Here is a 57,671-nt window from a genome sequence, read left to right as displayed (position 1 = left end):
GACATTGTTGTGAGTGGTATACAGCAACCCACCGCCAGCGACCAGAACGACATAAAGAAGAAGACAGGCGACGCCGATATCAGGCGTAACCTCCTGCTGGTGAATATCCCGCTCCTTCAGAAAAGCAAACAAGGGGTCTTGAATCGGCCCCGCATACTCCGTGTGTACGATTCCTTCCTTCGGGCTCATTCCAAACAGCTGCTTGTTGCTGGCATTGCGAATTTCTCCAATACCGGCCTTGGCAGGGTCATCGGTCTTGCGCCCATTCTTTGTCCTGAGTATCAGCTTTAGAGAGTCATCATGGGACACAAGCTGGTCATACAGCGATTGAATAAACTCAATATCAAAAGACGTTTTAAAACTTAATGGAAGCACGCACACTCTCCTTAACCCGAAGGTTTAATTGAAAGCAAAATCAAGATAAAGACGTATTTTCAACTTTATCTTTTAATGCTCACTTATTGACAAACTTGGTTTTAGGCTTTATTTCTGAAGAAATTGCTAAATTCTGATTAGCCGATTTCATTATAGCGACGTACTAAAAAAAATGCTCTAAACACGCATTAAATCTAGCCTTTCATAGAACATTAACTTTCCCTTCTTCATACGCCGCACCAGGCAGATGCTCTTTGAAGAACTGAATGCGCTCATCCAATTCATCTGCACGGCAGAAAATAAAGTGGGTACGTGGCCTATAGTAGGAGTTTTTGCTAAAAGGCTTCCATTGGTAGGTCAGCGCAATAATGCTGCGTTTACGCCATACCTTGATATGCTCGGTTTTCTCCCACGTCCACTCTTCATGCCGACTATTACTCTGCTTCGCCTGTTGCGCCCCCATCATCCCTGCCATCAGCCCCATTCCTAATGGCCCAATCCCCGCAATCACAAGCGAAGGATCCATTAAAATCAACACACCCACGATAGGCAGCAAAATAATCGCAGACCATTTCAGGAAAGAAGCCGCCGCAGCCTCTTGCGGTTTCCATGAATACTCCTCAGCCAACGTTTCGGTAAAGCGGTAAACAATAATGGTGGTATTATGGGTTACGCTCATGAAAATCAACATGAGCAACAGGAACAGCCCCCCTCCCAGTAAAAATGAGCCTAACAATGATTGTACGAGTAAGGACATTACATATCTCCCCCCCCAAAGGCAATGAGTGACATTGGAATTAAAGCAAGGTTATCCGGAGTGGTGTTGTAATTACGCGCTCTAATTTGCCAAGCCATGACCGCTGGCTCATCGGCATGCTTCCAGGGTATTTCGGGAATATAGTCCTGCTTGGGTTGAATAAACCACATATATGAATCCTTACTCTTCTGGAGTTATGGGAAACGCAAGTAAAAAAAGCGCACTGACACCCCAGTTCGGATCTCCCTATAAGGCATAGTTACTAAACACCTTAAGCTCTCGCTCGTGATACGGAACGTTTGGCAATGCCTTTCTCAGGTATTGGATGTTTTCGTCAAAATTATGCGGCTGACAATAAACGGTGCTATAAAAAAAAGTCTCTATTCCATCTTCGTGAATGTCAGTAAAACGTAAACCAATTAAATTCCGCTTACGCCAAGCTACAATTTCCTCGGCGTCCATCCATTCTATTTCTTTATGTTGACTTTTATTATGCTTCGCCTGTTGCGACCCCATCATCCATGCCATTAGGCCCATTCCCAATGGGCCAATACCGGCAATCACCAGAGAAGGATCCATTAAGATCAGCACACCCACGATGGGCAGCAAAATAATCGCAGACCACTTCAGGAAAGAAGCCGCCGCAGCCTCTTGTGGTTTCCATGAATACTCCTCAGCCAACGTTTCAGTAAAACGGTAAACAATAATGGTGGTATTATGGGTTACGCTCATGAAAATCAACATGAGCAATAGGAACAGCCCCCCTCCCAGTAAAAATGAGCCTAACAATGATTGTACGAGTAAGGACATTACATACCCCCCCCCAAAGGCAATGAGTGACATTGGAATTAAAGCAAGGTTATCCGGAGTGGTGTTGTAATTACGCGCTCTAATTTGCCATGCCATGACCGCTGGCTCATCCGCATGCTTCCAGGGTATTTCAGGAATATAGTCCTGCTTGGGTTGAATAAACCACATATATGAATCCTTACTCTTCTGGGGTTATGGGAATCGCTAGTGCAAAACGGGCAGGCGCGCTGAGGCCCTGGCTCTCCTCACTATTGGGTTCGATCTCTTTTTTACCTGCGGCAGCGTTGGGTTTGTAAAAGGTGAAACTTAATTGGTTTTCGCTTGATAGCAACGTTTCGGCATAGTCCACTGTGAGAATAAAAGAGGCATTTTTTGCTTGTTCGCTAGCCGGTATCCAGGCCTGCCAGATTCGCACATCGTCTGGGTTATATTCTGTGTCAGCGGGTAACGCTGCCCCTCGCTCCGTTTGTTGAGAAGGACTCTGCTCGAAGCTATCGCCCGGTGCCCAGAAGCCGCTTCCGGCGATCTCGGAGATTCTGACGGTGTCCCCCGCTAGGGAAGCGGGAAAAGCGATCTGCACCCAGCAGCCTTGATAGGTAGAAGCAATATCACCTACCCCGTAATAGCTACTGTTTGACGAGTCAAACTTCATATCGGTTACGCTGGTCAATTTCACGGAAGGCTGTAGCAGGATTTCCATCAACGCCTGCCACTCACTATTTTCGCCTTCGTCAGTCGCATCCCACTGATACTCCCCCCTACCCCAAGTGCTGGTATATAGCCAGACGCGTACCCCTTCACGGTTATAGCGGGCAGCGAAATGTGAGGCGATCAGGTGAATGACACCCGCCGCAAACAGAATGCCGGAGACCCAGCCGCCAAGTATCCAAGCGAAAGCTTTTGAACCTGCCCGAGCTGCACCATAAATTTGAGCACCGGCTGTACCGGCCATAGTGAATCCTGCAAAAGCTTTAACTGCTAAGGCCAGACGCTCTTTCCCACTTGTTGCCTCTCCATAGTCACTTAGGCTATTCCAAGTATCTAACCCCGCTGAGATTGCCCCGATAGCTGACAAACCCGCCACTCGGGTGGCTAATTTGGCCGCTAATCTTGCCGTTTTCGGCGAGTTCTGGCCTGACCATTCGCTAATACCAGCCTTTGCTACTTCTGTCATAGTTCGTGACAGCATGAATTTTTGCGTAGCATGCTTGTTCCAAAACGGCATGACCCATAGGCTCATTGTTGCGCCAGCGGCGAAACTGGCGGTCGTCGCCAAGTTCCGCGCTTCGTCTCCATCAATGCCTTCTTTGTTAGCGGTACGTACCGCTTCCTGAAAGTTGTAGAGATTCAGCCCTGCAATTAAGAGTGGCAACCCGCCACCCAGTCGCTCGACTAACCCCGTTAGATGTCGACGAGCCGCCCTCACGCCGCCCATGATTTTTAAGCGGTGTATTTCACGCTGTTCGTAAAAACCGACGGAGGCAAGATTATTCGCACGCGCCTGATTGCCTGGATTACTGCGATCTAGGGTATCGTCCGCACCGCTAACACGCCTGGGTTCATCGTAGGCATGCTCATAGCGTTGTTGTTCCAGCCGCTTCATCTCATCGACATTTCTTTGTTGCTTTGCGGCACGAATGTCTCTGGTCAGCTTCCAGGACTTTTTCCGCCATTCGCGGTGCTTAGCCTCGTACTCAAGGTCAAGCACCAGCTGTGATGAAGCAACATCCGGATGGACGAGAACGACCATAAGGGGGTGCAATAGTGCTTTGGTTGCTTTTGCCACAGACACCTGGCCTCTGGCACTTAAGGAAGGTAAAAAGTGGTAGGCGATACTTTCCCAAGCTTTTTGTGTTGGCCCGCCAACCCCCACGCGCAAGGTATCAAATGCCTCTTTTACATGCGGTGCCAGGGCTTTATAAGCGGGATGACTCTGTACCTTTTCGTACTTGAGGATACCGCGAAATGCGTTGATCCGCGTTGCCACGCTCGAAGCGTCAATGCCATTATCTGCGGCTTCTCCATTTTCGGTACCTTGTTCAATGAAGTGTTGTGCAATGGTTTCAAGGGCCTCGGCCAAGGCGGGGTCAAGGTTACTCATCGCAAAACCAATCAATGAGTCGTTCGCTTGATAAGTGTCATTTAACCAAGCACGGCCGGTCTGCGTAGCGCCGAGAGCTTCAACCACCATGCAACTAAATTCATGAATAGCCTGATTCTGCGTGGCATCAACGGTATCGAAACACAGCTCTTGAGCGGACAGCGGCAAGCGTTCAAGCCAAATAATCAGATCCGCCAGACTGTTTTCGATATGCGCCTGTAGTCGCTCTAGCTGTGGCACTTTTTCGGTCAGAAAAGCGATGGCCTCATCCAGCCTGACATCAAGGCGGGGAAGCTCTTTGCCATGCCACTCTTCATACTGCTCGTTATTGCGATTGGGCGGGTTGGGCATGCCTAATTCGATTAGCTCTTCTCGAATCTCTGTTACGCGCCTTTGCCTAGCGATCAATGTATGATCAGAACCGTTCTCTGCCCTTTTGATTGCATCGAGCAGTTCACCAGTCTTAACGGTTATTTCGCGATAACGCTCAGGGTCTTGGCGCGCTTCATCACTGATCAGGTCATCAATATCGATCAGGCACAGGGATTTGACGACCTGCGCGGTCTCAAGCTTATGACCGTGTTCATCCAGAAACGCTTCTAACTCCAATTCGCGGCCAACCAGCGCCATATGTAGATCGTTAACAATTCCCAAATCGTCATCGAGCGCGACAAAGATCGCTTCATCGTGATTATCGATATTGGCGAGAACGCTGGCCTGGGTTATCTCCGGCTTGACCTCATAATGCCGATAAACGCTTGCCTCTTTACTCTCGTCTTCACGCTCCCCATTTGTATCTGCACGGTTTTCGCTATCGCTGCTGTCGTCGTTTGCCGGCGCAGTCTCTCTCTCTTCGGTCGAAACGGTCGTGCTGGTAAAGCCATCAACTGCGCCATCGGGCGTAATGTCCGCTACGTGCTCGCCGAGCTGCGTTATAGGGGCAGCATGGGGAGAAAATGACGCGCAGTCTCCCGTTGCATTGATCGCCGCTATCAAACTGCCGGACCGCATAATGCGTTGACGAAAATCGGCGTTTTCCAGCACATACTCACGAATACGTTCCGTCCATTGGACAGAGGAGTAAGCTAACGCGATAGAGGCGTAGGTGGGGTACGTTAGGTGAGGGGCTTTATTAAACGTTGCGCCCTCTATGCAGTATTCGTCAATGCGCGGCTCCTTCCCCGCCTCACTCACCCAGACGTATAGCCAGCCATCGCGCAGTTGCCGAAGCGTATAATCGCGCGTTTCAATTGTGGGGTAGCCTGGCCCCTGCCACTCTTCATCAATCGGGTGTGGCGCTGGCGCGCTGGCCTCAGCAGGCGCCTCGTCAATGGCGTAGCGCACAGGGAAAATATCGATATCGATAAACAGCGGACAAACCCCGCCACCAATGGGGGTTTCATCAAAGGCGGCATCGCGTGCCTGCGCCTGAACATCCGTGTTAGCCATTGGCTGCCTCGTCTATTGATAGGGGAGCTTGAGAAGGTGATCCGTGATGTTGATTGTGCTGCGAGGCGCTAGCAGCCGGTGTGCGGCTCCAGGCGTCCAGGGCATATAGTTTCTCCTGCCGGGGGAGACTCACTTGGTCAGATGAGTGCCTTGCCCACTGGGCATATAGCCCATCATCAGCCGTAATAAACGCTTTGCCCCAGTGCAAACTGAGATCTACCCAGATAGCGAGCTGACGTTCGGTACTGGCCCCCCATGCGATGGCATCATCCAAGCGTTCGTCAAGCCATCGGCCGTGATCACACTCAAGGTGTTGCCACGCATTAGGCGCATGCTGTTTAAAGTAGTCCGTTAACCACTCTTTAAGCTGCCAGCGCGCCACGGCTTTGAGCGCTGCATACTGCTGATGCCCCATTGGCGGAAAATCGGGAGCTTGTGCCGCAGTAGTTGATTCGAGATGGTGGCTGGCTTGAAAGGCTTGCCATTTCAGAGCGCCCTGACCTGCCCAGTTAGGCGTCCAATCGGCGACCCACCATGTGTCGATGGGGCCCATGAGGGTAGCCGGTAACTCGTCGCCATAGCTGCTTAACCAGTGGCGTGTTACCAGGGGGTCAGCGAAGCGCAATAACTGTTCTTGCCCTGCCTCGCCGCTGAAGGTGAGGAACCGGTGGAGATGCTTGCTTAGTGATTGAGTGCTTGCTTGGCTACTGAACAGTGAAAGCGAGCGATAAAGCGGCGTGTGGTCATTTTGGCAGGCTTGGTTGATCAAGCCAGCTCCCTTAAGTGTGACCAGCATGGGCCCATGCTCGGCCACCGCACTCCACCGAGTTGACAAGTAAAGTGGCTCAACTTCCTCAACACTATCGTGTCGATATAAGCGCTTCCAAGCATCGGGATAGCAGACACCGTCTACCAGCGCATGGGTCGCGGATGACATAGACTGCATTTAGCGTTCCCCCTGATTCGGCTCTTCACAAATGTCGCAGTAGGCAGGCGCTCTGAGCAGGGCTTTAAGCTGTGCGGCCTGATTGATCGGAGGGCTCAACAACGGCGAGTGCCCTATCGCCTCTGCCCGGTCATGATCTTTACCTTCCAGCACGGGCGGCAGTTTGGGCAGCTCGACCGCTTGCCCGGTGCCGCTGCCGGGGCTGCCACCGGCGTTGATCTTGACTTGGGGGCCGACGATGGTGATGCCGCTGGCGTTAATCTTGATAAAGCTGCCACCGGCTTTTAAAGTGATTTCGCCATCGGCTTCAAGGACTGCTTTTTGCCCCGACTTGATATGCAGCTCCTGGCCACTTTCGCTTAGCCAAGCTTCCCCGGCGCGCATATGCATGGTGCCTTCCACGCTTAAATGCTGAGCGCCTTCGGTGTGCTCAAAGCGGTGGCGATGCACTGTGTGATGCTCGTCGTTATCGATCTCGCTGATGCGGTCGTTGTGCACCTTGAGGTGGCTGTCGCGTTTGATCTCTTCAGTGCGGTCGTTAAGCGTCAGCAGCTCCAGGTCTTTCTGGGCATGCAGCCAAATCTGCTCTTCACCGGTGGCGTCCTCGAAGCGCAGTTCGTTAAAGCCGACGGACTTATGGCTCTGGGTGCGGATTACCGTGCGCGTCTTATGTTCCGGTAGCGGATACGGGGGCGTATTGACCGCATGGTAGGTACGGCCGGTGATTATCGGCTGATCAGGGTCACCCTCCAAAAATGAAACGACCGTTTCATTTCCGATCCTGGGGATCGCCATGCTGCCGTAGCCGCCGCCTGCCCAGTCCTGGGCTACCCGTACCCAACAGCTGGCCGTCTCGTTGGGTTCGGCGTAGCGATCCCAGGGAAACTGCACCTTGACCCGGCCGTGTTCGTCGCAGTAGATCTCTTCGCCTTCCGGCCCGACCACAAAGGCCACCTGGGGGCCGTCCACTCGCGGCTTGGGAGTGGGCTCTGGGCGGAAGGTCTGATCCTTGGGCATGATGACCAGCTCGTTATAGTAGCGGGTCATCTGCTCGCCTGACGCATCCGACAGTGCCCCACGACTCAGAGCCCCATTGCCACCCCGGGCCATACCGTCCTCTTCCAATGCCTGGGGCTGCTCGCCGTGGTGCACTACAGCCACCACCTGCCACGCCTGGTTAAGGCTATCGATATCGTGGTCGGTCAGGGTAAAGCAGACGCCCGGGGCGAGTTCGGGAAGATCGCTTTCCGCCTCGGCAGTAGTGGCGTCGGCGCGCAGGGATTCTAACCGGTGGCGGGTAAACGGCTTGCCGGAGGCATCCTTCTTATAACGCCCGGGGTAATCGAAGTGTTCGTAATCTTCCCGCTGGGCGTGCTCACCCAGCCCCGTTGCTTGATGCTCATGGATCTGGGCGTAGGCAGGGTTCTTAAACGTGTAGTCTTTGAGCATCGCCGAGGCGGGGCGCACCCGGCTGACCTGGCGGAGTTTACGTATATGGCGTCGGGGCGGAGTGCCCCCGGCGCGGCCGTGGTAGGTGCGCTCGCCCACACTGGGCAGTACCAACGTGGCGTCGGCAAACACCAACTGATGCTTACCGCCTTCGGCGTTCTCAAACTCGTGGAAATAGAAACAACCCTCTTCAGCGGCCACGCGCTCAATAAAGGCCAGATCGGTCTCCCGATACTGCACCAAATACTCACGATCTAATGGCGTGCGGGTAGTGGCAAAACCGATGTCGGTGAGGCTGCGTTCGCTGGCTAATGTGGTGATCGCATCGTAGGGCGAGGTGTCCTGAAAGATGCGCGAGTTGTGGCGCAGCGATAGCCGCCACAGGGCCGGGCGAATCTCGACCCGATAAAAGCTGCGCCGATGTCCCCTGTCAGCGCGGTGCAGCTCTGAAATCAACCCGTGCACGCGGCGCAGCGGCTCGCCATCCTGCCAAATGGTGAGCGTTGCTTCCTGATCCAAACAGTCGCTGGGCGACAGGGTGTGGGTACGGCTGGCAAAGTCAACGGAGAGGGTAAATGGCTCAGAGAGGGCCTCGCGATGGGTAAAACGCACCACGGCAGTATCATCGGCCCCAGGTAGGGTCAGGGTAAATTGCAGGCCTGTCTTGTCCGCCATCGCTCCGCTCCTTGGATCGTTATCTGCTAATGAGAACGAATCAGGATATCGGCACAGGGCGAGAAAGCAAGCCTACGAGGGCAAGTGACAGGGATCTCTTACACGGCTGTAAGATATGGCTTACACGCGTAAGAGATCTCTTACAAAAGAGCATTGGAAATTCATCAAACTGACAGCAAAAACTCGCAAAGACGCTGACATTGAGACCAACGAAGTTGCTATGCTTACCGACTATTTTGATCATGTGTGCATTGGAGCAGAGCGTCTGTGAAGTCAGAATCGAGCACCTTAGCCTTCTCCGCCTTTATGGCGCTGCTGATTGGTTGCGCTGGCATCGTCGCCACGCTGGCGTCTAACTCCCAAGCGATCCTGCTGGATGGGCTGTTTAATCTGATCTACTTCAGCGTCGCGCTGGTGACGATCAAGGTGAGCAAATTAGCCAGCCGCCCCGATAGCGAATCCTACCCCTTCGGCTATAGCTACTTTGAGTCGCTGGTCAATCTGTGCAAAGGCCTTCTAATCTTAGGCGTGTCTATTTTTGCCTTGGTCGATGCCATTGCGGCACTGCTCACCGGTGGTCGTGAGATCGCGGCGGGCTTGGCGGTGCTGTATGCCCTTTTCGCCACCGCGGCCTGTTCGCTAACCGCCTGGGTGATGCACCGCAGCCAGCGCCATGTGAGCAGCCCCTTGGTGGCGGCAGACAAGCTCAACTGGTTAGTCAACAGCGTTATCTCAGCTGCTGTGCTAGCCGCTTTCTGCCTAGTGATGCTGTTTGAGCGCTTGGGCTGGCAGACGATTCTGCCCTACGTGGATTCGGTGTTGGTGATTGCGGTGGTGGTGCTGTGTTTGGGCGTGCCGGTGCGTATGGCCTCCCAAGCGTTAAAGGAACTGCTCAATAAAACCCCGGAAGAGGCTATCGCGGCACCCGTTCGCCAGGCCGTGGCAAACGCTCTGGCGGACACCGACACCCAAGAAGTACGCGTGCGTATGGTGCGCCCCGGGCGCCTGCTGTATGTGATTGTGCATGTGGTGCTTCCCGAGGCATCCGACGTTTCGGTCGCCAGCCAGGATTCTCTGCGGGTAAAAATCGATGACGAGGTGCGCCGCTACTACTCCCCTGTGGTGTGTGATGTAGTATTTACCGCCAATACCCGCTGGGCGGCGCCATCCTGCGGACTATTGGTTGAGAAGCACTGATCATGACAGCTTGAAAGCCCGTGTTTTCCTAACGCGCCTTTCGCAATAGAACGAGCGTGGCGAGTGCGCCGCCCAGTAGCGCGAGGCCAAATAACGCTAACGCCAAGGTATGCCCCACGGCATCAATCAGTACCCCGGTGGTAATCACCGGGATACTAAAGCCCAAGTAGGCCATCAAAAAGTAACCCGCGCTGGCTTGTTGGCTCGTCGACGCGTCCGCTATCGCCAACACACCGCTTAATCCCCCCAGGTAGATAAACCCATAGCAGGTGCTGCTGGCGGCCACCGTGCCCAGCAGTACTGCTGTAAGATAACCATGAACAGCTCCCCAGGCGATCAGTGCATAGGCAATCGGCAGAATCACCAGCCCCAGCTGGGTCGCGGTAGAGGGCTCAAGCCTTCTCGCCCAAGGCTGAAACAGCACCCCGCAGCTGCAGATACCGAAGGTGGCGAAGCCGCTCCAGGCGGATAAACCATGTTGGCTTAATACCGAAGGTAGAATCGCAATAACCAACCCTACCGTGGCCCAGGCGAGTAAAATCGCCAGCCCATAGGAGAGCGCCCCCTTGGGATAACGGGGCAGGCGTAGCATTGGGCTTTTAGCAGCACTCAGTGCGCGATCCTTAAGCGTGGTGACCGCCACGAGCGCCAGCGCAGCGATAGCGAGATAAAGCCACAGGCTGGGCGGCGATACGCTGGGGGTATGAAAAACAAACAGGCTAGTGACCGCCGCCCCTAGACCAAACCCCAGCGCGGTACTGGCGGTGACATAGCTGGTCGCTATACGGTTATCCTGCCCACCCAACAGCATGTGCATGTAAGCGGGCGCCACCGCGGAGGTTAACCCCGTGCTGATACCCAGCAAAAAGCGAGCAACCCCCAGCGCCAGCAAACCGGGCGCTATCAAGGTCATCGCGGTCGCCAAGAGACATAACAGTAGCGCAGTAACGATTAGCGGCTTGTGCCCTACCCTGTCAGCCAGACCATTCAACCCCAGCAGCACCGGCACAATGCCCAACACATAGCAGGCGAAAGCGATGGTAGTGGCCCCGACGCCCAAGCCATCACGCGCTGCCAGTGCATCGTAAAGCGGGGCCTGTAAGTTAACCGCCGTGGTAATCGTACATAGCGCGAACGCCAGACAGGCGGCACTTTTTGTATTGATCGTTGCAGTCGCAGCGCGATTCATAGCAAAGTCCTAAATAAGCGAATCGTTGAACTGCTAAGCTCGCACGCTTACCCCGCAGCGTTAAGGTACACTTCACCACCACTTTTCAGACACTGTTCCGCCCTTTTAACGAACAGTTGAAAACAACAGGCCACGTTATGCAGCTAGAGGTTAATCGCCACTCTGCGACTCCCATCGCGCAGCAGCTCGAAACGGCTATGCGCGCCTGGATTGCAGCCCACGGTGCCGGTGGTGGCCGCCGTTTGCCCTCTATTCGCCGCTTAGCGGCCTCCCACAACATCAGCCGTAACGCGGTGATTGAAGCCTACGAGCGACTTGTGGCGTCTGGCTTAGTCCGCTCACAACCCGGCTCGGGGTTTTACGTCGCGGATAGCGCAGCAGCACTGGTGTCGCCATCGACCACAACGAACGGGATGGAAGAGATCACCAACGGGCTGTGGGGGCTTTTTAGTGCGAATGAGCACACGCTAAAACTCGGCTGCGGCTGGCTGCCAAGCGATTGGCGCGAAGGCGACGACCTAACCCATGCTATTCGCCAAGTGGCACGTAAAAGCCGTTCGGGAATCTTCGAGTACAGCACCCCTCAAGGGCCCCAGGATCTACGCGGTTTGATCCAGGAACGCCTGCGCCCACTGGCGATTACCGCTGACGCACAGCAGATCGTGACGACCAGCGGCGGCAGCCATTCGTTGGATTTGCTGGTAAGAATGCTGCTTGATCCCGGCGACGTGGTGTTTGTAGAGTCGCCAGGCTATTACAACCTGTTCGGCCTACTGCACTTACAGCGTGTTCGCGTGATTGGCGTGCCGCGCCTGGCGGACGGTCCGGATATTGAGCGCCTGGAAGCGCTGTTAGCCCAGCACCGCCCTAAGCTGTTGTATATCAACAGCGTGTTTCATAATCCCACGGGCAGTACCCTCACCCCGGCGATTGCGCACCGGGTTTTACAGTTAGCCGAACAGCACGATTTTCAGATTATTGAAGACGATATCTACGCGGATTTTCAGCACACCCCCACCACCCGACTGGCCGCACTAGATGGCTTAAACCGGGTGTTTTATCTAGGCAGCTTTTCGAAAAGCCTCTCCTCTTCACTGCGAGTCGGTTTTATCGCCGCGCCAACGACGTTGGTGCAGCGACTAGTGGATATCAAGATGTTGACCAGCATTTCGGCTTCACGCTTTGCCGAACAGGTGGTCACCGTCATGCTACAAAACGGCAGCTATAGGAAGCTCACCGAGCGGCTGCGCATCAAACTGGCCAATCAAATGGCGATGGCACTAACGATGCTTAACAATGCTGGCTGGGAGGTATATATCCAACCGGCTGGCGGGATGTTTGTGTGGGCAAAACCACCGACGGCCATAACGCCTGAAACACTGAGCGAGCTGGCCAACCGCTGGGAAATTACCCTATCGCCGGGTCACTTATTCTTTGCTGATCATCAGCCGACGCCCTGGCTGCGGCTCAACGTTGCCTATATGCAGGATCCCAGGGCGAAGGCGTTTATTGAAGCAGCACAATAATTGTCACCAGCCCCGCGCCAAACAAAGCATAAACAGCGACGATCAAGCGAGTGCCACTATGAGAGCACTCCGAAATAACGCATCAACCCAATCACCACGCTAAACGTCACAAAGGAGGCCAGCGTAGCGGCCATTAAAGCGCCTGCAGCCACGTCTGCCATGCCGTAGCGCTGGCCTAACAGCGGATAGATACTCGCCATGGGGGCGGCAGCGAAGAGAATCGCTCCCGCAAGCAGCAGTGGATCTGACGTGGGCATGATTAAAAAGGCTAGCACGATGGCCAATGGATGGAGAATGAGTTTACCCAGCACAATTTGGCTGACATCCATGACAACGCCACGTACACGAAGGCCGTAGATCGCTCCCCCTATCACAAAGAGCGCCGCTGGCCCTGCCGCGTTGGCCACCATATCAATCGACTGGGTTACTGGGCCCGGTAAACTAACGCCTGATATGGCGATCACGACACCGATGAGAATGGCCATCAAGACAGGATTTCCTATCAGCCGACTAGCCGTCTGCTTAAGCGTGCGAGCAAGACCGCCCCCCGACTGTCGTCCCATCTCTGCCAGTATCAACGCGGCGGGTATGATCAGCAGATTCTCAATAATCATACTTAGCGTCATAAAGGTGACCGCCGGTGGCCCTAACACCATTGCCGCAACAGGATAGCCGGTGAAGGCACTATTGGAGGCCGACATCCCCAGGGCAAACATCGCGCCGTTTTGCAGAGATTTTTTCTTGATAAAAACGGCTAGCCCTAAAGCCAGCGAGAAGATGATCGCCGACCCTAATCCATAGGCCAATAAATAATCGACGTTAAATACCTCCTCAAGCGGGTTTTGCGTTAGGGCACGGATCACTAGCGCAGGTAGCGCAAAGTACATCACAAAGCTGCCGACCCCCTGCATCTGCTCGCGGCTAACGATCCTCAAGCGCATAGCCACAAAGCCCATACCGATAATTAAAAAGATCGGCGTGGTGATGGCTAATATTTCAAGCATGATTGGTTCCTCTCACCCACGCTATCCCCACACACTCTCACCAACGACGATACCAACAGTGCCTCATCGCATTAGGTATAACGCGGTTATTGGACAGTCAGTGCGTTGAGCTCGTCATACAGCGCTTTGGGGAATGTAAGGCCATTGACTTGGCTTCGCGCTCTTGCCTCAAAGCGGCGCTGGGAGGGCAAACGCGCACCTTGACCCAGGATGCCCTCAAAAAGGAGTTCAGCGTGTTTGAGGTGGCTCTCTGCGTCCTTGCCCAAAAAAGCCTCTGGCGACATGGCGATAATCAGCTCGCCGTGGAAGGGCTTGCCGGTTTTCTCCGCATTCGCTGCTTGGGTTTCATGGCCTAGCAAGTCGCCAATCAGTGGGCCCGCCAGCAGCTCCACCATGGTGGAAAGTGCGGAGCCTTTATAACTACCAAAGGGCAGCATAGCCCCAGCTAGGGCTGCCACTGGATCCGTTGTCGAGTTCCCCTCGCTATCAATCGCCCACCCTTCGGGGATCGACTTACCCGCTCGTCGATGTAGCTCAATCTCGCCACGGGCGACCACGCTGGTGGCAAAATCAAACGTATAGGGCGTACTCCCTGGGCGTGGCCAAGAGAAAGCGATGGGGTTGGTGCCAAAAAGCGGCGAAGTACCACCCGCCGGAGCCACAAAGGCGTGGCTGGGCGTCATGGCCAACGCTACCAGCCCTTCTGCTGAAAGCGCTTCCACTTCGGGCCACAGGGCGGAGAAGTGAAAGCTGTTGTTAATCGCCAGCGCCGCAATTCCACTGCGTTTAGCTTTCTCAATCAAATGCGGCTTACCCATTTCAAACGACAGCAGCGAGCAGCCCTTATTGGCATTAACCTTGACGACACTGGCGGCTTGGTCAGTGATGGTCGGCTCAGCTTGGGTATCAACACCGCCGTTCAAGGCGGTTTGGACACAGCCAATGAGCCGGTATAAACCGTGTGAGTGGCACTCATCGCGTTGGGCCGCCATGACGCTACGCGTAATCGCGTCAGCGTGGGGCTGGCTAAAGCCGTTATGGGTGAGCACCTTGTGACTCAACGCTTCGGCTTGTTGTAGAGAAATAGTAATATCATCACTCATATAATCACCTAAAAAACTGTTTTTATTGATAATTTTATTAAAACTGACTTTAAAACCGCGCTAAAAAAAGCAGGCATTCAATGCCTGCTTTCGAACTTCAATAGTGAAAGTTATCTTTTACAGTTCGCGTTTGCCGTCAACTAACCGCGATACTTTCAGCAGGTTGCCCTCTTTAAGCGCCTCGGGCAGCAAGCCTTCAGGCAGGGACTGGTAACAAACCGGCCGTAGGAAGCGGTGAATGGCCGCCGAACCGACAGAGGTGGTGCGCGAATCAGACGTCGCCGGGAACGGCCCGCCGTGTACCATGGCATGGCAAACCTCGACACCGGTGGGCCAGCCATTGGCGAGAATACGTCCTGCTTTACGCTCAAGCGTAGGCATCAGCGCTTTAGCAGCATCCAGGTCGGCGTCGTCCATATGCAGCGTGGCGGTGAGCTGGCCTTCTAGCTGTTCAGCCACGCGTTTAACTTCCGCCGCATCTTGGCACTCAACCACCAGCGAGGTGGCCCCAAACACTTCCGCTTGCAGCGCGTTTGATGAGAGGAAATCGCTCGCAGAGGCAGCAAACAAACCCGTTTGGCACTGATAGTCACTGCCAGTTTGTCCGCGGGCAATTTCGCGTGCCCCGGCTGCGCCGCTTAGGCTGGTCACACCCTCTTGATAGGCACGGTGGATACCTGGCGACAGCATGGTTTGTGCACTGCTGGCTTCCACTGCACCACGTGCCGCCTCAATGAAGGCGTCCAATTCAGGGCCTTTTACCGCGATCACCAACCCGGGGTTGGTGCAGAACTGGCCCGCGCCCATATTGAGCGAACCGACAAAGGCTTCGCCCAGGTCTTTACCACGCGCTTTCAGGGCTGCGGGTAGTAAGAAGACAGGGTTAATACTGCTCATCTCAGCATAGACCGGGATCGGCTGGGGCCGTGCCTGGGCGGTTTTCATCAGCGCCATACCACCGCTACGCGAGCCGGTGAAGCCAACCGCTTGAATGCGCGGATCATCAACCAGCGCCTGACCGATTTCGTTACCAGCGCCAAACAGTAGCGAGAACACGCCCTCGGGTAAGTTACAGGCTTTCACCGCTTTTTGAATCGCCTTGCCCACAAGCTCCGAGGTACCCGGATGCGCGGAGTGACCTTTAACCACGACCGGGCAGCCAGCCGCTAGGGCTGAAGCGGTATCACCACCTGCCACCGAGAATGCTAGCGGAAAGTTGCTGGCGCCGAATACAGCGACTGGGCCCAGGGCGATATGGCGCTGACGCAGGTCGGCGCGAGGCAGCGGCTGGCGATCCGGCAGCGCAGGATCGATACGTACATCCAGCCACTCACCGGCACGTACAACTGAAGCGAATAAACGCAGTTGACCGCAGGTTCTACCCCGTTCGCCCTCGATACGCGCTTGCGGCAGGCCGGTTTCGGCCATGGCCCGCTCGATAAGCTCGCTGCCAATCGCTTCAATTTCGCTGGCGATGGTTTCTAAAAAAGTAGCGCGCTCTTCGGGCGACGTTTCGCGGTAGGTGGCGTAGGCCGTTTCAGCCAGCTCGCAGGCTTGCTCAACATGAGCTCGATTGCCGCCGACATAAATAGGTTCAAGCTTCTCGCCGGTAGCAGGGTTAACTGCTTGAATGTTGGCTTGAGTGCCGGTCACTGGTTGTTGACCGATTAAGAGGTTGCCTTCCAATGCCATGGTCGATCTCTCCTAGTAGTTTAGTAGAGCGCCATCATCGCGCGCGCCTACTTATATGAAGAATACGTTTTGTATGCTCGATTTAAATGCTGATACATCGCGGCATGAGCTGCCCGCGCATTGCGGGTCAGAATCGCCTCAAGGATGTCAGCATGCTCCTGAGCCACTTTTTCTAGATACTGATAAGTCGTTTGCGGATCTGATTCCACAGACATTAGCTTCGTCCGAGGGATAGTGCCTACGTCCCACTGCTCATAAATAGTGACAAAGGCAGGATTGTGAGTGGCCTGTGCAATGCCTGCATGAAACGCCAGATCCTCGTCGCGCGCTTGAGTGGTGTCTTTATAGGCGCGAATAAAATTTTGATGCAGCTCCTCTAAACGCTGCTTATCTTCATCATCGTGCCGGGTAGCCGCTAACGCGGCGACTTCCGGCTCGATGGCTAACCTAAGTTCAAGAATATTTAAAATATCCTCAATGGTTCTCAAACTAATTTTCTTGACGGGTTGCTGTTGCATTGGGGTGGAGCGCAATACCCGCGTTCCAATGCCGCGCCGCGTTTCAACAAGCCCCAATGACTTTAAGTGAGTGATGGCCTCTCGTATCACTGTACGACTTACTCCAAATAAGTCACACAGTGCGCCTTCGGGGGGAAGTTTGTCTCCCACAGGAACGGTTTGGTTTGCAATGATTCGTTCCAGTTGCTGGGACACCTGCTGCGATAAGCTGCCCCCATGCACCAAAGGTTCAACGCCAAAATTATTCATGCTCAACCATCTCTCATTAAATCAGTTTTCGGGCTTGTGTAACGCCCTCCCTATTGCCTAGTAGTATAGAGCATCCATAGTTACTTTTAATCATACATATGACGATCAGTCGTCAGGGTGTCCTGCAGAAGCGAACTTACCTCCCTGATAAAACACTTCCGGCGCATTCGGATCTACTTTTTCACCTTTTGCTTCGATCTCCTCACGCCATTGCTCTGAACTATGGCGGGGCTTCCAGCCTAAAAACGAAACTTGTTGATTATCCCACCACTGCTCGGCATTGTCTGAAGCCCCATAAATTATAGTATTAGCTAATTTAGGGGCATTAAAAGCACGTTCAAATAAATCTACTAAATCTTCAACGTGGAGCCATGTAGCCAGCATTCGAGCGTCAGCCGGTTTCGGAAAACATGAACCGATGCGAATACTTAATGTTTCGATACCAAATTTGTCGAAATAGAGGCTGGCAAGATCTTCACCAAAACACTTCGAAAGTCCATAAATAGAGTCAGGTCGATGCGGCACCTGCGTATCAATTTTTTCGGTGCGGGGGTAAAAACCAATCGTATGGTTAGAGCTAGCAAAAATAATTCTTGGATTGTTTAAATGGCGAGCAGCTTCATAGAGGTTGTAAGTACCGATGATGTTCGATTGCAGGATTCCCTGCCACGGTTTTTCTACCGAAACACCGCCAAGGTGGATAATGCCATCACAGCCATCTACAAGCGCTTTCACACCTTCATAATCGGCTAAATCACACGTTACGACCTCTTCATGAGGTGCCGGATTTTCAACATCTGATATGTCTGAAAGACGAACGTGTGTAGCGAGCTTGTTTAAGTAAGGACGAATGGCTTTTCCTACACCGCCTGCTGCGCCAGTCACTAATAGCCTATTCAACATACTAAACTCCTTCTCGTTTATATTTGCTGGATACCTGACAATGGATAGCAGTTTACTTATTGCTGGAAACCGTAAAGAAACGCCGGATTATTGACCAGAATTTTCTGGCGAGTCGGTTCGTCTGCCCAGCCCAGCAGGACATCAAGCTGCTCGGCATCGCTTGGATACAGAGCACGCTTTACGCCTACATGCGGCCAGTTAGATCCCCAGAGAATGCGATCAGGGGCGTGCTGGATGACCCGCCTGGCAATAGGTGCGACGTCTGCATAATCCGGGCCGCCCGTGAGGCTGGTTTCGTAGGCGCCGCAGATCTTGAACCAGGCATTGCCTTTATCGATCAGGCGCAGGATATCGTCGACGCGGCGGTCGTCGGCGGAGACCGGCTCGATGAACTTACCGATGTGATCAATAATGTAGCGCCCCTTGATCTTGTCAAGCTCGGCGTAGTAGTCAGGCAGGTCGCGACCATTGAACTGCACCATCAAGTGCCATCCCATATCCTGAATCACATCTTCGACCGCCAGCATGCGATCAATACCCACCGCCCCGCCGGGCAGTTGCATGATACGGGCGCCACGCACCCCTTTCTTGTGCAGACGTTCAAGTTCTTCTTGCGGTGTGTCGGGCGTAATGACCGCAATGGCACGCGCTACCTGCGGGCCAAACTGGTCCAATGCCTCTATTAAGGCATCGTTATTAGCCTGATAGGCATTAGGCTGGGTAATAACCACACGTTCCAATCCCAACCACTGCTGCAATGCGCGGTAGTTTTCTACCGTGGCTAATTCAGCAATTGGTGGCCCGCCTTCTTGAGCCTCAAAGCCTGGTAAAAAAAAGTGGGTATGGCAGTCCGTAGCTCCAGCAGGCGCTTTTAATTGTGGGGTTGGGCCAGTTAACGGGCGGGTATTTTCTGGAATCGACATCATAGCTCCTAAACGTGAGAAAATCTTATCTGTAGTGCCCTTAGAATCGCTTGGCAATATTAATTAAGTCTTCTAACTGAGCTCGCTCTGCATCAGTCGGCATGACCAATGGAGCACGTACCTTCCCTGCTGGTTTACCTACTAGATCAGCGCCCAATTTCACTAGGCTAACCGCATAGCCTTGCTTTCGATCTCTCAAATCGACAAACGGAATGAAGAAATCGCGAGTAATCTTCTTGACGGTTTCATGGTCACCTGCACGAAGCGCCTTGTAGAAAGTTGATGCCATTTCAGGTACAAAATTGAACACCGCCGAAGAGTAGGTATTTACGCCAATAGATAAGTAAGCTTCTGCGAATATTTCAGCGGTAGGCACACCACCAATATAAGCAAGACGATCACCGACTGTTTTAACAATTTTATTAAGGGCTTGCATATCGCCCTTACCATCTTTAAGCCCGATCAGGTTAGGGCAAGCATCAGCTAACTGCTGAACAGATGCCGCATTCATAATGCCATTACCGCGGTTGTAATAAATCACATTCAACGAAGTGCTATCACAAACTTCGCGAGCATAAGCGACCAAGCCCTCTTGCGGACACTCGGTTAGGTAAGGCGGCATCAACAAAATACCATCGGCGCCTGCTTCTTCAGCAATTTTGGCTTGTTCTTTAGCCATTTCGACGCTTTGACCCGCGCTGGCAATAATGGGTAGCTTGCCCCCGATGGTTTCAACGGCGGTGCCTACCACATCACGAAAGTCATCTACCGATAAATTGAAAAACTCACCTGTTCCCCCAGCCACAAACACGGCTGAAATTTCATGGCTAACAAACCACTTGAGGCGTGACTGATAGCTTTCGCGGTCAAAGCGCCCTTGAGCATCGAAATCCGTGACCGGAAATGACAGCAAGCCGTTGGAAATAGAGGCCAGTGTATCTTCACGAGAGAAATGCATAAGTTCTTCCTATCTAAAGTTATTTGTAATACATCATACAAGAATAGAAGAAAGCAGGAGCGGAATCAATCTTATCTCGACAAAACTGTATTGGCTCAGAATGGACGAAACCTACACGAAAGCTCCACCCCCTGCCCATGGTCGCTACCGATTAAAATCTAAAGCTGTAAGTCACTTGCACCGCATCGTTATGGTCGCCGGCATTGTAAGTCGCATCTTCACGAATTTCGTCTTTACGTTTATACGTCACTGCAAGCGCATGCGCTGGGTTAATTCGATAGCCCACCGTGAATTCATGCTCCCAGCGATCCTCCTCACCCGTATACATGCTGCCAGAGTCGCCAAGCACATATGCGTAGCTTGGATTCCAAGACAAACCAATTTGATCGGTCAAAGCGTAACTAACATAGCCATCAAAGCGGTTGACCCGAGACCGAACTCCTCCTCCTTCGCTAAACGTCTGATATTCATAGCGATAACGCACACCTACACGCCAATCATCGTTAACTCTATAGTTTAATCTCAGCATCGGACGAGCCGTCTCTTTGCCAGGGTTAAACTTGTATTCGAGCTTCGGCTGAAGAGACCAGCGGTTTGCCTCATCAAGCGAATAAGTGTAGCCAATACCAAACAAGTTTTCAGCTAACTCCGGAGAGCCACTCACCTCATCTACCCAGCGGCGCTGATGCTCAAACCCTAGTGATACTTTGTTATCAAAAACATGACCAATACCAAATTTAACTTTGTAGTCTTGGTTTTCTAAAAATGTTTGTTCATATTTAGTTGCAATAGTTGTCGTCCCTGCATAGCTGAGACTACAAAACAAAGTTGCTAGGGCTGTTACACCAGTTACCATTTTTGTATTGTTCATAAATCACCTTATTATTAAATATTTTTTGTTAGGACACACTGCTCAACGGTTATCTAGTTTTTTAACACCCCCTTCTTCATGTAGGACTTATAACATATTACTTTTAAAGGCACTCCCATAGAAATCTTTCTCCGAGAGTGCCTTTTAGCTTCTCACTTATTTATAAGCTACTTGAGCGTCAGCATCTGCTAATTCCATGGCACGCTTACTTGACCGCGCCGCGAGGAGCATAAGCACTGCAGGGATCATTAACAGAGCACCACAGAGAAGCATGATTAAGCGGCCATTTGTAGAGTTAGGTAGTAGCGATAATCCCATGACCATGATGCTGCCGATAAGAATTAGGCGCCCCAGTATAATTTTCTGTCCGTAATCAATCGCATCAGCCGCGTCGTCAGCCTCATCGCTGCCTACAGGCGTTTCCCAGCGCTGCCACATTTCATGGCGTTCTGCTGCACGTTCGGTAGATTGAGCGTTAGGCTTATAAAAAAGCGTGCTCAACATAAAGAAACCACCGGTTATCACCGCATGGGCGCCGATGGCAAATGCCACCCGAAAGTCAGACCACTCGCGAGGGGAAATTTCAATTCCCAGCACACTGTTGACGAGCTCAGGGCTCAACCAAGCACCTACCCCGTAGGAAACTATACAACCGACAACCAGGGTGCCCCACCCAGACCAGTCTGGCGTTTTGCGAATAATCATGCCCAACATAGCTGGGATAGTGATTGGGAAGGTAATCAAGGCGCTGGCAGTCAATAATATTTCAAACAAACTCATGCTTTTTAATGAGTTGATAAACAGACTGATACCAATGATTAACACCCCAAAGCCCAGTGTAACGAACCGAGAAACCAGCATCATTTCTCGCTCGGTAGCATGCGGTTTGATGATGGTTAGGTAGAAGTTGCGTACAAAAAAACCTGCATTGCGATTCAACCCAGAATCCATTGAAGACATGCTGGCAGCAAACATGGCAGCCATTAAGAGTCCTAACATACCGGCCGGCATATACTCACTGACAAAGCCAACAAACACTGCTTCATTGGCACTGGCACCCAATGCGGTGAAATTTTGAGCAAAATCAGGGCTGTAAGCATGCATAAACCAAGCGGGGAAGAACCAGATGATCGGCCCTACCAGTGCAAGACAAAGCGTAAACAGGGCACCATAGCGCGCATTTTTACTATTTTTTGCGCACATATAACGATAGCCATTAAGCGTATTATTCATCATGAATATTTGCTTAATGATCAGCATAAACACCCAAAAACCAAACAGCCACGCATAGCCATAGCCACTGCCAGTCAAAAACTCACCATCGTAGCTGGAGACAATATGGCCAATACTTTCCGTGTTGCCCCAGGCAACAATAAAGCAAACGAAAGTGACCGACATGATAATCAGCATCTGTACATAATCAGAGGCGACAACAGCCCAAGCCCCACCGGTAACAGACATCGCTACAACGGCAATACCGGTTAGCAAAATCACTGTCTCAAGCGGTACGTTGAATACAGCAGAGGTAATGATAGCCAGCGCACTTAACCATGTCGCTGCGGACACAAGCCCGTCAAACATACTGAACCAAATAAAAGTCTGCTCACTTGGCTTGCCATAGCGCATTCTCAATGCTTCTGCAGCCGTCACAACCCGCAATTGCCGGAAGCGTGGCGCAAAATATACATAGTTTAGAAAGTAGCCCGCGGCGTTAGCCATGAAAAGAAAAACGATCGCAAAGCCACTCATATAAGCTTGAGAGGCCGCCCCCGTAAACGTCCACGCCGAGAACTGTGTCATAAAGGCTGTCGAACCGACTAACCACCACAGCATATTACCGCCGCCCCGGAAGTAGTCACTGGTATTGGCATTAAACTTCTTAAATACCCAGCCAATCACGATTAAGAAAACCAGGTAAATCAGTATTACCCAAACATCAATGCTCATAAAACACCTCGTTATACTTTATTATTGGAATATCGGCTCTGCCGAATGGTTATAAGAAAGCTGGCTATTTTAAATATACGCCTCGTAAACTATGCATTAGCAATGCTGATTTAATAATGCTCTAACGTATTGTCTTTTATATAGCTGAAATTGATATCCTCACCTAAACCAGGGCGTTCAGGCATGTGAACATAGCCGTTGTTATCCATTTCATCGGCAATTGAGTTAAGGTATCCAGGCGCTTCATCGTATTCCATGTGTGGATGGAGCAGGCCACGCTCGTACCACTGGCAATTAGTAATAGCGCCCACGACGGCTAAATTGGCAGCGCCATTACCATGTATCTCACAATCCATACCAAAAGCTTCAGCCAAATGGGCCACTTTCAGACACGGGGTAATACCGCCACCGTTGGCCACACCTGCCCGCAAAATGTCACAAGCATTATACTGAACCCAACTAGCACGACTATGGTGTTTTCCCGCTATGGTTTCGGGCCCAATAACAGGCACGTCAACGCGTTGAGTCAGCCAGCGATAAGACTCCATTGAGTCTTCAACCATAGGCTCTTCGAACCAGGCAAAATCTAAGCGAGAAAGCGCGCGGCCAATTTTTAAAGCATCTGTACGGTTATACCAATGATAGCCATCTAACATCAGCGCAATACTCGGCCCAACGGCTTCACGGACGGCCTCACAGGCACGAATATCCATTTCAACACTGGGGGCAAAGCTAACAGGGGGCATCCAAGTATGAAGCTTGATTCCCTTATAGCCGCGTGCCACTAGTTTTTCAGCGAACTGAGCGTATTCATCTGGTGTGGAAAGCCCGCCTTGCGCTTCATCACCGCACATGGTGCTGGCATAAGCTTTTACTTTATCGCGAGCACCACCAAGCAGCTGATAAACAGGAACATTGAGTTGCCGTCCAGCTAAGTCCCATACCGCCTGATCGAGAATCGCCATTGCACGGTCAGTTAACTGTGCACCACTGCCGCGCTGTCGAAGCCAAAGATCCTGCCATATTTGCTCTCGAGCATGAACGGACTTGCCGATGGCCGCCTTTTTAAAATACTGCTCGACCACATAAGAACGAATGAGCTCCGGCGGGGCAAAAGCATAGCCTTGAGCACCATCTTCCGCCGTTACACTAAGCATGGCGATGCGGGCCTCACTAGGGTGGCCAGCATGCGCATGACCAGCACTATCACGGGCCAAATTTGACTCGTAGCGGATAACGTCTACAGCAACATTTTCAATTCTCATCGTGCTTTAGCTCCTATTGAGTCGTCTTTAGGTGTCCATCAAACATCGACATTCAAGGTAATACATAATATGTTTAATATTAGAAGCACACGTTTTGAACAGCAACATAGACAATGGTATGAGGTATACCTAAGACTAACCTAGTTTCTAATACAAAAAATATACTTTAAAAGTCTTCTATTTACGCTAAATATTTATATTTTACATGGAGTTAAATATCATGCTAGCAAACCAGACATTGTATGTCGGCTGCGCACTTAGCGGCGAAATCTACACCATCAATCTATCTCTCATTACTGGAGAACTTGTCTATCAAGATAACACGCGTTTACCTAGCCTAGACAAGCCCGGCGGCGCCATGCCACTGGCTCTATCACGAGACCGAACCACGCTATATGCCGTTTCCAGAGGTGAACCCTTTTTTATTAGCGCCTTTGATCTCGACCCTCAAGGCAGCCTGTCTCATCTTGGTAACACACTGATTGATAAAAACTTAGCCTATCTACAGACTGATATTGACGATAAATATCTCCTTACGGCTTCGTTCATTGATCATCAGGTAGCTGTGTACCCAATCCAAGCTGACCGTTGCGTTGGGAGTCGGACACATTGCATTGAAAAAATCCCGAATGCTCACATGCTAGCCATGGGGCCTGATAACAAGACCGTTTTGGGTACCGGGCTGGGCGAAGATATTATTTATCATTGGCAATGGGCGCCCTCACAGCATGACGATCATACTTTGCCACCTATGCATTATATTGATCGGCTTAAGCTAGCCACAGGAACAGGGCCCAGGCATATCGCCTATCATCCGAATCAATCCATTGCGTATGTGATTGGCGAACGTAACGGTACTATTAATGCTATAGGATACGATGAATTAGGGTTACGTCGCCTCCAAATGGTTGATTTACCTAACCAATTGGAGCCCTTTCAAGCAGCTGATATCCATATTACCCCCGATGCTCGCTTTTTATACACTTCGGAAAAAGCTACCTCAACGCTGCATTTATTTGACGTACAGTCTGATGGGAGGCTCACGTTTGTCGCCCAATTTCCTACCGAAAACCGCCCCCGAGGTTTTGCTATTACCTCTGATGGCAACTATTTAGTAGCCGCTGGGCAGTATTCTCATCACATCGCCAGCTACCGCATCGATAATGAAACGGGAAATCTTAATTTAATCAGCCGCTTACCCGTCGGAAAAAGCCCTGATTGGGTTGCAGTGCTGTAAACCTAAGCCTTGCGGATAGCGACCCTAATGGAGGAAGTTATATGCTGGACGGGTTATATACCTCTTGACGACAAACATACTATGTATCATATTTAAGAATGTTTATTCAGTGGAATTAGGAAGTAGCCAGCCGGCTGCTCGTTAAAATAATGATAATGAACACAAGGGCTAAGCATGCGTAAAATTATAGCGGTTGCATTAACGACAATGACGCCTGTCTTGGGTGCTTCGTTAGGGCATGCCTCTACCGAAGCGCCCGAGCTCACTTGGCAAAGTATAACTTTCGGCCAATCAACAGACTTGAATTTTGGATCGACCATCCTGCCGGAGAAAGTAGGCACTAACGAAGTCACGATTGATGGCCAGCCTATTTCCGCTGGCCCGTTGGTCGATCACGCGACAATCGAAAGCCGAGGCGGCAAATTGGCCAACTCCCATGAAGGGGGTACGTTTTATTACACCACCCTGCCTACCGATATGAACTTCACCCTGACAGCTACACTAGCGTTAGAGCAGTTGGGGCCTGAAACAGGCGCAACACCGAACCGACAGGAAGGCGCGGGGCTTATGGTTCGCGACGTTCTAGGCGCACCGCGTGCCAATCCTCAACCCTTAGGCCATGAGGAATTTCCGGCTGCGTCTAACATGGTGATGAATTTACTGCGTTCACACACGCGAGAGAACGATGGGTTAATGAATGCAACAGCCACTTATCGGGAAGGCATTCAGGATCCATGGGGAAACCCTGGCAACTTATTAAGTAAAGAAGATTATGTAGAAGGTGCTTCCTACGGCGCCGAGCAACCTTATCGCATGACACTGACGCGCAGCAATGAACACTTTATCGTCACCATGAATAATGGTCAGCAGTTGTATAACCACGAGCTAACTCAAGCCCCAGCAAACCTTGTAGAAATTCAAGACCCAGATCACCAATATGTGGGATTTTTTGCCGCGCGTAATGCGCGTCTGCATATTTCCGATATCCACATTGAGCTAAGTGACGCTAATACCCAAAAAGCCAATGCTTATCAAGCACCAGAAAACCCACTTGTATGGTCATTGGCATCGCCAGACGTTGCCAGCACGCCCGATTATACTCTTCAGGCACTTGCTAATTATGATGGAGAGTTCCGCGTTTCTCAGGCTGGACAGCCGCTTGGCGACGCACAACAAGTTAAAGCAGGTGACTTATTCAGCCTTTCTCTACAGATCACTGAGCCCGCTGATTTTTTAGTGACTTTTCAGCCAACCCAAGGGCCAGAATCAGAAGAGCAGAGCAAAAAACTATCGCTCAGGCCATCAGCAGTAGCAGATCCTTTTAATATCTATGTATCTACCGATGGCAGCCCTGGGCAGGCTGGTGATCAGGCAAATCCTATCGACCTCGCCTCGGCGATCACCCATTTAGCGCCTGGCGGCACCCTCTATTTGGCTAGTGGCGATTACGGTGCCGTTGAAATCCCACTTGCAGCCAGTGGCTCACCGGGTAATTTAAAACGGTTAACAGGTGAAGGGGCTGATGTACGTTTTACAGGGATGGTTTCGCACAATGCCAACTATTGGCAATTAGATCACCTAGAAGTCGCAGGCGAGCGTCTGATTGTGCATGGAAGCCATAATGTCTTCGAGCATATCGTGACCCACAGCGCGCCGGACACCGGCTTTCAGATTACCTCCCCCGACAACGTTGGCCGCCCGCTGTGGGCAAGCTATAACACGGTGCGTCATAGCGAAAGCTACAACAACGAGGACTCATCAGGCATCAACGCCGACGGCTTTGCCGCCAAGATGCGCATCGGTGAAGGCAACTCGTTCGATCAATGTCTCTCGCACCACAATATTGACGACGGATGGGATCTGTTCAACAAGGTCGAGGACGGCCCCAACGGCGCCGTTACCATTACCAACTCCATCGCCTTCAACAATGGCCAAACGCTGAATACCCAGCCGACAGGCGGCAACCTGGGTAATGGCTTCAAGCTGGGCGGCGAAGGCCTGCCCGTTGCTCATACCGTGGAGGGCAATCTATCGTTCAACAATGGCATGGACGGCTTCACCGACAACTTCAACTCGGGTGCCCTATCCATCATCAATAACGTGGCCATCGATAACCACCGTTTCAACTTTATTGTTCGTCAAAGCCCCTATGGTGACCAACTGGCTTCCGCCCGGCTAGCGGGTAACGTATCGCTGCGCCTGGAGAGCGAAAGCGACTACCTGGATAGCGTCCATGGCGATATCAGTGATGATAACTGGTTTATCCAGGATGAAAACACGCAGACATCCTCGTCGCACTACGACGAAGAAACGCTGGCTGAGATCAAAGCGCTACTTCAACAGCAGGCCAACACTGAAAGTGAGCGTCGCGAGCAGGCACTGACCCTTCAAAAGCTAGTGTTCAATTAATCAAGGTTGGGGTTGAGTGCTTGAGGTGAAGATTGGCCTTGAGCACTCTTTTTTAAGCTTAACCTTTTGAAAAATAGTTCTTAATGACATATAGCTCTTGATGAACACTTTTCAAGCACCCACTACGCAGCATCAAATACAGCTAACAATGCAAACGCAAAGAATGACATCCGCATGGAAGGTATTGGCCCTGTGCGGTGTGATGAGCACAGGAGTCGTCATGGCCGAGACACTGCAGCATGAAGCGGTGCTACCGCTCTGGAACGAGCGCCCTACAGGCACACCAGTTGACTTGGCGCCCGTGGTGGAAGAGCGCTCCAATAACCTGTTCCGCGCAGATCGCGCGCTTACCGGCATTGCCGCGCCCAGTATCACCGCCTGGGTGCCGGAACACCCCAACGGCACCTCTATCATTATTGCCCCAGGCGGCTCTTACCGTCGGGTAGTGCTAGACAAAGAAGGCATCGAAATTGCCAGGGCACTGGCACCGTACGGGGTTACTAGTTTTCTTCTGACCTATCGCCTGCCCGGTGAGGGGCACGCCAACCGCGCAGAGGCACCGCTGGCCGATGCACAGCGTGCGATGCGCCTGGTGCGCGGGCATGCTGGCGAGTGGGGCCTGGATCCTGAACGAATCGGTTTCCTAGGGTTCTCGGCTGCGGGCCACCTTGGCGCATCGCTTGCCACAGGATACGACAGAGCGGCTTATCAAGCCGATAACGATGAGCAGAGCATCTCCGCCCGGCCAAACTTTGTCGCCCTGGTTTACCCGGTTGTCACCATGCAGGATGAAGGCGTTCACGAAGGCTCACGCACTGCCCTTTTAGGCGATAGCCCATCGTTGCAGCACAAGTGTGAATACTCTCCTGAAGAACACGTAAGTGCCGATGCACCGGAAACGTTTATGGTGCTCGCTGACGACGACCCTTCAGTACCGCCCGCCAATGCTGTGGCCTTTTACAGCGCACTTCATGCGGCGGGCGTGAAAGCTGAGTTACACATCTTCCGCGACGGCGGCCATGGCTTTGGCATTGAAGGCGCCCAGAACAAGCCAGTGGCCGCCTGGCCGCAGCTGTTAGCGCAGTGGATGAGGCAGATTGGCGTCATGCCTGGCCTGGAGAAGCAGGGTAAGAGCCTAATCACTTTGCTTTCAAGGCAAAGGCAGAAAGCGCATCGCGATTAATTTCAATACCCAAACCCGGGCCATCAGGGATCGTCATCACGCCCTGGTTATGTTCTAGGGGCGTTTGAACAATAGCCTGGCGGAAGGGGTTCTCGGTGCGATCGAACTCCATAATGGGTTCAATAGGCTTGCGGCGCGGCGGGTTGGGCGGCAGCCCAGCCATAAACTGCAAGCTTGCTGCCAAACACACCGCTGTACCCCATACGTGGGGCACCAACCGCACGCCGTGCATGGCCGCCATATCAGCGACCCGACGCATTTCGCTAAAACCACCTACGCCACAAATATCCGGTTGCACGATATCTACCGCACGACGGGACAACGGCGCCTGCATGGCATAGCGACCGTGCCAGTTTTCACCACTGGCAACGGGGATCGGCTGACCAGCGCGAACGGCTTCGTAGGTAGAAATTTGCTCTGGCAACACAGGCTCTTCAAACCAGTCGATACCAAACGGTGCGGCGCGCTGCCCTAGCTCAATGGCTTCCAGGTAGTCATACCCGTGATTGGCATCGATCATCATGCGCATATCCGGCCCAATGGCCTCACGCACGGCGGCAATCACTTCCAGATCTTCCTCAACGTCGAAGCCGATTTTAATCTTGACGGCGTGAAAACCTTCACGGCGATAGCCTGCCACTTCGGCGGCAATATCGGTTACCCGATCAACTCCAGCCCGGGCGAACGAACCGGTTGCATAAGCACGTACGCTTTCACGGAAGCGCCCGCCCAGCAGTGTTGAGATCGGCATGCCAAAGTGCTTGCCTTTGATATCCCACAACGCAATATCAATACCGCTCAAGGCCGTCACGGTTAAGCCGCGCTGGCCTTGGTCGCGTAATCGGTTATAGAGCATTAACCAAATTTTTTCCGTTTGCAGCGGGTCTTCGCCTATTAGTGACTGGGCGTAGACCTCCACAATCGAAGCGTTAGGCTTAGCCGGCCCTAAGCACTCGCCCCAGCCAATGGTGCCATCATCGCAGACGACTTCGACTAGGCAGTGTTGGCGGCGCGAAAAGTGCATTGAGGCACTCTCAAACGCGGTCTCAAGTTGGTAATCAAGTATATGGGTATTTACCGCGACAACTTTCATAGATGATCAGTCCCTTTAGCAGCTTCGTTAAATGCAGCTTTATTGGAAAAAGCTGGGTAGCGTTAATGAGATAGCAGGTACGTATGTCACCAGCATCAAGGCTACGAACAGTGCTAAGAAGAACGGCCAAATAGTGCGTACCGCTTCCTCGATTTTAATTTTGCCAATCACACAACCGACAAACAGACAGGCACCTACGGGTGGCGTACACAGACCTAGACCCAGGTTCATCATTAAAATAATGCCAAACTGGATCGGATCCATGCCGAACTGCATGGCTACCGGCAGGAAAATAGGCGTACAAATAAGGATCAACGCGGCCATGTCCATAATCATGCCTAAAATCAATAGAATGATGTTAAGCATAAGGAAAATAACCAGCGGCTTATCGGAAATAGCCATCAGGCCTGTCGTTAGCATTTCCGGAACATTGTAGAGCGCCAGCAGGTAAGAGAATGCCGATGCACACCCAACTAGAATCATCACCAGTGAGGTGGTTTTTACCGACTGAACAACAGCGGCTTTAAAAGAGGCCCAGGTCAATTCACGATAAACCAGACCGGTCACTACAATAGCGTAGATAGCCCCGAAGGCACCGGATTCCGTCACGGTCAGAATGCCCGAAAGCACCCCGCCGACGATAATCACCGCGGTCATCAGGCCAGGCAAGGAGGCGAAAAAACTGACTATCAACGCATGCCAGCCAGGGAAAGCTTCGCCCTTATAACCGCGCTTCACCGCGACAATATAAGCCGCAACGGCTAAGCTGACGCACATTAAAATACCTGGAACAATACCGGCGATAAACAATTGGGTAACGGAGATACCACCACCCGCCGCGACGGCATAAAGAATCATGTTATGGCTAGGGGGGATCACTACGCCCGCAATCGATGAGGTTACGGTGACATTCACGGCATAGTCGGCGTCGTACCCCTTCTCTTTCATCACCGGGATAAGGATAGAACCTAACGCCGATGTGTCTGCCACTGCCGAACCAGAGATTCCTCCGAACAGCATGGAAGAACTAATGTTCACCATTCCCAAACCGCCACGCACCTTACCCACCATCGCTGATGCCAAGCGCACAAGGCGAGTGGAGATACCGCCGTGCATCATTAACTCACCAGCAAAGATAAAGAAGGGAATCGCAAGCAGTGAAAAAACGGAAATACCGGATAGGATGCGTTGAAAGGCAACAAATAGCGGCAAGCCTTCATACAGGAAGGTAACAACCGCAGCTAAACCAACAGCAAAAGCAACCGGCGCGCCAACTATAAGGCCTAAGAAAAAGATCCCGAAAAGAATAATAAGACCCATCATTTATACCCTCTTAACTTTTCGAGTCAGTAAGCGCTGTGCTATATCAGCGGCTGCAAAAAGCATAATTAACACACCACAAATCACCAGGGGAGCCGCCCGCCAACTCTCAGATAGACCTATCATGGGAATAGCCCTTTCCAAGTTTGACATCACTAACGTCCAGCCTTGGAAAGCCATGAAACCGCCAAAAAAGAAGATAAAAAGGTCAGAAAGGTGGTGCATCAAACCGCGCAATGGGCCAGCAAAGCTTTCACGAATAAAATCAATATTCAGATGGCTATGGTGCCTAACCCCTGCCGCTGCGCCTAAGCAGGTAATATAAACAACCAATACTAACGAGGCTTGCTCAACCCAAGTAGGCGTATTGTTCAGCACATACCGGCCGAAAACTAACCACCCAAATATTAGAATAAGAGTGACTAATAAGATCCCCGCAATAAGAATACATAAGCTGGCGACACCATCTAAGATTCGATTCAGCGAGCCGCTTTCTTCCGCGTCTTCCTTATCGACCTGCGATTCAAGTTCGATACTCACGGCACATTTCCTTTTCAACTTCTGGCAGCATTAGCTGCCAGAAGCGTGTGGGCGACAAAGTTTACTCGGTAGCGCGAATTTCCTCGATCAGCTCACCTGTGCCAGGATTACTAGCGATGAAGTCTTCATACATGGGTTCCATAAGCGCCTGAAAGGCGGCTTTATCGTCCACTTCATTAATCTCAACGCCGTGGTCGAGGACGATCTGACGACTCTCTTCTGAGCTTTCTACCCATAGCTCACGCTGACGTTTGGAAGCCTCTTCGGCTACTTCACGAACAATGTCCTGATCTTCTTGCGAGAGCTTTTCCCAACTTGATTTAGCCACACACAAACACTCAGGAATGATTAAGTGCTCGGTTAACGAGTAGTAGCCCGTCGCTTCATAGTGGTTGCTTGACTCAAAAGAGGGATAGTTATTTTCAGCACCATCGAGCACGCCAGTGGTTAAGCTCTGATACACCTCACCATAAGACATCGGCGTGGCATTACCACCCATGGCAGCGATCATATCGACGTAAAGATCGTTATTCATTACCCGAATCTTTAAGCCTTTAACATCTTCAGGGGTTTTAATAGGGCGTTGGGTGTTATAAATGCTGCGAGCACCCGAATCGAACCATGAAAGAACCACCAATCCTTTGTCTTCTAAAGCGTCGGCAAAGCGCTCGCCAATTTCTCCGTCCATTACTGTATGCATATGTTCAACGTCATTGAACAGGAAGGGTAACGAGAATACGTTGGTTTCTGGCACGATGGGCCCCATCGGACCCATATTAAAGTTGGCAAAATCCAATGCCCCGTTACGGGTCTGCTCAATGGCGTCTGACTGGTCACCCAGCACGGCATTGTTATAAACACGTGGAGTAATGCGGCCTTCCGTTTGTTCCGCCACCGCGTCAGCAAACTCTTCTAACGCTACCGTATTAGGATAGCCGTCAGGATGAATGTTCCAACCACGCCAGTTATCTGCTTGAGCAGGCAGTGCAAAGGCTATCAGTGCCATTACGCCAGCGGTGGGCAGCATAGTTTTTAAAGCATAGGTTTTCAGACTGTTGGTTTTCATCACGCTGTCGCTCATGCAGTTATTGTGTGTGCGCATGTCTAACGTCCTCTTATTATTGGTAATTGCATACTAATTATTAATAATAATCAGCATTCGATTAATACTTCTTTGCTACATCGATAAGCGCTTCAAGCTGCTGGCGCTCATCTTTAGTGGGCATAGTCAGCGGTGCGCGGACACTGCCTGCAGGACGGCCGATAATGTCAGCGCCTGCTTTGATGAGGCTCACTGCATAGCCTGCTTTTCGATCCCTGAGATCCACGAAAGGAATAAAAAAGTCATTGGTGATCTGCTTCACAACTTCTTTATTGCCTTTGCGTAACTCCTTGTAAAACGTTACCGCCATTTCCGGTACGAAGTTGAAAACGGCAGAAGAGTAAGTATTCACGCCAATGGAGACGTAAGCTTCAGCAAAAATTTCCGCCGTGGGCACGCCGCCGATATACACCAATCGGTCGCCAACAGTTTTGACGATCTTGTTGAGTGCTTGGATATCGCCTTTGCCATCTTTTAGCCCCACCAAGTTAGCGCAGTGGTCGGCGAGTTGCTGAACCGATGAGGCATTCAAAATGCCATTGCCACGGTTGTAATAAATCACGTTGATTGAGGTGGCATCACAAATTTGGCGTGCATACTCGACTAAGCCATCCTGTGGGCACTCGGTAAGGTAAGGCGGCATCAACAGAATGCCATCGGCGCCCGCCTCTTCAGCCGCTTTTGCAAAGGCTTTGCCTGTCTCTACGCTTAAGCCAGCACTGGCGATGACCGGCAAGCGCCCGTCAATCACTTCGACCGCCACGCGAACAATTTCGCGATATTCCTCTAGAGAAAGACTGAAAAACTCTCCTGTACCACCCGCGACAAAGACCGCGGAAATCTCGTGGCTAATGAACCACTCAAGCCGCTTGCGATAGCTCGCTTCATCAAAACGGCCCTGACTATCGAAGTCCGTGATGGGGAACGATAGCAAGCCATCGCCGATGGCATTGGTTACTGCTTCTCTTGAAAACGTCACGTTACGCCCTCTGTGTGAATGCGTTGACCATTGAGCGAGAAGATATTGGCGACTCAAAATAAACGCACTATGTAATACATCATACAATTATTGAAGATATGTACTACATTGAAGCGACGCAAGCAGAACTATCAAAATTTAAACCAAAGTAGCAGTTACTAGGATTAACGTACCAAGGCAGGTTGTTTAGGATTGAATTCCCAACCAGGAATCAAAAACTGCATGGCCATGGCATCATTTCGCTGCGTGGTATCCAACGACTTATAAAGGCTATGCGCTTCCATAAGCTTTTCTTCGTCAAGTTCAACCCCCAGCCCTGGGGTGGTGGGCACCTTGAGTTTGCCATTGCGAATAAGCAAAGGGGCTTTCGTGATGCGCTGCCCGTCTTGCCAAATCCAGTGGGTATCAATCGCGGTAATCTCACCTGGGCAAGCTGCTGCAACGTGGGTCATCATGGCGAGCGAAATATCAAAGTGATTATTACTGTGAGAACCCCAAGTCATCCCCCACTCATTGCAAAGCTCACCCACTTTGACAGCACCTTGCATGGTCCAGAAATGACAATCTGCCAAAGGTATATCAACGGAATTAAGTTGGACGGCGTACTGCAGCTGTTTAAAATCTGTCGCAATCATATTGGTAGCGGTTGGCAAACCGGTACGCTTCTTGAACTCAGCCATGGTCTCGCGCCCAGAATAACTCTCCTCCTGACCACAGGGGTCTTCAGCGTAGCTGAGCAGATGTTTGATAGGCTCCAGCACTCGCACCGCTTCATCGAGCTTCCAGGCACCGTTGGGATCAAGCGTTAGTCGCGCATCGGGGAATGCATCATGGAGCGCGCGAATGCAATCGGCTTCGTCTTCGCCACGTAATACTCCGCCTTTTAATTTAAAGTCTTTAAACCCATACCGCTCATAGGCGGCTTTGGCTAAGTTCGCCACGGCTTCGGGTGTCAGTGCTTCTTGGTAGCGTATTTCATCCCAGGTATCTTGAGGGTTATGCGCTTTAGGATACGGCAGGTCTGTCTTGGCCGGGTCTCCCAATAAAAACAGGTAGCCCAATGCCTCGACTTCATCACGCTGACGACCGTACTGCCCCAGCAGATCGGCGACGGGCAGTTGCAGTGCCTGCCCATAGAGGTCTAATAGCGCCGATTCAATCCCCGTGATGACATGCACCGCTACGCGCAAATCAAACGTTTGACGGCCCCGCTCTTCCCGTCCGTTCTGCGCCAATTGCAGCCGAACCTGATTAAGGGTGTGCTTAATATTATTGATCTGCGAGCCTTCTACTAACGCGCGGCACTGCTCCAGCCCCTTAAGAATGCCGCCACTGGAAGGAATCTCACCAACGCCTTGGTTACCGGCATCATCCTCAAGGATAACCACACAGCGAATAAACCAAGGCGCATGACCGCCGCTGAGGTTTAGCAAAAAGCCGTCAAAGCCCGCTACGGGTATAACACGCATACTCTTGATTTTCGGGAACATATATTTATTACCTATTATATTATCGATCCAGTAATTGTTTCTTTAACAAACCTAACCCTTGGCTGCATTATCAAATGAAACCAAATCATGGTTACTGTTTGAAGAGACGCGAATGACGCAAGCAATAACTTTTTACATCAATATAAATTCACTGGACATTGAGCGCACCGACGATATGGGTTACTAATTTAGCTATCATATATGTAATACATCATACAAATAGAAAGATAATTATCATTCAGTGATGGCGCAAGCAAAAGCCGTAGAATTTAAACCAAAGTAGCGAGCAAAGACCTTTCACCACCGAAGTCAAAAACGCTCAACCTTTATAGCTAACCTATTGTAAATAATTATATTTTTAAACCTCAACCACCCAATCTGGCTTAAACAGCACTGGGTTGAACTCATAGGGGTAACCGCCAGGGTTGGCAATGACACGTGTGCCGTTGCGTAGAATATCCACGGGCTCGTGAACATGCCCGTGCACCCAAACATCCATCTTGCCCATTAGATGAGGCAAGTGGGAAGCAAACGCTGGGGATAACGCGTCGCCCAGGTATTGGCCTGGGATGCAATCGTGCAGCGGGGCGTGGTGGCTAACCACCACTTTTGGGCCATCAAATGACTGTGACAGCTCGTTTTCTAGCCAAACGAGGGCTTCAGCGTGCACCTGCTGGCTCGCCTGCGGTGTGAAGGTTACGCCAGGGGACATTTGCACGGTTTTAAAATCGGGCATGTAGCTCAGCGCCTTAGACTCAGTATCGGCAGGGTTCTGAGTTGGATCTCCGGCGTAAAGCGCAAAGTCAGTCCATAGCGTAGTACCGTAAAAGCGCACGCCATTGAGAGTTATGGCACGGTTATCCAGTAGTTCAATGTCGAGCCGCTCGGCTTCGAGCGCCAGCTCATCACGTAACAGCGGCATGCAGGTACCGTAGAATTCATGGTTGCCTGGCACATAGATAATCGGCATGTCCGGAAAGCGGGAACGCGCCCAGGCAAGGCCTTCGCAGTGGCGGTGAATATCTCCAGCCAGGATGACTACATCGGCAACCACCTCAGGCAGCTCGCGGTTACCGTCAAAAAATTCCAGGTGTAGGTCAGACAAAATACGTAGACGCATAAGGCTCCTCGTCGCCAATACTTATGCAAACCACCATAACCATCTCAAACTACCGTAACCAGCCTAGGTCACTTTGTCGCATAGCACGGTGCAGCACCACATTCATGCTGCATTGCAGCAAAAATAGACTACAATAAAGAGGTAGTCCCAAAAGGAGGACCGCACAATGAGTTTTTTAATAACATCCCCTGCACGCGATAATGAAGTTCTAGAGTACTGGAGCTTGAATGCTCAGTGGCATCGTGCCGCAGCTGAAGCGCTGAAAGCCTACCTAGGCTAAATCAGGTGCTTTTCTACCCTTAAGACCAAAGAAAACACCGAAGCCGGAATATTTTCCGGCTTTTTTAATGCTTATGAAAACCTTTTCCATTCAAAGACCTAATATCGTTCTACAGGCATATGTAAGCCATAGCTTACAAAAAATGGCAAATCACCTACATCGTTAGGACTAGCCCTTCGCAGAAAAAGCTCTTAATATCTCACAACAGCTAAATTGCTGCTATGCACAACACAGGCTGTGTACAACATAAGATTTTTACAGCATCTGATTTTATAACATGTTTTTACAACATTTTTTACAACAAGGTCTCAACGAATTCTCTGACCCCCTGAAAGAGGAATGAACGCCATGCAACACTTAGTTACCCCTGCACAAGCGTTGGAAGTTGATGTTATGGAAGTGTGGGCAAAACGCGCTCTACAGCAGCGTGCGGCACTTGACGCTATTAAGGCCTACCTGCGTTAAGCATAGATACGGCATGCTGTTTTAGCTCCATACAACGCCTCGTTTACACGAGGCGTTTTTTATTCTTACAGTCAATTGTAATGGGCAGGCTTCGCTATCAATTGGCTGGTCGGGCCAAATGCCCTCAAGGTGTTTTTATCACTTATGGATCAATGACTTACGCAGTAATTTTGCAAGCTGCTGTATTTTTATTGAAAACGGATGTCAGCACAAGAAAACCTCCTCAATTGAGCGTTCTCCTCGTAAAGATAAATCGCTTTAATGTTATCCATCGCTACGATTAATTACACTTTTGAAATTTTCAAGCAGTAACAATCAGCGCTACGCTTAACGAAGTAATGGCTTTAAGCACAACAATACGGTGTTCGTAGTCGACCTCAATAATCTTCTTTACAGTAGGGTATGGAGTTACACAAAGGAATGGTCTAATATTAGTTCGGCTAATAAAGGCGCAATACTCAACGTGCAGACTCTTCTTGTTATGCACGCACATTGACGAAGGAACGGACGATGCAAACACCTTTTTTGGTTCGCAAAACATCTTATGCTTTAGGTTTAGCGGCAGCACTTGCCCTTAGCGGCTGCCAGTCAGGCGCTGACCTTGGAGGTCTGATGTCTGCGGGCTCCAGTTTGGCTGGCGCTGCCACGATGTCGGATCAACAAATGCAACAACTTGGCGATCAAACCATTGCCCAGCTGGATTCTCAAAACCGCCTTGTTGCAGACGACAGTCAGTATGCACAACGTTTGGCGAAGCTAACCCAGGGCTTAGAAACAGTCGACGGCCATACGCTTGACTATAACGTTTATCATTTAGACGACGTTAATGCTTTTGCGGTACCCAACGGCTCCATCCGGTTGCATAGCGCGCTGATGGATGAGATGACCGATGATGAAGTACGCTACGTTATCGCCCACGAGATCGGACACGTCGCGTTAGGGCACTCCAAACGTGCTTTCCAGGTTGCCTATGCCGCGTCCGCTGCACGTGAAGCAGCTGCTGCTAGTGGCAGCACCACCGCCGCCGCACTTTCAAGCTCTGAGCTTGGTGATTTGGGCGAAAAGCTTGTCAATGCTCAGTTCTCGCAACGCCAAGAGAATGAAGCTGATGACTATGCCATTGAGCTAATGCAGCGCCACAACCTGAATGCAGAGGCATCCGTTGCAGCCCTACGCAAGCTAGAAGCCAAATACGGCAATGACAGCAGCGTCTTTTCCAGCCACCCAGCAGCGGGTGATCGTGCAGAGCGCCTAGAAGCTTCCTTCCAGTAAGATGAAGGAACCTGTACTCCTGCTAAATTCGCCCCGGTGATGCCTAGCGGGAGTACAGGTTGCTACTAACAATAAAGCAAAAGGGCAACACCCCCTCATTCTAGGCCCACTCGCCACTCTCTTCTTGCTGTTCTGACAATTGGGTTAGGTAGGTGCCCTGCAAGATATACATCCGCTTTACATCGCGGTACTTGCCATTGATAAAGAACTCCTGCACCAAGTGGCCTTCTTCAATAAAACCACTCTCTTCGTAAAGATGGATCGCTTTAACGTTCTCCACCGCCACAATGAGATATACCTTGTGTAGGTTTAGAATTGTGAATGAGTAGTGCAATGCTTGGCGAATTAAGGAGCGGGCAAACCCTTTCCCCTGGTGATCCGGGGTAATAATGATTTGAAACTCGCCGCTGCGATGGATGTAGTCGATCTCAATCAGCTCTACCAGGCCAATGGCATTTCCATGGCTATCCTCCGCGACAAAGCGCCGTTCGGCGTTGTCATGGATGTGCTTGTTATACAATTCCTCCAGCTCATCAAATGACTCGTAAGGCTCTTCAAACCAGTACGACATAATGCTCTGGTTATTGTTTAGTTCATGAACAAAGCGCAGGTCGTTGCGCTCCAGTGCACGCAAATAAAGTTGGTGGCCCATTACCCGCTATCCTTATGAATATCCGTTAAGATATACGCGTTTTAAGCTTGCCTGCTACCCAATTTTTGCATTTAGGCTAGGCCATTTTGGCTAAGCGTTTAAATGAAAACAGCTCCGCCAAGGGGTGCTCTCTACCCTCAATAAGCGCTCGCAGCAGTTTGGCGCCTATCATGCTGTAGCTGATGCCGTTGCCGCCATAGGCCATGGCGAAATGTACGCGTGGGCCCAGGGCATCATGAGGCCCGAAAAAAGGCAAGCCATCGCCGGTTTCCGCAAAGGTACCGCCCCAAGAGAATGTGGGGTTAATATCTAGCCTAGGCCATAGCGCTTCTATCTTAGCTGCCAGCCCCTCGGCCTTCTCTTCTACCCTCGCGTCGCGGCGCTTGGGAATATCTTCGTCGTCATCGTCTCCGCCCACGAGGAGTCGCCCATCGCAGGTAGTGCGCATATAGAGGTAGGGTCGCGCTGACTCCCATACCATGGTGTGGCGTAACTTACCCAAGGCCTCTGGCGGTAGCGGGTCAGTGATAAGCGCATAGCTGCTAAGATTGTCAGCCACCTTTTCTGGCAGCCAAGCTTGCGACTCATACCCTGCAGCCATCACCACGTACTTGCAGCGCAGCTTGGCACTATTGGCCAACGTCAACGTGACTCCCTGGTCATCCGGCGTCATCGTCTCCATTTGCGTGCGGTCATATACTTCTCCCCCGCGCTCGACCACCCTGGAAAACAGCTGATACGCCATACGATAAGGATCAATAGTGGCGGCTAGCTGAGTAAGAATAGCACCGGGTGCCTCAAAGCCGTACTCCGCCAAAATAATCTCGCGCTCAAGCCATTCGGCTTCAAACCCGTGTTTTTGGCGCAGCGCTAACTCCTCCTTGAGCGACGCGACATCCTCTTCGCTACTGGCGTAGTAAAGGCTTTGCTGACGCTCAAAATCCACATCACCCAGCCCTGCCGCCAGGGACTCAAGTTCGCCAATGGCTTCGGCGCAGGCACGGTAGGCAAGCACTGCATCGGCTTCCCCATAGCGCTCGGCTAACGCTGTCATATGGGTATCAATTTCGTACTGCAGTAACGCAGTACTGGCGGCTGAACTACCCCAGCCCACATCCCGGCGCTCCAGCACCACCACGTGGTGGCCGTTGCGGCTTAGCTCATCAGCAATCAACGCGCCTGTAATGCCGCCACCAATCACTACCACCTCGCATTGGTGATCGCGGGTCAGTTGAGGAAAGGTTTTCAATAGGCCATTTTTGACCGCCCAAAAGGGATAACCACTTTTCAGATCCATCTGTTTGCCTTTGCTTGAGAGACTTGCAGTATGCTGTTAACCATAGATGGTTCCCCAGAACTTGCATGAGAAAACGCTTCTGAGTAACTGCCCCACACAATAAAGGAGATGTGCATGATTGATTTACGCAGTGATACAGTGACCCGTCCGACCTCTGCCATGAAAGACGCCATGATGGCCGCCCCGGTTGGCGATGATGTGTGGGGCGATGATCCAACGGTCAACGCGTTTCAAAACAATTTAGCCGAGCAGGCAGGCAAACAAGCGGCGCTTTTATTTCCTAGCGGCACTCAAAGTAATCTGGTGGCGCTCATGGCCCACTGCGAGCGCGGCGATGAGTACATCGTTGGGCAGTCGGCCCATACCTACAAATATGAAGGCGGAGGAGCAGCTGTACTGGGCAGCATTCAGCCACAGCCGATTGAGAACGCTGCCGATGGCACCCTGCCCCTGGAGAAAATCAGTTCCGCCATCAAAGCCGACGACTTTCACTTTGCCCGCAGCAAACTGCTAGCACTGGAAAATACGATTGGCGGCAAAGTACTGCCCGCAGACTACGTATTGAAAGCCACCGAACTGGCACGGGAACGGGGGTTGGCAACGCACCTGGACGGCGCGCGGCTATTCAATGCCGCTGTTGCTACCGACACCTCACTCAAGCAACTGTGCCTGCCGTTTGATAGCGTGTCGCTATGCTTTTCAAAAGGCATGGGCGCCCCCATCGGCTCAGCCCTGGTGGGCTCGCAAGCATTGATCGACCGCGCACGACGCTGGCGGAAAGTAGTGGGTGGCGGCATGCGCCAATCAGGTATTATCGCCGCCGCCTGCCAGTATGCGTTGGACCATCACGTGGCGGACTTGGCCGACGATCATCGCCGTGCAGCGCGACTGGCAGAGGGCTTGGCTAGGCTGCCCGGTGTCGAAATCACCTCTCAAGACACCAATATGGTGTTCGCGCACTTCCCCGACGAGCATGTTCAGCCGCTCTCCACCTGGCTAAAAGAGCACGGCATTTTAATTGAGCTACTCTACGCCACGCGCTTTGTTACCCATCGCGATATTAATGATGCGAATATCGACAAGGTTATCGCGGTGATGGAGGCCTATTTTAGTCGCCACTGACGACTAGCTGGCACTGAGCGCGAGATGCACAGCGATGCCGGCCATCATCAAACCAATCAAGCCGTCGATAATGCGCCACGCGATGGGCTTCGAGAGCCAAGGTGAAAGTGCGGCACCGCCCCAGGCCAGTAGGCTAAACCACAGTATGGAAGCGGTAGAGGCACCCGCCACAAACACACCGGCGCTCTCCTGCTGGGCGCCAATGGCGGGTATCAGCAGCAGCGTGTCCAGGTACACCTGTGGATTGAGTATGGTGACCGCAAGAGTGGCGAAAATCACTTTGGTTAAACTGGGCGCTTTGCCCGCCTCGGCGCGAAGCCCCTGCCGCCCGCTAAAGGCTCGAAACAGTGCCTGGGCCGCCAGCCAGCTTAAAAACACGACGCCCACCCAGCGCATGACTTCCAACGCGCTGGGCATCGTCAGCAGAAAAGCACTCACCCCAAACATGCCCGCCGTAAGCAGGATAATATCCGCACTCATGCACAGCCCCGCCGACCACCAGTGATACTCCCGGCGAATGGCCAAGCCTAATATATAGGCGTTTTGCGCCCCAATCGCCATGATAATGCCGCCGCTCACCACCAGCCCGGTGATATAACTTTCCCACATTGCCCCGCTCCCAGTGTCAGAATATGCGTCGTGTTGATCAAACTGACACTAAGGTACTGGGCACCACTGATAACTAAAAATCATCCTGCTAATGGAGCATTAGTTTTTCTTATTATAAAACCGTTTATCAATGTCGGAAAAACGCACGGCGAATCAGCGTTCCGATGAAGCAGTGGGCTGAGGCTCAGTGGGTGCTTCAGGCCTGTGACTGGGCAGAATCAAAAGATTAATTGCTAGTACTGTCTTCCAAGGCTTCGACTAACGATGTTGAGAACTGATATGCAGAAGGTAGTGCACCGAACACCCAGAATGGAGGAACTGTTAATAAATTGTTTTCTCGAATGCTGGGTACATACTGCCATAGGCCACGGTCGGAAAGTTGAGTTGCTATATTCCCGGAAAGTTGTGGGCCTTCCACGATTACTAGTCGCGCATCAATGCCGATTAGCGCCTCTACTCCAACAATCGAAAATCCCTTCTGGTTTGTTGGTTCTTGCCAGGCGTTGGAAAGACCCAACTGGTCAAGTACGGCTTGAACTAAGCTATTTTGTCCATAAACCCTCACATGGTTTAAATCTAAAGCGCGAATAATTAGCAGTGGTTCGTTCCATTCCGTGATTCTATTTTTTAGGTGTTCAATTTTATCTTCAAGGTCGGCAATATACACCTCGCCAGAATCTGGCAACATAATAGTCGAGGATAATTTTCTTGTGAAATCTTTAAGTTCATTCCATCTGTCTACGTCTTCTTGGTAGATAGTGAAGCGATGTGTGTTGTATGTGTCTGATAGTTGCTCATCGGATACGGCAAAAACGCTGTCTGACACTATTATGTCTGGATGCATTGATGTAATAAGTTCAAGGTTTGGTTGAAATGAGATACCAACTTCCACTGTGTCTTCCGGAAGGGATCTGATGCTTCCCCATTTTTGATAATTATCTCTCATTGACATACCTATTGGGGGCGCACCAATGGCGACCAGCGTTTCGGCAGTAGTCCAACTAAGGGCTATCGTAGAAGGAGGAGAGGAAGCATGACTGATGGTTGATATAAAAAAAGAAAGATATAAAACCAAAGCGCGCAGACAAGATTCGTTGCTTATATTTAATTGAGAGAGAATATTCATGTTTTCTCTATATAGGGTAAGGATTGTAGCAAGAGGCTTATAGATCTCTCATTTGGCGGCAATTTTAACACCCAATTTAATGAATTTTAAATTGCCGCCAAGTTAGTGTTCTTTAGAATGGCAGGTTTACTCCCCTGCTCATGGCTTATTAGAAAATATAATCCATAGTAAGCATAAAATTTCTTGGCGCACCGTAATAATTATGCCTATTTCCGCCTCTAACTGTAGAGTAGTACTCCTTATCAGTTAGGTTATTGCCATTCAATGAGATGTCCAAGCTCTCACTGACTTGATAGCCGAGCAGTGCTGAAACAGTGGTGTATCCACCTTGCTCAGTTCGAATATCCCCACTTTGGGCATAAATTCCACTAAAGGTATTTACACCTGCACCAATGCGCCATCCCTGATTTTCAGTGTCACTAAAGCGATAACGTGACCATAGGTTGAAATTATGCTCAGGTGTGTCCGGTGAAAGCGTGAGGCCTTCTGAGTTAGCGTCCTTCACGAACTCTGTCTGCGTATAAGCATAGCCAGCACTGAGATCCCAGCGAGGCAACAACTGACCGCTGACTTCAAGCTCGACCCCCTCACTCCTTGCTTCGCCGATAGGAATTGAGAAACCAGGATTATTAGGATCCGTATAAGCACGGTTGGTGTCTTCAATACGGAAAACTGCGACATGCCAGTTTAACTCGCCCTCAAGATTGGATCCTTTGATCCCTATCTCTATTTGGTCACCTTCACGTGGATCGATAAAATTGCCATTTCGGCCTGTGGACAGTTGCGGTTCGAAGAAACCGGTGTAACTGGCGTAAAGATTGATTTCAGGGTTGAGTCCATAGATCAGGCCCGCATAAGGAATGAATTTAGATCCACTGCTATCATTCTCGCTCTTTGCACCTCCAGCGCTGAGGAAAGTCTCCGTTTCCCACCAATTAATGCGCCCCCCTAAGGCAAGAGTAAGAGGATCAAATAAGTTGAAATTAGCTTGGCTATAGACTGAATACTGCGTGCTGGCCTGGTCAGAACGAACAGGGTTTTGATCGAAAGTAGGAGGCTCTGAAGTTCTATGGTCGGAAGAGAAAATACTGGCTGGAACAGTGATCGGGTTGCCAGACGCAAATGTACGGTTAACTTCCCTGCTCAAATAGCTGGTGCCGAGTACGGCTTCGTGGGTGCTCCCAGCCAGTTCAAAGGGAGTACGTGCCTGAAATTCGAGATAATCATCCTGGCGTTCTTGATCCCACTGGATTCGGCGCATCAAGAATTCACCGGTACCGGTTGAAACGGACGAATGGCTTTCACTCTTTTGGAGGTTGGAATCTCGATTCAGGTGATTGGCTTTAAAAGTGATTTCAGCACCATTGCTCAACCGATGCTCCAATTCCACAAAATAACGCTGGGCATCACCGGCTTGTTTTTCCCAATCTGAACCTAGATACGTAGAGCGACTAACATTGAGTAGAGAACCATCACTGTAGATCGGTAGTCCCGAGTTAGGGCGGAACTCTTCGTCTTGTATGGTTGCCCCCAAGGACAGTGTGGTATCCGGGGTCAGGTCGAACTCCAAGGTTCCATAACCGACTTTGTTCTCCGAATATACATTATCGATGAAGGAGCCTCGATCATCATAGACACCGACGAAGCGGCCCCGGACTCGCCCATCACTATCCAGTGCGCCAGTTACATCGACTACCCCCCGATAAGCATCATCTGTACCGGCAGAGAGGGTAACCGAGGCTTGGCTTTCAGTTAAAGCACGTTTGCGCACCAGGTTGATGGTACCGCTGGGCTCACCAGACCCATGGAGAATACCCGCAGGCCCACGTAGAACCTCAATACGATCGAGTAGGGCTGTATCAAATACTCCAGCGCTTTCCCAGGCACTTTCTGGACTCTGAGCAGGACTACCATCAATGAGAAAGGAGTTAATATTATAGCCTCGAGACTTGAGCTCGTACTGATTGGGCCCGTACTCACGCACGGTCATACCAGTAACATTGCGCATGGCCTCGGCCAATGAGGTCGTACCTTGATCATCCAGCCGTTCCCGCGTCACGACGCTGACGGACTGAGGCGTTTCCTTAACTAACTGAGACGCTAAACCGATGCTAGTGCTTTCACTTGTGTAGGAATTGCTGTTCTCGGTCATGCCGTAGGGCAGACGCGCTCCTGTCACCTCAATAGTCGACAGCGCCACCCCATCTGGCCGCTCCTCCAACCGATAGCTCCCATCCCCCTGCCGTACGGCCCTAAGGCGGGTGCCATTCAGCAGCCGTTCGAGCCCTTCATCTAACCCATACTGGCCCTGCAGGCCAGGGCTTTGGCGCCCTTCGCCTAGCTCGCCAGCACCGCTGATAAAAACACCAGCCTCAGAGGCAAAGCGGTTGACTACCGTGCTGACCGGGCCCGCAGGGATAGCGTACTGGCGTGTTTGCTGCTGGGTGGTTTGCGCCATGGCGGGTAGCGACAATAGCGGCGTAGCTAACAAACCGACGGCGGCGAGATGAACCGCCAGCGCGAGGGCGCGGCGGCGCCGTGGGAGCTGACTAATAGCGGTAGATGATGAAGGTAATGCGGTGCGGTGCTGCGGCATTTCGGTTCCCCTTGCAGATGGTTTTTGGCTGCTTATATAGGGGAATCGAACCCGCGCGAAAAAAGGGAACCAAGAAAATCAATTTTTCCCTTTTATTCTTGGCACGCTTTTATTCGCGCTCTGACCCGGCCACCTCGATCTTGATCCACCAGGGCATCACTTGCCGCACCGTCACCGGCAGCGTGGTCTCGACCATGTGCAGGGAGCGCTCCAGATCGTCAAGCGGGAAAGCGCCGAGTAGTGTAAGGTCAGCCACCGCCGGGTCGACCTCAAGGCGGCCGCGGTGATGCTGGCTAAGCTCCGCGGCGAACGTTTTCAGCGACATATTTTCCGCCAGCAAAACACCGTTGGCCCAGGCGGCCCGGCTGCCGTCGGCGGGGTTGAGTTCGCCAATGCCGTTAACGGCGTAGCTGGCCTGTTCACCCGCGTCGACCACTTGGTGCTGGCTGGCATGGTCGGCATCGCCATGGGTCTGGATAGCCACCGCGCCCTCAAATACCGCTAGCAGTTCATCGGTTTGGCGTTGGCGCACGCTAAAGCGAGTGCCCAAGGGCGTTAGCCGAGCACTGCGGGTATCTACATAAAAGGGGCGTTCGGGGTCTTGGCCGGTCATAATCAGCACCTCGCCCGCCACTAGTTGCAGTCGGCGCTGCTGGTGGTCATAGTCTACGTCCAGCGCCGAGGCGCTGCTTAGCCACACTTGGGTGCCATCTTCCAGTTCAATGCGGGTGATGTCGCCGGTAGCGGTGCGGTAGTCGGCGCCCCAGTACGCGTCCCACTGGGGCAATGGCGTCCACTGCCAGGAAAGCCCGATCAACACGGCCGCAAACGCCAGGGTAGAGAGCCCACTCAGCAGATGCCACCGCCCTCGCCGTCGTTGCCGCGCCGAGCTGATCACTCGGTCGGCGGTCTGCCGCTCCGCCTCATTCAGGCTGGCGGTGAAACGCTGGCTAACGCCTTCCACCTGCTGCCAGGCCCAGCGGTGGGTATCGCTGGCCTCCAGCCACGCCTGCCACCGTTCGTGTTGGGCTAAAGAGAGCTCGCCCGCCTGCCATTCGGCAAACCACTCGGCGGCCTCTGCCAGCGCGCGGCGCTTGGCGGCTTCATCATGGCTTACGGCAGAGACCATTTAGAGGCTGGCCTCGAAACCGGCTTCAATCAATGCACATTGCAGCATGGCCTGGGCCATGTATTTCTTGACCATACGTTCGGAAACGCCGAGTTCTTCGGCAATCTGCCGATAGGGTTTGCCGTGGAGTTGAGAGGCCAGGAAAGCAGTGGCCACCTTTTCAGGCAGTCGCGACAGCATGCGGTCGATCTCGCACAGGGTCTCGATGACGATCTGCTGGTGCTCGACGGAGGGTAAATGCGCCTCAGCGCGAGCGGCCAGTGCCTCTTGCCAGGCCCGCTCGATATCCTGGCGGCGCCAATGATCTACGCACAGCCCTTTGGCCATGCGGCTAAGGTAGGCTCTTGCACCGTCAAAGCTATCCAGATGCCGCGGCGTTTGCAGCAGGCGCACAAAGGCGTCCTGGGCCAGGTCAGCCGCCGATTCGCCGCAGCCCAGCCGCCGACTTAGCAACTGCTGCAGCCAGGGGTGATGGTGGTGATAGAGTTGGCCGAGCGAGTCCCGACAGCCAGTGTGGTATGCCATGGGCTCGGCTGATTGGGGAGCCACCGCCATATAAAGGATCCATACCATTTCGAAAATGATTCTTATTCTTTTTCAATTTAAAGGCAGTGTCAATGCCTTCCCTCACTTCAGAGCCAATAGCAGGCAAGCGGAAGTGAAGATATACGCACTTAGCCCAGCATTGCACACTGTCGCGCGACACGCTACAATCAATAAAAGCCAGTTGGGCATACGTTGGTACGATGGATGATTAAAAGCATCAAGCATAAGGGACTAAAGTTGTTTGTCGAGAAAGGAAGCACTAGGGGCGTCCGTGTCGATCATGTCGACCGTCTCCGTGATCGCCTAACCGTACTGGACGCAGCCACCAGTCTCGACGATATAGCTGCTGGCAACTGGGGCCTTCACCCTCTAACTGGAAAACTGGACGGCCAGTATGCCATCAAGGTGTCGGGGAACTGGCGACTGTTCTTCGAGTTCCGCGACGGTAATGTTTACCTGCTGGACTATGACGACTATCACTGATGGGAGAACAAACCATGGCGATGTATAACCCCTCACATCCGGGCCGCATTATTCGGCAGCGTCTGATTGAGGATGAAGACGGCCACAAGATTAGCAGTGTGGCATCGGTCGCTGAACAGCTCGGCTGTCACCGCAACACCCTGAACCGGGTAATTAACGGCAGCGCCTCCGTCACACCTGAAATGGCATTGGCTCTGGAAAAATTGGACGCCGGAAGCGCCGAATTCTGGCTATCCATGCAGACCAATTATGATCTCTTCCAGCTTCGTCATAACCAGGGCGCGGCTTAGCTAAGCGACTCACATCAATGACTACCCATTTACCCTCGCCACCGCATCGCGGCTGGCGGCTTCCCGCTGCTCACCGGTGAGTTCGACGAGCTGCCCGCCGCGCATTTCCAGCAGGCGATCGGCCTGGTCGAAGTAGTGGTCATCGTGGCTGATGACCACCAGCGTTTTGCCCAACGCCCTAAGTTGCGGCAGTAGCTCACGGTAGAAGACTCGCCGGAACTGAGGATCCTGGTCGGCGGCCCACTCGTCCAGCAGCAGTAGGTCGCGCTGTTCGGCCACGGCCAGCAGCATCGCCAGGCGCTTGCGCTGCCCCTGGGAAAGGTTGATGTTGGTGACGCGATCACCGTCGAAGTCGAGCTTACTCTGCATGCCCAGTGCCGCTAGCCACTCTTCCATTAGCGCCGGGTCGGGTGACTCGCCCGCGGGGCCCATCAAACGGTCAAATAGGTGCAGGTCGGTATAAATCGCCGAGAAGTGTTGGCGATAGCGTGTCCAGTCCTCTTCCCGCAGCGGCATGCCATCGACCCGAACACTGCCGCTTTGCGGTTGATAGAGCCCGGTTAGAAGCCTTGCCAGGGTCGATTTGCCACTGCCGTTGCCACCAATCAGAAACACCACTTCGCCGCGCTGTAAGGTCAGATCGATGGGGCCGATAGCAAAGCCCGGCCGGGATTCCTCATCCGGGTAGCGATAGCAGACCTGCTCCAGAGTAAGCGTCTGCCAGTTATGGCGCAGCGCAGAGTGCCCAAACGCCTCATGGTGCTCAGCCAAGTCTAAACTGCTGATCTTTTCGAACGCTACCCGGGCATTAATCAGCGTCGGAAAGGCGCCAATGGCCTGCATCAGAGGCCCACGTAGAAACAGTAGCGTGAGTGAGAACGTCGTGGCTACCTGCACCGATGCCCAGCCCAGGCCGTTGGCCAAAAAGAACGCTACGCCAATGGCCCCCAGCATCATGATGTTGAACCAGTTCACCGCGCTCAGATGATAGGTATCGCCAAGAATAAAATGGCGCCGACAATCCTGTGCGTTCGGGGTGTAGACATCGCGATACAGCCATTCGGCACGGTCTCGATTGAGCGCCAACTCTTTGCGCCCCTCAATCACCGACTGGTAATCCGCGTAGAGGCGATCCTGTATTTCGCGCAGTTTGGCCATATGCCCATAGACCCGCGCCACCAGGCGTATGCCGATCAAAATAGTCACGATCACCCAGAGCGCGGTGACCCCCAGCATGGCAGGCGAAAGCCACGCCAGGTAAAGCGTGGCGCCGACCGTCAGCACCCCACCCTGCACCAGTTCCGGCAAGCGTATAAACGCAACGGTGACTGAACTCACGTCGGTAGAGAGACTCGCCAGCAGTCGCGCACTGCCAATCTGCTCGGCGCGTTCAATATTGGTATCCAGAATTCGCTTGATCAACTGTCCCCGCAGCCGGTAGACGAAATGGTGGCCTAGCGTGGTCAGCGCCAACTGTGATGTCAGGGTAATAACCAGTAACAGCGCTATCAGCCCCAGGAACTCTGGCAGGATGCGCCAGGGGTCGGTGAAGGTACCTAGCAGCCGTTGATTGATATAGGCGATGACACCAATGCCCAAGCCAGCGCTTATTAGGCTGAGCAGTACCACGGCCACAAAGGGCCAGCGGTAATCACGCCATACAATCCTCAACAGCTCCATGACCACAATTCCCCGGTATCTTGTTTTCAGTGAATGCTAATAGCGAGTGCTAATAGCGAGTGCTAATAGCGAGTGCTAATAGCGAGTGCTAATAGCGAGTGCTAAAACGCAGGTGACTACAATCGCCGCAGCCCCCACATAAAGTAAGCGCCACCAATCAGGGAGGCGACCAAGCCTGCTGGAATTTCATAGGGGAAAATAATCTGACGACCGACCCAATCGGCCAACACCATCAACAACATCCCGATCAGCGCCGCGCCCAGCAGATGCTGCCCTGCCCTGGAGAAGCCGACCAAGCGCGCCATATGCGGTGCCAGCAAACCAATAAACGACAGCGGCCCAACCACCAGGGTGGCGCAAGCAGTGAGTAGCGCTACTAGCAGCAACAGCGCCAAGCGAGCACGATTGAGCGTTATCCCAAGCGCCTTGGCCGTCGGTGCGCCTAACGGCAAGATATCCAACCAGCGGGTAAAAGGTAGCGTGGCCAGCGCCAATAGCGCGGCAATCGCCCCCACCACCACCGCATGGGTGACATCCACGTAATAGGTCGAGCCCGCCAACCAAGCGATCACTTGCTGGCCACGCGGGTCGCCGCCTGCCAACATCACACTGCGCACTGCATCAAACAGCGCAGTGATCGCCACCCCGGTGAGCAGCAACCGCTCGGGCAGGAAGCCGCTTTTACGGTTAATGCCGACCAGCACCAGCAGCGTTGCGAAAGCGCCTAGAGTACCCACACCAATCAGTATCATATTAGTGGGCGCGGGCAGCAAGAAAATACCCAGAATCAGCGCAATGGCACAGCCACCGCTGATTCCCAGCACTTCAGGGCTGGCCATGGGGTTGGCGGAAAGGCGTTGTAGAATCGTCCCGGCAATCGCCAACATCAACCCGCTGGCGGCGGCTGCCATCACTCGCGGCAAGCGCCACTGCATCACGTTCCAGTTATCCGGCGACAACAAGTACCAACCATCAACACCCTGACCAACGAGCAGCCCAAGCAGTGTGGCGCCCAGTAGCGCGAGGATTAAACCGGTGGCCAAACGAGAAGGCGCCGGATGGCGATGGGCGAAAACACCCGCCCCTTTAGGCGGCTGATCGCCCTGAAGTTTCAGGCGTGGGATCAGCCACATTAACAGCGGCGCCCCCAGGGCTCCGGTAATCGCCCCGGTGGGGATAAAGGCCGCCACCATCCCACCGAACTGCTGGAGCAGCAGATCCGTGGTGGTCAGCAGCACCGCCCCCAATAGCGTCGACCATATTAGCCGTGGGCCCAACCGGCGCGCCCCGGCCATACGCACAATATTGGGCGCAGCCAAGCCGATAAAGCCGATAATGCCCACCACGCTGACAATGCTACCGGTAATAAATACTGCCAACCCCATCCCCGCAAAGCGCAGATAGGTCAGCGAGACCCCCAGGCTCTTGGCGCTGGCGTCGTCCAGCTCCAGTACCGCCAGGGGGCGCAGCAAGAACCACGCTGCCACGCAACTAATCGCCAACCGTGGCCAGAGCACCGCAACCCCATCCCAACCGTTTTGCGCCAGCGACCCCGCGCCCCAAATCAGCAGCCCCGAGAGCGCCTCATGATTAAACAGTAGCAGTGCGGTGGAGAGCGCCCCCAAGTACAAGTTGACGACCAAGCCCGCTAGCACCACCACAATAGGTGCCAAACCGCGCCGCCAAGAAAGCAGAAAAACCAACCCCACTGCCAGCGCGCCGCCCAGCAAGGCTACCCATTCGCGCCCTACTACAAGCAGCCCCGGCGCCAGCAAGGTGGCGGTCATCAACGCCAAATTAGCGCCCGACGCCACGCCCAACGTTGTCGGCGAGGCTAACGGGTTGCGCAACACCTGCTGCATGAGTACGCCCGCCAGCCCCAAACCGCCTCCGGCCAGCAGCGCGATCGAGAGGCGCGGCCACCAAGCATAGTGAAGCAGCAGCTCGTCAACATTCTCAAAGGAAGGTGTCACTAATGCCTTTAGGCCCAGCGCAAAACCGCCTTGCCCCTCTAGGCCAATCCAAAATAGCACCACCATCGGCAGGCTAAGCAACAGGCAGGCTTTCGCGGGCGACATTCCGCCCACTCGTTGGGCAACTTGCGAGGCGCCTAGCATAGCGAGCACCCTTTTGTGATAACCGAACAGTTCGCCAAAAGAGACGTGATAGGCAGCAGCGTCATTGTCTTAGCCTTAAATAGTTCTGGAGGTTAATGGTTGAATTATTGACAACGATTCTAAATGATAATAATTAGCACTACAATTGGCTCCCTGTCTGTTTAATGAATACCTAATGGAGATACCCACCATGGCAGCCAAACCGAGCTACCAGCTGTTCGATATCACCCTGGCGAGACGCACCCAGGTCAGCGCTTCGCTCGTCAGATTCACCTTTACCGGCCCAGACGTCGGCCAAATGGCGACCTACGCTCCGGATCAGCGCGTCAAGCTGTTTTTCCCCGAAGGTTGCGGCAGTCTCGACCCGCTGTTCGAGATCGCCAAGCTGGAAGAGCACGACTGGTACGGCGCCTACCGCGCCCTGCCTGACGCCCAGCGCCCCTCTGCGCGCACCTACACCATCCGCGCCCTACGCCCGGAAAAAGCCGAGGTGGATGTAGAGTTCGTGCTCCATGGCGACAATGGCCCCGCCTCACGCTGGGCAATGCGCGCCCGCCCCGGCGACCGCCTCGCCATGACAGCCCCCGTCGCCAATGCGGAAGGCCCAAAACTGGGCTATGAGTGGAAGCCACCTCAGAACGTGCGCCGCATTCTGATCATCGCCGATGAAACAGCTCTTCCCGCTGCGGCTGGCATTCTGGAAACCCTCGATGACCTGCCTTTAAAACCCAGAGCCGAAGCGCTATTCGAAGTACCCCGCAGTGACGATGTTCAGCCGCTGCCCCAAGCCGCCAAGCTGCACTGGTTGGCCCGAGATGCCGAGCCCGGCTGCCAACACGGTGAGCTGCTAATGAGAGCGCTGCGCGATATCGATTTGCATAGGGAAATTCAAGCGCTAGGCGGCACGCCTGCTGACGCTACTACCAGCACTACTACCAGCGCCACGACCAACAATGAAAGCGACGATGAGGACGGCCCGCTCTGGGAACCCGCCACCCTGGACGATAGCGCGCCCTTCTACGCCTGGATCGCTGCTGAAACCAAAGTGGCTATGAAGCTGCGCCGCTATTTGGTTAACGAGTGCGGGCTACCCAAACAGTACGTCACCAGCATGGGCTACTGGCGCCAGGGCAAGGCCAATGGGTAAAGGAGCAGCAAACAGCACAGCGCTAAACAATGGTCACACCAGCAAGCCAGCCCAAACGCCTATTGGCTGGCGAGACAGCCCCAGCTACTACGGACGCATAAGCCGCGCGCTGCACTGGCTAACCGCCGCGCTGGTCACGCTGCAATTTACTGTGTTGCTGGCTTGGGGAGGGATGGGCGAAAACGCGATTACGCTGTTTTTGGCGACCATCGGGCCTCATGGTTCGTTAGGTTTTCTGATTCTGATCGCGACCCTGGCGCGCCTTGGCTGGGCATGGGTCAACCGCAAGCTGCGCCCTCCGCAGCCGCCTGGATGGGGTGGTCGCATGGCGCGCCTACTGCATATCACCTTTTATGCGCTGCTGTTGTGGCTACCCGCTTTCGCCATTTTGCGCCAGTACGGCCGCGGCGGCGCACTGCGCTTTTATGGCCTGGAGCTACTGCCCGAAGCGGAGCGCAACATCACCTGGATGATTGCCCCCGCCGATCTGCTTCACGGCCCACTCTCGTGGCTGCTATGTGGGTTAGTCATCGGCCATATAGCGATGGCACTGATTCACAGGTTCTGGTTCAAGGATAAAGTGCTGTCGCGCATGGTGGGCAAAAGTGGCCGTCGAGGATCTGGAAGATAATAGACGAAGGTGCCTACAGTGATGAAGAATTAGCCCAGCGCCACAGTGCTTTAAGCGGTGTGTTTGAAATTGAAAAAGCCTCGGTCAACCACACCTCGCTACAGCAGGCAGTTGACAGAATCGTCAGCATTATCCAGAACGGCCCAAACAAAGAGAGAATTGATAGAATCTTAACCCGCTGGCTCAAACGCCACCTGCAACGGTTGAATGCAGACATCAATTTGGATCAGCTACATAGCTTAGTGGAGGACAGAGATATGTTGGCAGAAAACTTAGAAAACTGGCGCCAAAAAGAGCGGCAAGAAGGAAGACAAGAGGGACGTTTGGAGGAAGCCCGCGATATGGTGCGCACGCAACTTATTTTTAAATTTGGTGAAGTGCCCGAGTGGGTGGAAACAGCGCTTACACAAGCCGACCATGGTCAGTTGAAAGAGTGGAGGCGAGAAGTGCTGTTCGCCACTAGCCTGGACGATATGTTTAAACGCTGACAGCCATGATGCCTCCGGCAACCCTATCTATCTGACCGGCTCGAATTTTCCAGCGCCCAACGCCAGATTGTCGCGTTTGAGGTGGAGACCTTGGCTTAGCAGTTCGTATTAGCGACGAGTAGGCGTCAGGGGTAGTTTTGGCGAGTGTGAACCACTGAGATAACTTCAATGCGATTCGTCACTTGGTAGATCACAATAAAGTTTGGGTGAGCCACTATTTCCCGCGTCCCCGGCAAGCGGCCCACTTGATGTAAATACGGATGCTCAGCCACTAAAGAGACAGCTGCTTCAATACGAGAGCGCAACCTCCGGGCAGCTTGAGGATCGCATCAACCTTAGACATGACCTGATCATGGGGCATTCCCTGGCCTGGGTTGTCGATGCTGTGCTGAACCTTGGCTTTGAGCCAACGATCATAGCTATCTGCTTGTTCCTGCGTCTCGAATTCCGAAACGATAGGATCTAGCTGGGTATTCATGATCATCCTCCTCGGTTTCCTATACAGCTTAAACGATACTCTCTATTTTGGCATCCTCCCCAACCACCTGCTCTGGCGCCAACAGCTTGCCGCTCTCCAGCCGCACCAATCTATCCGCGAGGTGGAAGTAGCGGTCATCGTGGGTAATCACCAACACTGCCTTGCCCATGCGCTTTAGCTCAGGCAGCACCTCTGTGTAGAACACCTCTTTGAATAACGGATCCTGATCCGCGGCCCATTCGTCAAACACCAGGAAGGGCCGATCTTCCAGGTAGGCCACTACCAGTGCCAAGCGTTTGCGCTGCCCTTGGGAGAGCGCCTGGGTGGTGAAGGCACCGTTTTCGACCCGCACCTTGTGCTGCAGGTGCAGTTTGGCCAGCAGACGATTGCCTTCGTCGTCGAGATCTTCCCGTGGCGCTTCCAACAGGCGCTCGAAGAGGTAGAAGTCAGAAAAAACGACCGAGAAGAGCTGCCGATAGGCATCCCAGCCATCCGCCTCGACAGGTTCGCCATTGAGCAACACCTCGCCACCATCCGGCGGATAAAGCCCCACCACCACTTTGGCCAACGTGGTTTTGCCACTGCCGTTGCCCCCCACCAGGAACACCACTTCCCCCGGCGTAAAGCTTAAATTAATCGGCCCCAGCTCAAAGAAATCATCGCTCTGCTCGTGGTAGTACTGATGGGTGACGTCGCGCAATTCGAGCCGTTGAAAATCAGTCACCTGAGGTGATGTTTGCCTCTCCTGCCCCTGGGGCATCTCGCGGGTGATGTCATCAATTCGACTAGCGGCTACCCGCGCCATGTTGATCCGCGGAATATTGATCAGCAATCCTTCCAGGGGCGTCACCATAAACACAAACACCAGGGCAAAGCCGGTCATTACCTGGGTTTGATTAGGCCCATCCCCCGCCAACACAAACAGCACCAGCCCAATAAAGGCATACATCAGGAACTGCCCCCAGCTGGTCGAGATCACGAACAGCGACATGCCATAGGTGCGCAGCCGCCGCACGCCTTCAACCGACTCCCCCAGTATCTGATCCATAAAGACCCGGCTCTTGCGCTGGTGCAGCCGCAGCTCTTTCGCCCCATCGGTCAGCGCGCGGAAATGACCAAACAAACGATCCTGCTCTGACGAGGCACTCTGGAGATAGTGAATAGCGCGTAAGTGCACCAGGTGATAGCCAACAGCGCCCAACCCAATCACCCCCAGAGCAAACAAGAACACCTGCCATGACAGCAGCGCCAGGTAACCCAAGCACCCCACCACGATGACCGTATTGGTCAAAATCACCGGCAAGCTAACGAACAGCACCGCCACGTTGTTGCTGTGCTCGGTGAGCGCCGACTGGATCCGCGCACTGCCCACGCGCTCGAACTGAGCAAAGGGGGTCTTGGCCACGCACTGGGCAATAAAACTACGCAACTCCGCCAGGGCACGCTGCCCCAATCGCTCAAACAGCGCCGTCGACACCATTCGACAGACCATCAACGCCACGGCAATGCCCGCGAAGGCCCAGGCAGGGTTGGCATGAGTAGCGGCGCGGCTGGCGGCATCGCTGGTTAATGCGGCATTAATTTGGGCTATCAGCAGCACGCTGAAAAGCCCCGAGAGAATACTGGCCAGCGCAGCGGCGGTCATCAGCCCGCGGGTTCGACGAAACAGATAGGAAAGCACATTCACCTCGTTGGAAAGCGATTGAAAACCGACAGCTACCTCTAAAGACGAACCGCTCCCGCAAAAAGTTAATCAATTTTTATGTAAACAAGCCTCATTCTCATTCGTCCTTAGATAAGGAAGTCAGCAACGCCGCCCCGTGGCAGGTGATTTTTATGGCTGTTTTTTCTTTGTTTTTTTTCGGTTCGTTTTTGTGATTCGTTCTTATTAATAGGAGCTTTGCGGTGTCCAGTACTGTCCAGGCACAAACACAGGTAGACGTACCCTATGAAAGCACCGCGGAAACCTCTCTGCTCTCACGGCCTGAGGGCTACGGCTATCAAGTCATGGGGGATTCCACCACGCAGTCACTGCTCGTTAAGGGTGATCAAGAACGTCTTGAATGGTCATTGGTTGACGATAGCAACCACTTGACGCTGCGCTGGTCACAGCGCTCCGCGCCACCTCTCCCAGCGTTACTTGCGGCTATCGAAGGGGCTTTTGCCTGTTACCCGGCCACTGTTGCACTACGCCTTCAGCTACCCACTGTTGTGCATGCCAACCTGTGTGCAGCCGGAATCGCCGTTAAAGATAGCCATGGAGAACTCTGGGCCTACGCGGAGCTTTTTTGGCAGTTGCCAACCCTTTGGCTTACCTCCCCCTCCATGCGCGCCTACCCGCAGCAGCCTATCTTGGAGAACGGAAAGCGTCATCTACGCCGCCCGCCGCGCCCCAGCGGCACGGTCTATCAGCGCCATATTCCCTGGTTGAATGCCATTCTGAGTTTTCGGGTGCTTGACCTGGAACTTGATCTTGAACGCTTCAACCGCTGGATGAACGACCCGGTTGTCGCTCACTTCTGGGAAGAGCAGGGTGATTTGCAACAGCACCGCGAGCGGCTGGAGAGCACGCTGCAAAATCCCAGCGTGGTACCGCTGATCGGCTGTATTGACGGCGAACCCTTCGGCTACTTCGAGACTTATTGGGCCAAGGAGGATCGCATCGCCGCTTATTACGCTGCCGATGACTTTGATCGCGGCTGGCACGTACTGATCGGCGAAGCCGCTTTGCGCGGGCGGCCTTATGTGGCGGCCTGGATGCCCTCTATCTCGCACTACCTGTTTCTGGATGACTGCCGCACCCAGCGCCTGGTGATCGAGCCCCGCGTGGATAACGCCAAGATGCTGCACAACCTTGCCCAGTGCGGTTACGCCCACGTTAAG

50 protein-coding genes (2 of these 50 cut by a window edge) are annotated in these 57,671 nt (G+C 52.7%); 13 read left to right on the top strand and 37 right to left on the bottom strand.

Annotated features, from left to right (window positions below; translation table 11 throughout):
- The 7 genes from A6R74_RS19945 to A6R74_RS19920 form a co-directional block, all read right to left on the bottom strand.
- Positions 1 to 375, bottom strand: partial view of a hypothetical protein gene (locus A6R74_RS19945; RefSeq protein WP_064236206.1) — the 5' portion only. The gene continues 249 nt to the left of window position 1, outside the view; the window shows 375 of its 624 coding nt (coding positions 1-375); its start codon is at positions 373 to 375; its stop codon lies beyond the left edge, outside the window.
- Between the two features lie 202 nt (positions 376 to 577).
- Complete coding sequence (locus A6R74_RS19940) at positions 578 to 1,132, bottom strand: hypothetical protein (protein WP_240488281.1); 555 nt, start codon at positions 1,130 to 1,132, stop codon at positions 578 to 580.
- Entirely contained in the window at positions 1,132 to 1,302 is a 171-nt protein-coding gene (locus A6R74_RS23180; protein ID WP_240488280.1) for a hypothetical protein, read from the bottom strand. Before A6R74_RS23180 ends, A6R74_RS19940 begins: the two co-directional genes overlap by 1 nt.
- 76 nt (positions 1,303 to 1,378) lie before the next feature.
- Positions 1,379 to 2,110 carry a hypothetical protein gene (locus tag A6R74_RS19935; protein ID WP_064236205.1) on the bottom strand — a complete coding sequence of 244 codons (732 nt, stop codon included), beginning with the start codon at positions 2,108 to 2,110 and terminating at the stop codon, positions 1,379 to 1,381.
- 10 nt (positions 2,111 to 2,120) lie between these two features.
- Positions 2,121 to 5,492 (bottom strand): T6SS effector BTH_I2691 family protein, encoded by a 3,372-nt coding sequence (locus A6R74_RS19930; protein ID WP_064236204.1) that lies wholly within the window; start codon positions 5,490 to 5,492, stop codon positions 2,121 to 2,123.
- A complete protein-coding gene (locus tag A6R74_RS19925; protein WP_064236203.1) occupies positions 5,485 to 6,438 on the bottom strand; it encodes a DUF4123 domain-containing protein in 954 nt (317 codons plus the stop codon). Before A6R74_RS19925 ends, A6R74_RS19930 begins: the two co-directional genes overlap by 8 nt.
- Positions 6,439 to 8,562, bottom strand: a complete 2,124-nt coding sequence (locus A6R74_RS19920) for a type VI secretion system Vgr family protein (protein WP_064236202.1) — start codon at positions 8,560 to 8,562, stop codon at positions 6,439 to 6,441.
- A 267-nt stretch (positions 8,563 to 8,829) separates the two neighbouring features.
- Between A6R74_RS19920 and A6R74_RS19915 the strand changes: the two genes are divergently transcribed.
- Positions 8,830 to 9,759 (top strand): cation diffusion facilitator family transporter, encoded by a 930-nt coding sequence (locus A6R74_RS19915; RefSeq protein ID WP_064236201.1) that lies wholly within the window; start codon positions 8,830 to 8,832, stop codon positions 9,757 to 9,759.
- 28 nt (positions 9,760 to 9,787) lie between these two features.
- Here A6R74_RS19915 and A6R74_RS19910 read toward each other — a convergent pair whose 3' ends face one another.
- On the bottom strand, positions 9,788 to 10,948 hold the full coding sequence (locus tag A6R74_RS19910) for an MFS transporter (RefSeq protein ID WP_064236200.1): 1,161 nt from the start codon (positions 10,946 to 10,948) through the stop codon (positions 9,788 to 9,790).
- Positions 10,949 to 11,085: 137 nt separating this feature from the next.
- Here A6R74_RS19910 and A6R74_RS19905 point away from each other — a divergent pair, with 137 nt between their 5' ends.
- On the top strand, positions 11,086 to 12,474 hold the full coding sequence (locus A6R74_RS19905) for an aminotransferase-like domain-containing protein (protein ID WP_064236199.1): 1,389 nt from the start codon (positions 11,086 to 11,088) through the stop codon (positions 12,472 to 12,474).
- A gap of 56 nt (positions 12,475 to 12,530) precedes the next feature.
- Here the strand turns inward: A6R74_RS19905 and A6R74_RS19900 are convergent, their stop codons facing one another.
- From A6R74_RS19900 to A6R74_RS19855, 10 genes are all read right to left on the bottom strand, one after another.
- The gene (locus A6R74_RS19900) at positions 12,531 to 13,478 is read right to left on the bottom strand and encodes an AEC family transporter (protein ID WP_064236198.1); all 948 of its coding nucleotides are present in this window, start codon (positions 13,476 to 13,478) and stop codon (positions 12,531 to 12,533) included.
- Between the two features lie 86 nt (positions 13,479 to 13,564).
- Complete coding sequence (locus tag A6R74_RS19895) at positions 13,565 to 14,581, bottom strand: Ldh family oxidoreductase (protein WP_064236197.1); 1,017 nt, start codon at positions 14,579 to 14,581, stop codon at positions 13,565 to 13,567.
- A 117-nt stretch (positions 14,582 to 14,698) separates the two neighbouring features.
- Positions 14,699 to 16,273, bottom strand: coding sequence for an aldehyde dehydrogenase (NADP(+)) (locus A6R74_RS19890; RefSeq protein WP_064236196.1), 1,575 nt, complete (start codon positions 16,271 to 16,273; stop codon positions 14,699 to 14,701).
- Positions 16,274 to 16,320: 47 nt separating this feature from the next.
- Positions 16,321 to 17,040 (bottom strand): FadR/GntR family transcriptional regulator, encoded by a 720-nt coding sequence (locus tag A6R74_RS19885; RefSeq protein WP_064236195.1) that lies wholly within the window; start codon positions 17,038 to 17,040, stop codon positions 16,321 to 16,323.
- A 105-nt stretch (positions 17,041 to 17,145) separates the two neighbouring features.
- A complete protein-coding gene (locus A6R74_RS19880) occupies positions 17,146 to 17,943 on the bottom strand; it encodes an NAD-dependent epimerase/dehydratase family protein (protein WP_064236194.1) in 798 nt (265 codons plus the stop codon).
- A gap of 56 nt (positions 17,944 to 17,999) precedes the next feature.
- The gene (locus A6R74_RS19875; protein WP_082906762.1) at positions 18,000 to 18,866 is read right to left on the bottom strand and encodes an amidohydrolase family protein; all 867 of its coding nucleotides are present in this window, start codon (positions 18,864 to 18,866) and stop codon (positions 18,000 to 18,002) included.
- 40 nt (positions 18,867 to 18,906) lie between these two features.
- Entirely contained in the window at positions 18,907 to 19,824 is a 918-nt protein-coding gene (gene kdgD, locus A6R74_RS19870; protein ID WP_064236192.1) for a 5-dehydro-4-deoxyglucarate dehydratase, read from the bottom strand.
- A gap of 151 nt (positions 19,825 to 19,975) precedes the next feature.
- Complete coding sequence (locus A6R74_RS19865) at positions 19,976 to 20,695, bottom strand: oligogalacturonate-specific porin KdgM family protein (protein WP_064236191.1); 720 nt, start codon at positions 20,693 to 20,695, stop codon at positions 19,976 to 19,978.
- 156 nt (positions 20,696 to 20,851) lie between these two features.
- A complete protein-coding gene (locus A6R74_RS19860) occupies positions 20,852 to 22,594 on the bottom strand; it encodes a sodium:solute symporter family transporter (protein ID WP_240488279.1) in 1,743 nt (580 codons plus the stop codon).
- 158 nt (positions 22,595 to 22,752) lie between these two features.
- Positions 22,753 to 23,907 carry a mandelate racemase family protein gene (locus A6R74_RS19855; protein ID WP_064236189.1) on the bottom strand — a complete coding sequence of 385 codons (1,155 nt, stop codon included), beginning with the start codon at positions 23,905 to 23,907 and terminating at the stop codon, positions 22,753 to 22,755.
- 220 nt (positions 23,908 to 24,127) lie between these two features.
- On the opposite strand from A6R74_RS19855, the gene A6R74_RS19850 reads away from it, so the two are divergent.
- The 3 genes from A6R74_RS19850 to A6R74_RS19840 all read left to right on the top strand — a co-directional run bounded on the left by A6R74_RS19850 (position 24,128) and on the right by A6R74_RS19840 (position 28,736).
- Positions 24,128 to 25,144 (top strand): lactonase family protein, encoded by a 1,017-nt coding sequence (locus A6R74_RS19850; RefSeq protein WP_064236188.1) that lies wholly within the window; start codon positions 24,128 to 24,130, stop codon positions 25,142 to 25,144.
- Between the two features lie 174 nt (positions 25,145 to 25,318).
- Entirely contained in the window at positions 25,319 to 27,553 is a 2,235-nt protein-coding gene (locus A6R74_RS19845; RefSeq protein WP_064236187.1) for a right-handed parallel beta-helix repeat-containing protein, read from the top strand.
- 220 nt (positions 27,554 to 27,773) lie between these two features.
- Positions 27,774 to 28,736, top strand: a complete 963-nt coding sequence (locus tag A6R74_RS19840; protein WP_064236186.1) for an alpha/beta hydrolase — start codon at positions 27,774 to 27,776, stop codon at positions 28,734 to 28,736.
- On the opposite strand, the gene A6R74_RS19835 is transcribed toward A6R74_RS19840, so the two are convergent.
- The 7 genes from A6R74_RS19835 to A6R74_RS19805 all read right to left on the bottom strand — a co-directional run bounded on the left by A6R74_RS19835 (position 28,693) and on the right by A6R74_RS19805 (position 36,380).
- Complete coding sequence (locus A6R74_RS19835) at positions 28,693 to 29,829, bottom strand: mandelate racemase/muconate lactonizing enzyme family protein (protein WP_064236185.1); 1,137 nt, start codon at positions 29,827 to 29,829, stop codon at positions 28,693 to 28,695. The genes A6R74_RS19840 and A6R74_RS19835 overlap by 44 nt on opposite strands.
- 39 nt (positions 29,830 to 29,868) lie before the next feature.
- Positions 29,869 to 31,149 (bottom strand): TRAP transporter large permease, encoded by a 1,281-nt coding sequence (locus tag A6R74_RS19830; RefSeq protein WP_064236242.1) that lies wholly within the window; start codon positions 31,147 to 31,149, stop codon positions 29,869 to 29,871.
- A 3-nt stretch (positions 31,150 to 31,152) separates the two neighbouring features.
- The gene (locus tag A6R74_RS19825) at positions 31,153 to 31,689 is read right to left on the bottom strand and encodes a TRAP transporter small permease (protein ID WP_064236184.1); all 537 of its coding nucleotides are present in this window, start codon (positions 31,687 to 31,689) and stop codon (positions 31,153 to 31,155) included.
- A 61-nt stretch (positions 31,690 to 31,750) separates the two neighbouring features.
- Positions 31,751 to 32,716, bottom strand: a complete 966-nt coding sequence (locus A6R74_RS19820; protein ID WP_373557067.1) for a TRAP transporter substrate-binding protein — start codon at positions 32,714 to 32,716, stop codon at positions 31,751 to 31,753.
- A gap of 136 nt (positions 32,717 to 32,852) precedes the next feature.
- Entirely contained in the window at positions 32,853 to 33,770 is a 918-nt protein-coding gene (gene kdgD / locus A6R74_RS19815; protein ID WP_064236183.1) for a 5-dehydro-4-deoxyglucarate dehydratase, read from the bottom strand.
- 164 nt (positions 33,771 to 33,934) lie between these two features.
- Positions 33,935 to 35,260, bottom strand: coding sequence for an enolase C-terminal domain-like protein (locus tag A6R74_RS19810; RefSeq protein WP_064236182.1), 1,326 nt, complete (start codon positions 35,258 to 35,260; stop codon positions 33,935 to 33,937).
- A 358-nt stretch (positions 35,261 to 35,618) separates the two neighbouring features.
- Positions 35,619 to 36,380 (bottom strand): metallophosphoesterase, encoded by a 762-nt coding sequence (locus A6R74_RS19805; protein WP_064236181.1) that lies wholly within the window; start codon positions 36,378 to 36,380, stop codon positions 35,619 to 35,621.
- A gap of 1,255 nt (positions 36,381 to 37,635) precedes the next feature.
- Here A6R74_RS19805 and A6R74_RS19800 point away from each other — a divergent pair.
- On the top strand, positions 37,636 to 38,397 hold the full coding sequence (locus A6R74_RS19800) for a M48 family metalloprotease (protein WP_064236180.1): 762 nt from the start codon (positions 37,636 to 37,638) through the stop codon (positions 38,395 to 38,397).
- A 100-nt stretch (positions 38,398 to 38,497) separates the two neighbouring features.
- On the opposite strand, the gene speG is transcribed toward A6R74_RS19800, so the two are convergent.
- Together speG and A6R74_RS19790 are read right to left on the bottom strand one after the other, a co-directional pair.
- Positions 38,498 to 39,049 (bottom strand): spermidine N1-acetyltransferase, encoded by a 552-nt coding sequence (gene speG, locus A6R74_RS19795; RefSeq protein ID WP_064236179.1) that lies wholly within the window; start codon positions 39,047 to 39,049, stop codon positions 38,498 to 38,500.
- A gap of 76 nt (positions 39,050 to 39,125) precedes the next feature.
- Complete coding sequence (locus A6R74_RS19790; RefSeq protein WP_064236178.1) at positions 39,126 to 40,346, bottom strand: NAD(P)/FAD-dependent oxidoreductase; 1,221 nt, start codon at positions 40,344 to 40,346, stop codon at positions 39,126 to 39,128.
- 114 nt (positions 40,347 to 40,460) lie between these two features.
- Between A6R74_RS19790 and ltaE the strand changes: the two genes are divergently transcribed.
- On the top strand, positions 40,461 to 41,468 hold the full coding sequence (gene ltaE, locus A6R74_RS19785; RefSeq protein ID WP_064236177.1) for a low-specificity L-threonine aldolase: 1,008 nt from the start codon (positions 40,461 to 40,463) through the stop codon (positions 41,466 to 41,468).
- 3 nt (positions 41,469 to 41,471) lie between these two features.
- Here the strand turns inward: ltaE and A6R74_RS19780 are convergent, their stop codons facing one another.
- From A6R74_RS19780 to A6R74_RS19760, 5 genes are all read right to left on the bottom strand, one after another.
- Positions 41,472 to 42,077, bottom strand: coding sequence for a LysE/ArgO family amino acid transporter (locus tag A6R74_RS19780; protein WP_064236176.1), 606 nt, complete (start codon positions 42,075 to 42,077; stop codon positions 41,472 to 41,474).
- Between the two features lie 226 nt (positions 42,078 to 42,303).
- Positions 42,304 to 43,203 (bottom strand): ABC transporter substrate-binding protein, encoded by a 900-nt coding sequence (locus A6R74_RS19775; protein WP_064236175.1) that lies wholly within the window; start codon positions 43,201 to 43,203, stop codon positions 42,304 to 42,306.
- A gap of 148 nt (positions 43,204 to 43,351) precedes the next feature.
- A complete protein-coding gene (locus tag A6R74_RS19770) occupies positions 43,352 to 45,799 on the bottom strand; it encodes a TonB-dependent siderophore receptor (protein WP_082906760.1) in 2,448 nt (815 codons plus the stop codon).
- A gap of 109 nt (positions 45,800 to 45,908) precedes the next feature.
- Positions 45,909 to 46,928 (bottom strand): FecR domain-containing protein, encoded by a 1,020-nt coding sequence (locus A6R74_RS19765; protein WP_082906759.1) that lies wholly within the window; start codon positions 46,926 to 46,928, stop codon positions 45,909 to 45,911.
- Positions 46,929 to 47,483, bottom strand: a complete 555-nt coding sequence (locus A6R74_RS19760) for a sigma-70 family RNA polymerase sigma factor (RefSeq protein WP_082906758.1) — start codon at positions 47,481 to 47,483, stop codon at positions 46,929 to 46,931.
- 195 nt (positions 47,484 to 47,678) lie between these two features.
- Between A6R74_RS19760 and A6R74_RS19755 the strand changes: the two genes are divergently transcribed.
- Both A6R74_RS19755 and A6R74_RS19750 read left to right on the top strand, forming a co-directional pair.
- Positions 47,679 to 47,957 carry a type II toxin-antitoxin system RelE/ParE family toxin gene (locus A6R74_RS19755; RefSeq protein WP_064236174.1) on the top strand — a complete coding sequence of 93 codons (279 nt, stop codon included), beginning with the start codon at positions 47,679 to 47,681 and terminating at the stop codon, positions 47,955 to 47,957.
- Between the two features lie 14 nt (positions 47,958 to 47,971).
- Positions 47,972 to 48,247: a HigA family addiction module antitoxin gene (locus tag A6R74_RS19750; RefSeq protein WP_064236173.1), complete on the top strand. Its 276-nt coding sequence runs from the start codon at positions 47,972 to 47,974 to the stop codon at positions 48,245 to 48,247.
- A 21-nt stretch (positions 48,248 to 48,268) separates the two neighbouring features.
- Here the strand turns inward: A6R74_RS19750 and A6R74_RS19745 are convergent, their stop codons facing one another.
- Positions 48,269 to 49,927 carry a multidrug ABC transporter permease/ATP-binding protein gene (locus A6R74_RS19745; protein ID WP_064236172.1) on the bottom strand — a complete coding sequence of 553 codons (1,659 nt, stop codon included), beginning with the start codon at positions 49,925 to 49,927 and terminating at the stop codon, positions 48,269 to 48,271.
- Positions 49,928 to 50,043: 116 nt separating this feature from the next.
- A complete protein-coding gene (fhuB, locus tag A6R74_RS19740) occupies positions 50,044 to 52,044 on the bottom strand; it encodes a Fe(3+)-hydroxamate ABC transporter permease FhuB (protein ID WP_064236171.1) in 2,001 nt (666 codons plus the stop codon).
- Positions 52,045 to 52,234: 190 nt separating this feature from the next.
- On the opposite strand from fhuB, the gene A6R74_RS19735 reads away from it, so the two are divergent.
- The 3 genes from A6R74_RS19735 to A6R74_RS22970 are packed head-to-tail and all read left to right on the top strand — an operon-like array spanning position 52,235 to position 54,310.
- The gene (locus A6R74_RS19735) at positions 52,235 to 53,191 is read left to right on the top strand and encodes a siderophore-interacting protein (protein ID WP_064236170.1); all 957 of its coding nucleotides are present in this window, start codon (positions 52,235 to 52,237) and stop codon (positions 53,189 to 53,191) included.
- A complete protein-coding gene (locus A6R74_RS19730; RefSeq protein WP_064236169.1) occupies positions 53,184 to 53,822 on the top strand; it encodes a cytochrome b in 639 nt (212 codons plus the stop codon). The genes A6R74_RS19735 and A6R74_RS19730 overlap by 8 nt, the downstream gene beginning before the upstream one ends.
- 59 nt (positions 53,823 to 53,881) lie before the next feature.
- Positions 53,882 to 54,310, top strand: coding sequence for a hypothetical protein (locus A6R74_RS22970; RefSeq protein ID WP_205634222.1), 429 nt, complete (start codon positions 53,882 to 53,884; stop codon positions 54,308 to 54,310).
- 125 nt (positions 54,311 to 54,435) lie between these two features.
- Here A6R74_RS22970 and A6R74_RS22430 read toward each other — a convergent pair whose 3' ends face one another.
- The 3 genes from A6R74_RS22430 to A6R74_RS19715 are packed head-to-tail and all read right to left on the bottom strand — an operon-like array spanning position 54,436 to position 56,469.
- The gene (locus tag A6R74_RS22430) at positions 54,436 to 54,582 is read right to left on the bottom strand and encodes a type II toxin-antitoxin system RelE/ParE family toxin (protein ID WP_240488277.1); all 147 of its coding nucleotides are present in this window, start codon (positions 54,580 to 54,582) and stop codon (positions 54,436 to 54,438) included.
- Positions 54,582 to 54,788, bottom strand: a complete 207-nt coding sequence (gene relB, locus A6R74_RS19720; RefSeq protein WP_064236168.1) for a type II toxin-antitoxin system RelB family antitoxin — start codon at positions 54,786 to 54,788, stop codon at positions 54,582 to 54,584. Before relB ends, A6R74_RS22430 begins: the two co-directional genes overlap by 1 nt.
- Before the next feature lie 28 nt (positions 54,789 to 54,816).
- Positions 54,817 to 56,469 carry a cyclic peptide export ABC transporter gene (locus tag A6R74_RS19715; RefSeq protein ID WP_064236167.1) on the bottom strand — a complete coding sequence of 551 codons (1,653 nt, stop codon included), beginning with the start codon at positions 56,467 to 56,469 and terminating at the stop codon, positions 54,817 to 54,819.
- Between the two features lie 224 nt (positions 56,470 to 56,693).
- On the opposite strand from A6R74_RS19715, the gene A6R74_RS19710 reads away from it, so the two are divergent.
- Positions 56,694 to 57,671, top strand: the 5' portion of a protein-coding gene (locus A6R74_RS19710; RefSeq protein ID WP_064236166.1) for a GNAT family N-acetyltransferase. Its footprint extends 135 nt past the window's final position; only the first 978 of its 1,113 coding nucleotides appear in the window; the start codon lies at positions 56,694 to 56,696; its stop codon lies off the right edge, out of view.

The sequence above is a fragment of the Halomonas sp. ALS9 genome, assembly GCF_001651035.1.
Lineage (GTDB): Bacteria > Pseudomonadota > Gammaproteobacteria > Pseudomonadales > Halomonadaceae > Vreelandella.
The sequence above is the reverse complement of the archived record's forward strand: the minus strand, read 5'-3'. Positions and strand labels throughout refer to the sequence as shown.

Bases quoted from the DNA above. Each gene is read 5' to 3' on its own strand.
- A6R74_RS19940 (WP_240488281.1), bottom strand. From the start codon at position 1,132: ATGTCCTTACTCGTACAATCATTGTTAGGCTCATTTTTACTGGGAGGG.
- relB (WP_064236168.1), bottom strand. From the start codon at position 54,788: ATGAATACCCAGCTAGATCCTATCGTTTCGGAATTCGAGACGCAGGAA.
- A6R74_RS19930 (WP_064236204.1), bottom strand. From the start codon at position 5,492: ATGGCTAACACGGATGTTCAGGCGCAGGCACGCGATGCCGCCTTTGAT.
- A6R74_RS19900 (WP_064236198.1), bottom strand. From the start codon at position 13,478: ATGCTTGAAATATTAGCCATCACCACGCCGATCTTTTTAATTATCGGT.
- A6R74_RS19830 (WP_064236242.1), bottom strand. From the start codon at position 31,149: ATGGGTCTTATTATTCTTTTCGGGATCTTTTTCTTAGGCCTTATAGTT.
- A6R74_RS19925 (WP_064236203.1), bottom strand. From the start codon at position 6,438: ATGCAGTCTATGTCATCCGCGACCCATGCGCTGGTAGACGGTGTCTGC.
- A6R74_RS19755 (WP_064236174.1), top strand. From the start codon at position 47,679: ATGATTAAAAGCATCAAGCATAAGGGACTAAAGTTGTTTGTCGAGAAA.
- A6R74_RS19805 (WP_064236181.1), bottom strand. From the start codon at position 36,380: ATGCGTCTACGTATTTTGTCTGACCTACACCTGGAATTTTTTGACGGT.
- A6R74_RS19890 (WP_064236196.1), bottom strand. From the start codon at position 16,273: ATGGCATTGGAAGGCAACCTCTTAATCGGTCAACAACCAGTGACCGGC.
- A6R74_RS19910 (WP_064236200.1), bottom strand. From the start codon at position 10,948: ATGAATCGCGCTGCGACTGCAACGATCAATACAAAAAGTGCCGCCTGT.
- A6R74_RS19845 (WP_064236187.1), top strand. From the start codon at position 25,319: ATGCGTAAAATTATAGCGGTTGCATTAACGACAATGACGCCTGTCTTG.
- A6R74_RS19735 (WP_064236170.1), top strand. From the start codon at position 52,235: ATGGCAGCCAAACCGAGCTACCAGCTGTTCGATATCACCCTGGCGAGA.
- A6R74_RS19800 (WP_064236180.1), top strand. From the start codon at position 37,636: ATGCAAACACCTTTTTTGGTTCGCAAAACATCTTATGCTTTAGGTTTA.
- A6R74_RS19885 (WP_064236195.1), bottom strand. From the start codon at position 17,040: ATGAATAATTTTGGCGTTGAACCTTTGGTGCATGGGGGCAGCTTATCG.
- A6R74_RS19905 (WP_064236199.1), top strand. From the start codon at position 11,086: ATGCAGCTAGAGGTTAATCGCCACTCTGCGACTCCCATCGCGCAGCAG.
- A6R74_RS19820 (WP_373557067.1), bottom strand. From the start codon at position 32,716: ATGCTGCCCACCGCTGGCGTAATGGCACTGATAGCCTTTGCACTGCCT.
- kdgD (WP_064236192.1), bottom strand. From the start codon at position 19,824: ATGCATTTCTCTCGTGAAGATACACTGGCCTCTATTTCCAACGGCTTG.
- A6R74_RS19730 (WP_064236169.1), top strand. From the start codon at position 53,184: ATGGGTAAAGGAGCAGCAAACAGCACAGCGCTAAACAATGGTCACACC.
- fhuB (WP_064236171.1), bottom strand. From the start codon at position 52,044: ATGCTAGGCGCCTCGCAAGTTGCCCAACGAGTGGGCGGAATGTCGCCC.
- A6R74_RS19760 (WP_082906758.1), bottom strand. From the start codon at position 47,483: ATGGCGGTGGCTCCCCAATCAGCCGAGCCCATGGCATACCACACTGGC.
- A6R74_RS19770 (WP_082906760.1), bottom strand. From the start codon at position 45,799: ATGCCGCAGCACCGCACCGCATTACCTTCATCATCTACCGCTATTAGT.
- A6R74_RS19765 (WP_082906759.1), bottom strand. From the start codon at position 46,928: ATGGTCTCTGCCGTAAGCCATGATGAAGCCGCCAAGCGCCGCGCGCTG.
- A6R74_RS19810 (WP_064236182.1), bottom strand. From the start codon at position 35,260: ATGTTCCCGAAAATCAAGAGTATGCGTGTTATACCCGTAGCGGGCTTT.
- A6R74_RS19935 (WP_064236205.1), bottom strand. From the start codon at position 2,110: ATGTGGTTTATTCAACCCAAGCAGGACTATATTCCTGAAATACCCTGG.
- A6R74_RS19865 (WP_064236191.1), bottom strand. From the start codon at position 20,695: ATGAACAATACAAAAATGGTAACTGGTGTAACAGCCCTAGCAACTTTG.
- ltaE (WP_064236177.1), top strand. From the start codon at position 40,461: ATGATTGATTTACGCAGTGATACAGTGACCCGTCCGACCTCTGCCATG.
- A6R74_RS19790 (WP_064236178.1), bottom strand. From the start codon at position 40,346: ATGGATCTGAAAAGTGGTTATCCCTTTTGGGCGGTCAAAAATGGCCTA.
- A6R74_RS19750 (WP_064236173.1), top strand. From the start codon at position 47,972: ATGGCGATGTATAACCCCTCACATCCGGGCCGCATTATTCGGCAGCGT.
- A6R74_RS19780 (WP_064236176.1), bottom strand. From the start codon at position 42,077: ATGTGGGAAAGTTATATCACCGGGCTGGTGGTGAGCGGCGGCATTATC.
- A6R74_RS19855 (WP_064236189.1), bottom strand. From the start codon at position 23,907: ATGAGAATTGAAAATGTTGCTGTAGACGTTATCCGCTACGAGTCAAAT.
- A6R74_RS19850 (WP_064236188.1), top strand. From the start codon at position 24,128: ATGCTAGCAAACCAGACATTGTATGTCGGCTGCGCACTTAGCGGCGAA.
- A6R74_RS19745 (WP_064236172.1), bottom strand. From the start codon at position 49,927: ATGGAGCTGTTGAGGATTGTATGGCGTGATTACCGCTGGCCCTTTGTG.
- A6R74_RS23180 (WP_240488280.1), bottom strand. From the start codon at position 1,302: ATGTGGTTTATTCAACCCAAGCAGGACTATATTCCCGAAATACCCTGG.
- A6R74_RS19840 (WP_064236186.1), top strand. From the start codon at position 27,774: ATGGCCGAGACACTGCAGCATGAAGCGGTGCTACCGCTCTGGAACGAG.
- speG (WP_064236179.1), bottom strand. From the start codon at position 39,049: ATGGGCCACCAACTTTATTTGCGTGCACTGGAGCGCAACGACCTGCGC.
- A6R74_RS19835 (WP_064236185.1), bottom strand. From the start codon at position 29,829: ATGAAAGTTGTCGCGGTAAATACCCATATACTTGATTACCAACTTGAG.
- A6R74_RS19895 (WP_064236197.1), bottom strand. From the start codon at position 14,581: ATGAGTGATGATATTACTATTTCTCTACAACAAGCCGAAGCGTTGAGT.
- A6R74_RS19920 (WP_064236202.1), bottom strand. From the start codon at position 8,562: ATGGCGGACAAGACAGGCCTGCAATTTACCCTGACCCTACCTGGGGCC.
- A6R74_RS19775 (WP_064236175.1), bottom strand. From the start codon at position 43,203: ATGAATATTCTCTCTCAATTAAATATAAGCAACGAATCTTGTCTGCGC.
- A6R74_RS19875 (WP_082906762.1), bottom strand. From the start codon at position 18,866: ATGTCGATTCCAGAAAATACCCGCCCGTTAACTGGCCCAACCCCACAA.
- A6R74_RS19880 (WP_064236194.1), bottom strand. From the start codon at position 17,943: ATGTTGAATAGGCTATTAGTGACTGGCGCAGCAGGCGGTGTAGGAAAA.